We start from the raw sequence: 57,358 nt of genomic DNA, 5'->3' as shown, positions 1-57,358 counted from the left end.
CGGTAGTGCGGTATGGAAGGACGGTCCCCCGTGACGGAGGAAGTAGCGCTTCCCGAGGCGCCGGAAGAGGCCCGGAGAGTATTCGGTGAGTACTTTCCCGAAGCTGTCCGGTACGCGGAACTGCTGGCGGACGCGGGAGTCACACGCGGTCTGATCGGTCCGCGTGAGGTCCCGCGCCTGTGGGAGAGGCATCTCCTGAACTGTGCTGTGCTCTCCGAGGTCGTCCCCGAAGGGGTTACGGTCTGCGACGTCGGCTCGGGCGCAGGGCTTCCGGGTATCCCCCTGGCCCTGGTGCGCCGGGACCTGAAGATCACCCTGCTGGAACCGCTGCTGCGCCGGACGAACTTCCTCCAGGAGGTCGTCGAGCTGCTGGGACTCGACCATGTGACGGTCGTCCGCGGCCGGGCCGAGGAGGTCCTCGGCTCCCTGCAGCCCGTCCATGTGGTCACCGCGCGTGCGGTCGCACCGCTGGACCGACTGGCCGGCTGGGGTGTGCCGCTGCTGCGGCCCTACGGCGAGATGCTCGCGCTCAAGGGCGACACGGCGGAGGAGGAGATCAACGGTGCCCGCGCCGCACTCAGCAAGCTGGGTGTGGTCGAGACCGAGGTGCTCCACGTCGGTGAAGGAGTGGTCGATCCGATGTCCACGGTGGTTCGTGTGGTGGTCGGGGAGAGCCCAGGGGGTGTGAGGTTCGCCGCGAAGCGGGCCAAGGCTGCCCGAAGCAGCCGGACACGGCGCCGCCGCTGAGGGCGGTAACCCCTGGCGTGGAGCGTACGGGGGCCCCACGCGGAGTGTCGTGACTCCGTGGCTACGCTGCGGAGGCATCGTGTTTCACGTGAAACGTCGTTCTCTGCTGCATGGAATCATCGGTCGCGGTCATGAGGCAGCCGCCCCTCCCCATCGCAGACCCGTTAGGGCTACGGAGTTGTCCACAGAAGTGGTTTCATCCACAGAAGAGCGGGCCTCGCTGGTTCACGACCCCGAAACCATGACAGGCTCTGCTCATTGCGAGCCTGAAGTCGAGGAGAGTGAATCCTTGCGGTCCGACGCCAACATCGCGGGGCCGATGACCGATCCGGTCCCCGGTCCCCGAACCGAATCGGCGGGAGACGGTGTTTCACGTGAAACACCGCCGCCGATGGACGACACACCCATCGGTCGCGCGGCCCAGCTGGCGGTGGAAGCCCTCGGCCGTGCCGGCGAAGGGCTGCCGAGGCCCGAGCAGACGCGCGTCATGGTTGTGGCCAACCAGAAGGGCGGGGTGGGTAAGACCACCTCCACGGTCAACCTTGCTGCGTCACTGGCATTGCACGGTGCCCGTGTCCTGGTGGTGGACCTCGACCCGCAGGGCAACGCCTCCACGGCTCTGGGCATCGACCATCACGCCGAAGTTCCCTCGATCTATGACGTCCTGGTGGAGAGCAAGCCGCTCTCCGATGTGGTTCAGCCCGTAAAGGACGTCGAAGGCCTCTTCTGCGCCCCGGCCACCATCGATCTCGCCGGTGCGGAGATCGAGCTGGTGTCGCTGGTGGCGCGGGAGAGTCGACTTCAGCGCGCCATCCAGGCGTATGAGCAGCCGCTGGACTACATCCTGATTGACTGCCCGCCCTCGCTGGGTCTGCTGACGGTCAACGCGCTGGTGGCCGGCGCAGAGGTGCTGATCCCCATCCAGTGCGAGTACTACGCGCTGGAGGGGCTGGGCCAGCTCCTGCGCAACGTCGAGCTGGTACGAGGCCACCTCAACCCCGACCTGCATGTGTCGACCATCCTCCTCACCATGTACGACGGCCGTACCAGGCTGGCGTCGCAGGTGGCGGAGGAGGTGCGCAGCCACTTCGGCAAGGAGGTGCTGCGGACCAGCATTCCCCGGTCGGTCCGTATCTCCGAGGCGCCGAGCTACGGGCAGACCGTGCTCACCTACGACCCCGGTTCCAGCGGCTCGCTGTCGTACCTTGAGGCGGCTCGCGAGATCGCGCTGCGAGGGGTCGGGGTGCAGTACGAGGGCCAGCACGCCCACACGGGCGGTTCGATCAGTCAGCAGAGCAATTCGGAGGGGATCCAGTGAGTGAGCGTCGTCGAGGGTTGGGGCGAGGGCTCGGTGCCCTGATCCCTGCTGCTCCGCAGGAGAAGCAGCTGCCGTCCAACGGTGCCGGAACCGGTTCGCCCGTTCTCACCACGGAACGCGGGGTGGCCGCCGCCAAGGTGACCACGCTGGGTGCCAATCCGGTGGTGCCGGAGCCGAGCGCGCCGGTGTCCGACGCACGCGTCGAGGGCGACGTGGCCGGTGCGTACTTCGCCGAGGTACCGCTCGACTCCATCACGCCCAACCCGCGTCAGCCGCGTGAGGTCTTCGACGAGGACGCGCTGGCGGAACTGGTTACCTCCATCAAGGAGGTGGGTCTGCTCCAGCCGGTCGTGGTGCGGAAGACCGGGACAGACCGCTTTGAGCTCATCATGGGCGAGCGGCGTTGGAGGGCCTGCCGAGAGGCGGGCCTGGAGCGTATCCCTGCCATCGTTCGGGCCACCGACGACGAGAAGCTTCTCCTTGACGCCCTCCTGGAGAACCTGCACCGGGCTCAGCTGAACCCGCTGGAGGAAGCGGCTGCGTACGACCAGCTGCTCAAGGACTTCAAGTGCACGCATGACCAGCTGGCCGACCGGATCGGGAGGTCCAGGCCCCAGGTGTCCAACACGCTGCGGCTGCTGCGGTTGTCGGCGCCGGTCCAGCGCAGGGTGGCCGCCGGCGTGCTGTCGGCGGGCCACGCGCGGGCCCTGCTCTCGGTGGACGACTCCGAGGAGCAGGACAAGCTGGCCCATCGCATCGTGGCCGAGGGGCTTTCGGTACGTGCCGTCGAGGAGATCGTGACGCTCATGGGTTCCGGGCCCACGAGCACCAAGAAGGCCAAGGGTCCTCGGGCGGGCGCCCGGGTTTCTCCGGCGCTTTCCGACCTGGCGTCCCGGCTCTCCGATCGCTTCGAGACGCGCGTGAAGGTCGATCTGGGGCAGAAGAAGGGAAAGATCGTCGTCGAGTTCGCCTCGATGGAGGATCTGGACCGCATCCTCGGCAGTCTCGCGCCGGGCGAGGGCCGGGTACTGGACCGTGCTCAGTCCGAGGACGCGACCGCGGACGACGAAGGCTGATCTCACCTGGGCTCTGACGCTGAGGGCGGGCTGTTTCCGGTTCACGGAATACAGCCCGCCCTTTGCTGTATCGCGGTGTCGGCTTGATCGAGGGGTCGTTACGATGCGTTGTGGCAGGTCATTTCCGCCCACGACGCGGTGGGCGAGAGAAGTGAGGAACAGCCTTCATGGGGCGTCGGCTCGTACCGCTCACGCTGGACAACCTTCCCGACCTCCCCCGGCGCTGTCGCTCCTGCGTGTTCTGGGAGCTCGACCCGGTCAGCGGTGAGGCCGCCGTCAAGAACGGAACGGCCGACCGGGAGAAGGAAGCATGGATCTCCGGAGTCCTTCTGGAATGGGGCTCCTGCGGCCGTGTGCTGTATGTCGACGACGTACCGGCCGGCTTTGTGCTCTACGCCCCGCCCGCCTACGTCCCGCGAGCCACCGCCTTTCCGACGAGTCCGGTCTCCTCCGACGCCGTACAGCTGATGACGGCGTTGATCATGCCGGGGTACCGGGGGCAAGGGCTGGGACGGGTCATGGTGCAGACCGTGGCCAAGGATCTGATCCGCCGGGGATTCAAGGCGATCGAAGCCTTCGGTGACGCCCGATGGAAGGAACCGGCCTGCGTACTTCCTGCGGACCACTTGCTGGCGGTGGGGTTCAAGACCGTACGGCCGCACCCGGTCCACCCTCGGCTGCGGTTGGAACTGCGCACGACGCTCTCCTGGAAGGAGGATGTCGAGATGGCCCTGGACCGACTCCTCGGCGCGGTGCAGAAGGAGCCCGCGCTGCGGCCGTTGTGAGGGGTTGTCCACCAGCACGGCGCGAGCGATCGCCCCGGGGAAAGTGAAACGGGCCCGTCCTGACGGACGGGCCCGTTTCACGTGAAACAGCAGACGCGGGGCTGCCTTACTCGGCGATGAAGCCCGAGAGCTCGCGAAGGATCGCGGCCTTCGGCTTCGCACCCACGATGGTCTTGGCGACCTCGCCGCCCTGGTAGACGTTCAGCGTCGGGATGGACATGACGCCGTACTTGGCAGCGGTGGCCGGGTTCTCGTCGATGTTGAGCTTCACGACCTCGATCTCGCCGTGCTCTGCGGCGATGGCCTCCAGCGAGGGGGCGATCTGACGGCACGGGCCGCACCAGGCAGCCCAGAAGTCCACCAGAACCGGCTTGTCGCTCTTGAGGACATCCTGCTCGAAGGTGTCGTCGGTCACGTTCTTCAGGGCGCCGGCCACGGCGTCCTCCTTAACTTCGCGGGGTGTGGGTGGGGATGTGGATGAGGCGTGGGTCAGACAGCGGCTGCGGAAGCGGCCTTCTCGTCGTCGGCGAGCGCGGCGAGGAAGCGCTCGGCGTCGAGTGCGGCGGAGCAGCCAGTGCCGGCTGCGGTGATCGCCTGGCGGTAGGTGTGGTCGACGACGTCACCGGCGCCGAAGACCCCGGTCACGTTGGTGCGCGTCGAGGGAGCGGCGACCTTGAGGTAGCCCTCGTCGTCCAGGTCGAGCTGGCCCTTGAACAGTTCGGTGCGCGGGTCGTGACCGACGGCGATGAACAGGCCGGTCACGGCCAGCTCGGACGTCTCACCGGTCTTGGTGTTGCGCAGGGTCACCCCGGCCAGCTTCTGCTCGCCGTTGATGCCTGCGACCTCGCTGTCCCAGGCGAACTTGATCTTCGGGTCGGCGAAGGCGCGTTCCTGCATGGTCTTGGAGGCGCGCAGGGTGTCACGGCGGTGGATGATGGTGACCGACTTGGCGAAGCGCGAGAGGAAGGTCGCTTCCTCCATCGCGGTGTCGCCACCGCCCACCACGGCGATGTCCTGGTCCTTGAAGAAGAAGCCGTCGCAGGTCGCGCACCAGGAGACGCCGCGTCCGGAGAGAGCGTCCTCGTTGGGCAGGCCGAGCTTGCGGTGCTGCGAACCGGTGGTCACGATGACGGCCTTCGCGCGGTGAACCGTGCCCGCGGTGTCGGTGACGGTCTTGATGTCACCGGTGAGGTCGACGGAGACCACATCGTCGGGGACCAGCTCGGCGCCGAAGCGCTCGGCCTGGGCGCGCATGTTGTCCATGAGCTCCGGGCCCATGATCCCGTCCTGGAAACCGGGGAAGTTCTCTACGTCGGTGGTGTTCATGAGGGCGCCACCGGCGGTGACGGCTCCCTCGAAGACCAGCGGCTTCAGAGAGGCGCGCGCGGTGTAAAGGGCGGCCGTATAGCCGGCCGGGCCCGAGCCAATGATGATCACATTACGCACGTCGCTCACGGGTTTCTTCCTCGTCTCTGCAGACTGCCTACTGTCCACGCCTACTGGGGCCGGTTCAACGACTCTCACCCCACCCAACGGATTTTATGGGGGATGCATTCCCCGATGTGCCGAGGCGGCTGCGGTGCGCTGTCAGGGGCGGGAGTAGGGGTGCGTCAGCAGCAGCTTTCCCTTGATGGAGGGCTCGGCGCCGACGCAGGCGGCATCCACCACGTAGGCCTGGACACTGGCCGGGTCCGTGGGGTGGGGCAGGACGACGAGGAACGCGTCGAGGCCCTCGTAGGTGCCCTTCTCGATGGCGAGGGCGGGGGCGTCCTGTCCGATGCCCTTCGCCACGCACTCCGGCACCTGCACGGAGGCAGCGCGGAGTGGGGAGTCGGAGGCCGTGGAGTCAGAAGGGGCGGTCTGCGACGGGGGCTCGGACCGGGGGGAGGACTTGGACCCGACGGACGGGGCCTGCTCCTTGCCGCCGGTGCTCTGGGTGGAGGGCGGGGCGTCATGAGATTCCAGCAGAGCGTGCACCTGGTCCCTGAGGGAGGACTGGGTGAACGTCGTGGCGTCGCTTCCTGCGGCCGCGCCCCGGCTGAATGCAGGGGCGTCGCTGCTGCTCTGCGCGACAGGTGTGTTCTGGAGCAGGAAGACGCCCATGCCAGCCAGAGCAGCGGCTCCGAACGCACCGACGAGAACGGCGGTGCGACGCCGGTGCCGACCGGCCCGGCGCCCTGGACCGGTAGCCGCACGGGCGTGTCCGGTGGGGCGGTTCGTCGGCTCCGGCCGGACCGACGGGACCGGTGCTATCGGCTGCTGCTTGGTTTCACGTGAAACATCGGCGGTCTGGGGCGCTTCCGTGAGCCGGGTCAGCGCCTCGGCGGCCAAGGCGGCATCAAGGCGTTCGGCGAATTCCGCAGGCATGGGCTCCGGGGCGGGCAGCTCGCCGAGCAGCTCGCTGATTTCCTCCAGCGAGGCGAGAACGTCACCGCAGAGATCGCAGAGAGCGATGTGGTTGCGCACTTCTGCGGCGCGGGGCTCGGAGAGCAACCCCTCGGTCAGGTCGGAGATCTCCGTGACGTCCGGGTGCTGGGTCGTGTCGGCTGTTGATGTCATCGGTGTCCACCTCCGCCCTTCATCGCTGTGGGACCGCTGGTGTCCGTGTCTCGTGGCCGGACTGAGTCCCGTGGTCCGGCTGCCGGTGGGACGGATGGTCTGCGGGTCCGGTTCCCTTCCGGTCCGGCGGCCGGCTGCCGGTCACCTCCGTCGCTGCGGAGATGAGTCAGCAGTGGGGCCAGGCGGGCGCGGCCTCTGGCGCACCGACTCTTCACGGTGCCCACGGGCACGTCGAGGATCTGGGCGGCCTCCGCCACGGGGTACCCCTGCATGTCCACCAGGACGAGGGCTGCGCGCTGCTCGGCGGTGAGCGTGGCCAGAGCCGCCAGGAGTTCGCGGTGGAGAGCGTGGCGCTCTGCCGGTGCCTCCGCCGACTCGTGGGGCTCCAGGAGCTGGTCCAGCCGCTCCGGGTCGTCGACCGGCGAGGTCTTCCGCGAGGCGGCCTTGCGGACCCGGTCCAGGCAGGCGTTGACCGTGATGCGGTGCAGCCACGTCGTGACGGCGGACTGGCCGCGGAAGGTGTGGGCGGCGCGAAAGGCGGACACCAGGGCGTCCTGGACGGCGTCGGCGGCCTCTTCCCGGTCGCCCAGTGTGCGCAGCGCCACGGCCCAGAGCCGGTCGCGGTGGCGACGCGCGAGTTCGCCGAAGGCTTCGGGGTCACCGGCGACGTGATGGGCGAGGAGGTCCGCATCGCTCGTCGCGTCGGCGTCAGCGTCGACGGCGTAAGGCTTGCGGTCTCCCCCCTCAGCTGTCGCCATCCGTGCATTCAAACCGATCCCCGCCGGAAAGTAAACGGCGAGGATGACCGCATGGTGGAAATTGCGTAAAGGGGGATTCCACTATTCTGCGGGCGCGGGGAATCCGATTGTTTTGTGCGCGTGGACGTCAGCTGGTGACCTTGATGTCCGAGATCTTCCCGCGGAAGTTCCCCTCGTTGGTCGGCGGGAGCTGGGTGAGCCAGATGAGCAGGTACCGAGCCTCTACGGGCTTGGCCGGCTTGAGCGACACCTGGGTGCCCGATCCCTGCGCGGCCTTCTCGAAGCCGTTGGGCATGCTCGGCACCGTGGCACCGTCGGTGGTCCGCAACTCGACCGACGTGGGGCCGCCGAGGAAGGACACGTCCACCGTGCCGACCCGCTGTGTCTTGCCGAGATCGAGGACGACCCCGACGCCTTCCTTCAGCCTGCCGAAGTCGGCGGAGTAATAGCCGTCCGTATTCCAGTACGAACTGGGGTCGTCGTCGTAGACATTTCCTATGCTCTGGGGCTTCTCACTGCCGTCGGCGCCGAGCGGGTCGTAGTCCTGGGCGCCGACGATCGGGACAGGCTTGCTCTTCTCGACCGGCGGGGCGTCGTTGTTCCGCGGATTGGTCTGGGTGGTGCCGGGGTCGCTGCCCGAGTTGTTGTTCCGGTCGATGAGCGTTTCGGCGAGCTGCCAGCTGCCCAGGCCCAGAGCGGCGATCAGCAGAGCGGAGACAGCCCACTTCAGGGCCCTTCCGGTGCGGCTCTGCAGGGGTGCGGGAGGCACCGGGACGACGGGCTGGGTCACTCCGGCGCCGGGCCCGGCCGGCCTGCCGTACGTTCCCTGCTGGTAGGTGGTCCGCTGGTACTCGGGCGGGGCGGTGAAGACGGGCTCGGGCGGCCGGATGCGGGGCATGGCCGCCACGGCCTTGGCCAGCTCGTCCGGGGTCGTGCAGGGCTGTTCCTGGCGCGACGCGGTGGCCCCGTCGTTGGCGAGGGCCCGCATGGCGATCTCGGAGAGCCCCCGGTGCACTCCCGCCCGCACCTGGTCGGGCGGGAGCAGGCCCATGCCCTTGGGCAGCCCGGTGAGCCCGTAGGCGTCGCTCTCGTACGGCCAGCGCTGGGTCAGCGCGGCGTACAGCAGGGCGCCGATGGCCTCCGTGTCGGCGCGCTGGGGGCCGTCGGAGGTGATCCCCCGCAGGGCGGCGTTCACCGCGAGGCCCCGGATGCGGTACTGGCCGGACGAACTGCGCAGCACCGCGCCCGGCGTCAGCCGGAGGTGGGCCAGGCCCTCGCGATGGGCGGCGGCCATGGCCTGGGAGACCTGGCTGACGAGCTGGTAGGCGTCATGGGCGTCCATCGGACCGGCGCCGAGCAGCGCCGTCAGCTCGGTGGCGTCGGGAAGCCATTCGTGGACGACATAGACGAGGTCGTCCTCCTCGACGGCGTCGAGGACCTGGACGAAGCGCGGGTCGCCCAGCAGGGCGGCGGACCGGGCGGCGGCCAGGACGGCACGTGCCCTGGGGTGGTCCGCGGTGAGGAGGTGGACGCCGACCGCGCGGCGCAGCTTCTCGTCCACGGCCCGCCAGCTGCTGAAGCCGTCCAGCCGGGTGACGCACTCCTCCAGCCGGTAGCGGCGGGCCAGTCTGTGTCCGCTGTGCAGATCCGGGGCGGCCGGATACGCCTCGGAAGCGGTCTGCCCGCCGTTCTTCTCCGAGGAGTCCGTGCCCGCCGAGTCCTGCGCTTCTGCCGTCCCGTCGGTCGTGGCCTCGTCCGCCTTGGCGGTCAGCGGCTCGTCCCCGCTGTCTGCGGCCACGTCGACGGCAGCCGTGCTACGTTCCGCCACCGTCGTTCCTGCCTCCCCATCCGTTGCGCGATGCCACCCAGCTCTGCACAGTCACGCCAATTGTGCCCACACTCCGGCGCTATGCACGACACGCGGAGACCGGCGATGGTTGTGCGGTCCGGCCGTCATCAGCGGCCGAGCCGCCCCCTGACCATGCCGACCATGCCGTTGATCTCCTCGATGCGCAGCCTCTTGGCGGCGACGAAGAACACTCCCAGGAGCAGGGCACCGCCGCAGACCAGCGCCACGAGGGAGCCGAGCGCGCCGTCGCCCAGGACGTTCAGCAGCCCGAAGCCTGCCGCCCCGGCCACGACGGTGGCGGGCAGCGCGGCGAGGCACAGTCGGGCGTAGGTACGGACGACGTGCGCACCGTCCAGGTCACCGCCGAGGCGGTTGCGCAGCCGGCGCCAGGCGATCCCGACGCCCACGGCGTACGCCAGGCCGTAGGAGGCCGCCATGCCGACCACGGCCCACCGGGCGGGCAGGACGACGTAGCAGAGGGCCGAGGCCGCCGCGTTGACCAGGGCGACGATGACGGTGTTGTAGAAGGGGGTGCGCGTGTCCTCGTACGCGTAGAACCCGCGCAGCACCACGTACTGCACGGAGTACGGGATCAGGCCGAGGCCGAAGGCCATCAGGATGAAGCCCATGGAGCGGGCGGCCTCGGGGCCGGTGGAGGCGTAGAGCAGGGTGCACATCGGAACGCCCAGGGCGAGGAACGCGAAGGCGACCGGCACGATGGCCACCGCGGAGTTGCGCAGCCCCTGCGAGATGTCGTCGCGGACGGCACCGGGATCGTTGTCGTGCGCGGCGCGGGAGATCCGGGGCAGCAGGGCGGCCATGACCGACACGGTGATGATCGCCTGCGGCATGCCCCAGATCAGCTGGGCGTTGGAGTAGGCGAGGAAGCCCGCTCCGTCCGTGCCCGATGCCTTGCCGGCCGAGGTCGCGAGCTGGGTGACGACCAGCACACCGGCCTGGTTGGCGAAGACGAACAGGACCGTCCACTTGGCCAGCTTGACCGTCTTGCCGAGCCCGTGGCCCTTCCAGTCGAAGCGGGGGCGGAAGCGGAACCCGGCCTCGCGGAGGTACGGGATCATGGCCAGGGCCTGGACGACCAGGCCGAGCAGGGTGCCGACGCCCAGGAGCCGCACACCGTCCGGCGGGATCGTGTCCACACCCATCTGGGACTCGTGGGAGGTGCCGTAGACCCAGATGAACAGGCCGAAGGTGAAGATCATGACGATGTTGTTCAGGACCGGGGTCCACATCATCGCGCCGAACTTGCCGCGAGCGTTGAGGATCTGGCCCATCACGACGTGCACACCCATGAAGAAGATGGTGGGCAGGCAGTAGCGGGCGAAGGTGACGGCGACGCTGTTGGCCGCCGGTTCGTCCGCGATCGTCGAGGACATCAGCCGGATGAGCCAGGGGGCCGCGAAGACGGCCACGGCGACGATGAGGCCGAGAGCGACCATCACCAGGGTCAGCAGCCGGTTGGCGTACGCCTCGCCGCCGTCCTTGTCCTCCTTCATGGAGCGGACGAGCTGCGGGACGAAGACGGAGTTGAGGCCGCCGCCCACGGTGAGGATGTAGATCATCGTGGGAAGCGTGTAGGGGATGGTGAAGCTGTCACCGAGCATCGCGGCGCCGAGTGCCGCGGTGATCACGAGGCTGCGGACGAAGCCGGTGAGGCGCGAGACGAGCGTGCCGGCCGCCATGACCGCGCTGGACTTCAGCAGCCCGGAGGCGCGCCCGCCGGACTTGGGCGGCGCGGGGGCGGGCTCGGGCGGGGCGGGCGCCGGAACGGCGGCGGGGCCCTCCTGGTCCCGGAAGAGGTGGGCGAAGGCGTCGGGCTCGTCGCGGTCGGCGGAGGCCTGGGTGACGAGATCGTCCACACCGACGAACTGGGTCGTCGCGGCGTTGTCGCCGTACGGGAGGTGTCGGGAGGGTCCGGAGGGCTCGGGCGGCGGGGTCTGCGCCCAGATCCGGGGGTCGGGGGCGTACGGGGCGGCCGGCGGCTGCTGGTAGAGCGGCTGCGGCTGCTGGTAGGTGCCGGGGGGCGGCGGCGGGTGCGCGGCGCGGTCGTACAGCGCCTCGTTCACCGGGTCCTGGGCGGAGAGGTCCTGCGCCCGGTAGGGGTCGTAGTCGTACGCCGACTGCAGATACGGGTCCGGCGGCGGCTGCTGCTCCGGCCCAGGGGGCACCGGAGGGCCGCCGGAGTAGCCGGCCCCGCCCGTACCCTGACCGCGGTCACCGTCGTACGGCGCGTTCATCGAAACCCCACCTCATCGTCCCCGGCCGACCGGCCACGACAGACATCGCTCAACGGTCCACTTTCTCACCCGTGCCGGACGGCTCCGTGTTTTCGGGACCGGTGTCCGGTGCCGGGTCACTCGGCTGCTCGGGTTCACCGCCGCCGTCGCCCGTCGCGCCGCCCGTGGTGGTGCGCTTGCGGTGTGCGTACATCCTGATGCCCGCGAGGACCAGCAGCAGCAGCCCGCCGGCGATCACCAGGAGCACCGTCGGGGTGATCTCGGAGACCTTCACGGTGAAGGCCATCTCCTCACCGTAGGGGGTGCCGTCCTTCGTGTAGAGCTGCGCGGTCATCTGGACCTGGCCGTTGATGTTGGCCGCCGCGTCGAACTTCACCGACTGGCTGTGCCCGGCGCCGATCCGGATGGGCTGCTCCGCGATGCTGCCGCCGTCGTTCAGTTTGAGCCGGGTCGCGTTGTCCGACTTGAGCCGCAGCACCAGGTTGTCCACGTCCTGGAGCAGCCTGTTCTGGACGGTCACCGGGATGGTGGCGCTGCGTCCGGACAGGGTGATGTCCGACTTCGGGACGAGCTGCACCTCTCCGACGAGCCCTTGCAGATAGGTGCGCACCGAGTCCCGGTACCGCTGGGCCTTCAGCGGCTTGCCCCGCCATGTGGTGGACATGGACCGGTTGACGGCGTTCCCGAAGGGCGTCACCACGCGCTCGGGGAGGGTGAGGATGACCTGGAAGTTGTTGAGCGAGGACTGGATGGACTTGATGTCCTGGAACGCCTGGGTGAGCAGCTCCTGGCGGCGCAGCTTCTTGGGGTACCGGGAGGCGGGTGGCACCTTGGTGGTGGCCTCGGGGTCCGGTTCGGTCGTGGCCGCGCGGGTCAGATCCTGGGCCCGGGTCCAGCGGTCGTCGTTCAGTACGTGGAGGGCGCGGGCCATCGACTGCGCTTGGGCGATCGTCGGCATGCGCTGGGGGGCGACGACGACGGAGCGCTCCTGGTCCGTATCCTGCTCGGTCAGGGCGAGGGTCAGGGACAGGAACTTCTGTACGGCGAGTGTGGAGTTCCCCGCGTTGCCCATGTCGCCCTGGAAGGCCGTGGAGAGCCGCGCGTCGGCGACCACCGCCGTGGTGCCACCGCCGATGGGGCGGGCGGCGGAGGGGGTGTACGCGAGGTTCCCGGTCTCCTGGAGGCTGTCGCTGCGGGCGATCACGTGATGGGCGCCGGCCGAGGTGGCGACGTCCACGATCGACGGGTCCACCGCGCCGTCCACCGGCCATGCGAAGTCGGTCGAGGGCTTCAGGTGGAGGATCGTCTCCACCGTCATCGAGGCGACCTCGCTGGCGTTCTGCAGATGGCTGAGGGTGCCGGAGACGTTCTTGCCCCGGTGGGCGATCGAGGCCAGGTCCGGATCGCCGAAGGGCAGGGCCACGACCTTGTTCTCGGAGACGGCCGCCTCCAGCGAGGTGAGCCAGTTCTTGGCCACCTTCTGGTTGGTCCCGGCGACGGTGGTGTCGCCGGACCTCACCCGGTAGGGCTTGGTCATCGCGTCGACGCTTGCCAGGAGGTCGGGATCGATGACCCAGGTGACGGGCAGCTGCCTGCCCAGCGAGACCATCTGTTCCAGACGGCCGCCCGGTGCGATCTCGGCGGCGAGGTCGTCGTCGGCGAACACCGGAATCTGCTGCTCGTCCGAGCCGGTCTCCGCCGTGAGGTGCGAGGAGGCGATCAGGGGCCACAGAAAGCTGAGGCCGACTCTGGAGTCGCTCTCCCCGTCCTGCCACGGCAGGAAGGTCCGCTGGATGCCGAGTACCTGGTCGTACACGGCGCGCGAGGTACGGCCGGTCAGCGAGACGCCGAGCTGGTACACGCCGTCGTCCCCGAGGCCCAGCTTGCTGACGGGCACCGAGAGCGTGAAGTCCTGGCTGATGCCCGAACGCAGCTTGTCGATCTCGACCGTGTACTTGCCGCCGATGGGATACGGGTCCGTGCCGGGCAGGTACCCCGTGCGGCGGTCGGCCGTGTCGATAGCCGTCCTGCTGTAGAGCCGGGGGCCGACCCGCAGGTCCACCTGGGCGTCGGTGACCGTCTCCTTGCCCTTGTTGGTCAGGGTGCCGGAGATCCGCAGCGTGTCCCCCTTCTCAGGGGCACTGGGGGTCACCTCGTCCAGCGCGATCGCCACCGTGCTGGAGCCCGTCGGAGCCTTGCTCACCGCGTCCGCACGGGCCTGCGGCGCGACGGCCCCGGTCAGCAGGGCGGCGACGAGCGGAGCCCCGGCGAGCGCGGCCGCCGTGCGCCGCAGCCACCGGCGGGCAGGAGAGGGATGCGACCCCTGGATGTGTGCCGCCTCGGCCACGCGTACCCGTCCCTCGTCTTCGTCAGCTGCTGTCGAGCATCGTCCGTTGCTGCGTCCCCGCATGGTAACGAGGTGCGCGGGGACCAAGTGCCGGGGAGTCTGCCGCATGATCGGGAGAGTCTTGCAGGGCGGGGGAAATGCGTGACGCCCGGACCGGCCGGGGCACGTACCCTTTTCTGTTGTGCCGAACGCCAACGCAGACAACTCCAGCGCCCTGAGCCAGGTGCAGCACCGCGCAGTCAGTGAACTGCTGCGGGTCGCCCCGGTCGCCGACGACCTCGCCCGCCGATTCCAGGATGCCGGGTTCAGTCTCGCACTGGTCGGCGGATCGGTCCGGGACGCACTTCTCGGCCGGCTGGGGAACGACCTGGACTTCACGACCGACGCCCGCCCCGAGGACGTGCTGAAGATCGTCAGGCCATGGGCCGACTCCGTGTGGGAGGTCGGCATCGCCTTCGGCACCGTGGGGGCCCAGAAGGACGGCTACCAGATCGAGGTCACCACGTACCGGTCGGAGGCGTACGACCGCACTTCGCGCAAGCCCGAGGTGTCCTACGGCGACTCCATCGAGGACGACCTCGTGCGCCGCGACTTCACGGTCAACGCCATGGCCGTCGCCCTGCCCGAGAAGGACTTCATCGACCCCCACGGGGGCCTGGAGGACCTTGCCGAGCGAGTGCTGCGCACTCCCGGTACCCCCGAGGAGTCCTTCTCCGACGACCCGCTGCGCATGCTCCGTGCGGCACGGTTCGCCGCGCAGCTCGACTTCGAGGTCGCTCCCGAGGTCGTCACCGCCATGACCGAGATGGCCAGCCGGATCGAGATCGTCTCCGCCGAGCGGGTGCGCGAGGAGCTGAACAAGCTGCTGCTCTCCTTGCACCCCCGGAAGGGCCTGGCCCTCCTTGTGGATACCGGGCTCGCCCAGCAGGTGCTGCCCGAACTGCCCGCGCTTCGCCTGGAGAGCGACGAGCACCACCGGCACAAGGACGTGTACGAGCATTCCCTGACGGTCCTGGAGCAGGCGATCGACCTGGAGGAGGATGGGCCCGACCTCGTCCTGCGCCTGGCCGCCCTGCTGCACGACATCGGCAAGCCGAGGACGCGACGGTTCGAGAAGGACGGCCGGGTCTCCTTCCACCACCACGAGGTGGTGGGGGCCAAGATGACCAAGAAGCGCATGACGGCGCTCAAGTACTCCAACGAGATGGTCAAGGATGTCTCGAAGCTGGTGGAGCTGCATCTGCGCTTCCACGGTTACGGAGACGGCGAGTGGACCGACTCCGCAGTGCGCCGTTATGTAAGGGACGCGGGGCCCCTCCTGGAGCGGCTGCACAAGCTGACCCGGTCGGACTGCACCACCAGGAACAAGCGCAAGGCCGCCGCCCTTTCCCGCACCTATGACGGGCTGGAGGAGCGCATTGCCCAGCTGAAGAGTCAGGAGGAGCTGGACGCCATCCGGCCGGACCTGAACGGCAACGAGATCATGCAGATTCTGGGTGTGGGTCCGGGCCCGGTCATCGGCAAGGCATACGCGTTCCTGCTGGAGCTGCGGCTGGAGAACGGGCCGCTGGAGCATGACCAGGCGGTTGAGGAACTGAAGAAGTGGTGGGCTGCGCAGGACTGAGGTCCTGCCGCTCCCGGACGGCGGAGGCGCTCATGTTTCACGTGAAACATGAGCGCCTCCGGCGTAAGCCGAGGGCGTCGTTTCACGTGAAACAACGCCCTCGGCGCGGTGCTGCGTGAGCTGGATGCTCAGTCGGCTGTCTTGAGCGGCGTCAGGCAGAGCACGACGCTGCTCCGGCTCTTCCTGCGGCCCGAGCTTTCGGTGTAGGCGACGTACTTCTCCGCGTCGCACAGAGCCGTGTCCGTCGTGTTGTCGTGGACCTCCTCGACCCGGTACTCCGCGGCGGACGAGCCGCAGTCGGCGGACTGCATGTCCGGGTTGAAGTTGGTGCCCTTGTTCTCCAGGCAGTCGCCCACCGCGGCGGCCTTGGCGTCGGACTCGAATATCTCGGACCAGCCGAACTTGAGGCCGAGGAGAACGACGATGCCCACGACGATGATGATGATGTTCCGTGTGGCGAGGAACGCCTTCTTGCCACCGGACGGCTGCGTGGGCCCCTGGGGAGCGCCCCAGCCCTGCGGTTGCTGGCCCTGGTGCGGGGGGTACGGCTGCTGAGGAGCGCCCCACCCCTGCTGCGGCTGTTGCGGCGGGAAGCCGTAGCCGCCCTGCTGAGGCGGGTAGGGCTGGGCCGGCTGCTGGCCGTATGGGCCGTTGCCCTGCTGTGGCGGGTAAGTCATCTGGATGCCCCCGTGAATGTGTGTCCTGCTTGACGCGGGCACGCTATAGGACAGCGCGGCCCCGACTCCAATGCGCGAGGTACAGGGCAGAGCTTGCGTAGAGGACTGACACTCCGCCCAGCAGAGCCGCCGACCTGCCGTCAGGAGGCAGCATCAGCGCGGCCGCTGCTGCGGCGGCGACGAAGGCCACGTTGAACAGCACGTCGTAGAACGAGAAGGCCCTGCCCCGGTAGTCGTCGTCCACGGCCGTCTGCACCACGGTGTCCGTGGCGATCTTCGCTCCCTGGGTGACCAGACCGAGCACGAACGCGGCCACCAGCATCGGCACCGGCGCGAACCACAGCCCCAGGGCCGGTACGAGCACCGCGGCCGCCGCCGCGCACACGATCATCCAGCGGAGCCTCCCGAGCCGCGCCGCTGCCCAGGGGGTCAGCACGGCCGCGGCGAAGAAGCCGGCGCCGGACACCACCACCGCCGCTCCGAGCAGGGCGAGCCCGTCGTCGTCGCTGTCCGTCCAGGCGTACCGGCAGAGCATCAGCACCATGACGGTCAGCGCCCCGAAGCAGAAGCGGATCACCGTCATCGCTGCCAGCACCCGCGAGGCGCTCCGGTGCTCCGCCACATGCCGCAGTCCGTCCAGGAGCCCGCCGGCCGCGGTGGTGAGCGCGGCGCGCAGCGGCACCGGGGCCGCGTCGCGATCCGGCCCGAGCAGTCCCGCCGCCAGACTCAGCGCCGCCAGTGCCGAGGCGAGGTAGAGCACGGCCCCCAGCAGCACCACGGCGGTGTCGGAGTCCGCCAGGACCACCCGGACGACGAAGGCCAGCCCGCCGCCCGCCGTGGCGGCGAGGGTGCCCGCGGTCGGCGACAGGGAGTTGGCGAGCACCAGGTGGTCCCGGGGGACGACGCGCGGCAGCACGGCCGAGAGCCCGGCGAGGACGAAGCGGTTCACCGCGGTGACGCACAGCGCGGAGGCGTAGAAGAGCCACAGGGGGGCCGCTCCGGCGAGCAGGAGCGCGGTGCAGCAGGCGAGGGCGGCGCGGAGCAGGTTGCCGTACACGAAGACCTTGCGCCGGGGCCAGCGGTCCAGCAGGACGCCCGCGAACGGGCCGATGAGCGAGTAGGGCAGCAGGAGCACGGCCATCGCGGAGGCGATGGCCGCGGCGGACGTCTGCTTCTCCGGCGCGAAGACCACATGGGCGGCGAGGGCCACCTGGTAGACGCCGTCGGCCGACTGGGACAGGACCCGCACGGCCAGAAGGCGGCGGAAGTCGCGTAGGCGCAGGAGTATGCGCAGGTCACGCACGACGGGCATGGAAGCAAGGGTCACACACGGCGAGGGCCCCCGGGCGCATTGCCCGGGGGCCCTCAACGGCGCGGCAGTCGAGAGGCGTTGCCGCCCGTCCACCGCTCGGCTGACTCAGGTGAGTCAGTGGGAGACCTCACCGCGGATGAACTTCTCGACGTTCTCGCGGGCCTCGTCGTCGAAGTACTGCACCGGCGGGGACTTCATGAAGTACGAGGAGGCCGAGAGGATGGGGCCACCGATGCCGCGGTCCTTGGCGATCTTCGCGGCGCGGAGGGCGTCGATGATGACACCGGCCGAGTTCGGGGAGTCCCACACCTCGAGCTTGTACTCGAGGTTCAGCGGGACGTCACCGAAGGCGCGGCCCTCGAGGCGCACGTACGCCCACTTGCGGTCGTCCAGCCAGGCCACGTAGTCCGACGGGCCGATGTGGACGTTGTCCTCACCGAGCTCGCGGTCACGGATCTGCGAGGTGACGGCCTGCGTCTTCGAGATCTTCTTGGACTCCAGGCGCTCGCGCTCGAGCATGTTCTTGAAGTCCATGTTGCCGCCGACGTTCAGCTGCATCGTGCGGTCCAGGACGACGCCCCGGTCCTCGAAGAGCTTCGCCATCACGCGGTGCGTGATGGTGGCGCCGACCTGCGACTTGATGTCGTCGCCGACGATCGGGACACCGGCCTCGGTGAACTTGTCCGCCCACTCCTTGGTGCCGGCGATGAAGACCGGGAGGGCGTTGACGAACGCGACCTTGGCGTCGATGGCGCACTGGGCGTAGAACTTCGCGGCGACCTCGGAGCCCACCGGGAGGTAGCAGACGAGGACGTCGACCTTGCGGTCCTTGAGGATCTGGACGACGTCGACCGGCGCCTCGGCCGACTCCTCGATGGTCTGGCGGTAGTACTTGCCCAGGCCGTCGTGGGTGTGGCCGCGCTGGACGGTGACACCGGTGCTCGGCACGTCGCAGAGCTTGATGGTGTTGTTCTCGCTCGCGCCGATGGCGTCCGAGAGGTCCAGGCCGACCTTCTTCGCGTCGACGTCGAAGGCGGCGACGAACTCGACGTCCCGCACGTGGTAGTCGCCGAACTGGACGTGCATCAGACCGGGCACCTTGCCGGCCGGATCGGCGTCCTTGTAGTACTCGACGCCCTGGACCAGCGAGGCGGCGCAGTTGCCCACGCCGACGATGGCTACGCGAACCGAACCCATTCCGGTTGCTCCCTGTGTGTAATGGATGTTTCTGATGAGCTCGCCGCGGTCTGCGATGAGCTCACTTGGCGGTGTCGCCGGACGGATCCGACGGGTTGTCTCCCCGCCGGGGCAGGCCGTCCGGCTCTCCTGCGGTGTTCTGCTGAGCTGAGCTCTCGGGCGAGGATCGTCGCTGATCCCGTCCCGACCGCTCGCTCTCGATGAGCTCGTTCAGCCAGCGCACTTCGCGCTCCACGGACTCCATGCCGTGTCGCTGCAGCTCAAGTGTGTAGTCGTCGAGACGCTCGCGGGTGCGGGCCAGAGAGGCGCTCATCTTCTCCAGGCGCTCCTCCAGCCGGCTGCGACGGCCTTCCAGCACCCGCATCCGCACCTCCCGCTCCGTCTGTCCGAAGAAGGCGAAGCGAGCAGCGAAGTGCTCGTCCTCCCAGGAGTCGGGGCCGGTGTGCGAGAGCAGCTCCTCGAAGTGCTCCTTACCTTCCGCCGTCAATCGGTAGACGATCTTGGCGCGGCGTCCCGCGAGGGACGAGGCAGGAGCGACGCCCCGGCCGGAGCCGGACGCCGAATCCGTCGGAGCGGTCCCCGGCTCCTCGATCAACCAGCCGTTGGCGACCAGCGTCTTGAGGCAGGGGTAGAGGGTTCCGTAACTGAAGGCACGGAAGATGCCCAACGAGGTGTTGAGGCGTTTGCGCAGCTCATAGCCGTGCATCGGGGATTCGCGGAGCAGTCCGAGGACGGCGAACTCGAGGATGCCGGAGCGTCTGCTCAACCTCGCCCCTCCTTCTTCCTGTGCCGCCGCGGTCCCTGGTGCCGAATCGATGTACCGGTCTGATGTATCGGCCCGATACATCAGCACGATAGATCGCGTTGCTCGTGCCGACAAGGGGAGCCTCAGTGAGCGGCGTCACATCGCCAATTCGTAGGAACCGACTTGCGTTATTTGGGGTGAAGTTCGGTCCTAGAAGGGTTTTGACCGTGCGTAGTCTGTGCGGCATGCAGACCACCGGGAACCGTGAGACACGCGCACACGTCCGTGCTCGCGGAGCAGCCGGATGCATGGCGGGCGGGCCTGTCGCCGGGCCGGTCCGTCGTTCGGGGGACCGGATCTCACCTGCCGCTTCCAGGCGCTCTCGCCTGCCCGAGGAGTAGTCGTTCGATGAGCGAGCACCGTCGCAAGACGTCGCAACCGCAAGGTGGCGGACGTGCCGCGGCCCGACGAGCCGCCCAGCAGTCCTCCGGACGCCGCGCGGCACCGTCACGCGGAGTAACTTCTGACTCACCGTCCGCCTCACACGGTGAGGAGGCCCCGTACGCCGGTCGCGCCGCGGCCAGACGGGCGGCCCAGCGAGGCGGTGCGGGCCGCGGAGGCTCCGACGGCGGCGGTGGTGGCCGGCGTCGAGGTGGCGGGGACGGCGGGGCGGAGGGGCGCGGCGGCCGGGGCGGCCGGCCAAGAAGCGCTTCATCGACTACCCGCGCGCCGGCCGGAACGGTCTGCGGCGCTGGATTCCGTCCTGGAAGCTGGTCTCCAGTCTGTGCATCGGCTTCCTGGGTCTGCTGATGGGCCTGGCGGGGCTCGCGTACGCGATGGTCGCCAAGCCGGACATCCAGGACGCCGCGAAGGCGGAGAACAACGTCTACTACTGGAGCGACGGCACCCAGATGGTGGCCACCGGCGGTGAGGTCAACCGCCAGGTCATCGACTACGCGCAGATTCCCGAGGCGATGCGCAACGCCGTCATCTCCGCGGAGAACAAGTCCTTCGAGTCCGACCACGGCATCGACCCCATGGGCATCGCCCGCGCCATGTTCAACATGGCCAAGGGCGGTCAGACCCAGGGTGGTTCGACGATCACCCAGCAGTACGTCAAGAACTCGCGGCTGTCGCAGGAGCAGACCCTGACCCGCAAGTTCGAGGAACTCTTCATCACGCTCAAGGTCGGCAGCGAGATGAAGAAGTCCGAGGTCATGGCCGGGTACCTCAACGTCTCCTACTACGGACGGGGGCGTCCGGTCTTCAGGCCGCGGCCCGTACGTATTACGGCAAGGACGCCAAGGACCTCGACCCGAGCGAGTGCGCCTTCCTGGCCAGCCTTCTCAAGGGCGCCACCTACTACGACCCGGCCGGCGCGCCGGAGATCGACCCGGTGCAGGCCACCGCGGAGAAGAACCTCGCCCGCGCGACGAAGCGCTGGAAGTGGATTCTCGACGAGGAGGTGAAGGACGGCCGGATGACGCAGGAGGACCGGGACAAGTACACGAAGTTCCCGATGCCCGACAAGCCGAAGCGCAACGCTCAGCTCGGCGGTCAGATCGGCTACCTCGTCAACATGGCCAATGCCGAGGTGATCAACAACACCAAGATCACCAAGGACATGCTCGACCAGGGCGGCTACGAGATCCACACGACCTTCGACAAGAAGAAGGTCAACCAGCTCAGCAAGGCCGTCAAGCGGGTCTACGACGAGAACATCGACCCGAAGAAGCGTCCTGAGAAGGACACCCACGTGCAGTTCGGCGGTTCGTCGGTCGACCCGAAGACCGGGGCGATCAGGGCGATCTACGGTGGTGCGGACGCGACCAAGCACTTCACCAGCAACGCCGGTCCGACCGGTGCCGCGGTCGGCTCCACCTTCAAGCCGTTCGTGCTCGCCGCCGCCATGGAGTACGGCAAGCGCGATCCGTCCGGCGGTCCGGACCAGAACGAGTCGCAGCGCACGAAGGTCTCGCCGCTCAGCATCTACAACGGCGACGACAAGCTGAAGATCAAGAAGTACAACGGCGACATCTGGACCGACGAGGACGGCAAGGAGTGGCTCCAGACCAACGACGACCACGAGTCGTACGGCAACATCACCCTGCGTGAGGCCATGCAGTGGTCCGCCAACTCCCCGTTCGTGCAGCTCGGCATGGACGTCGGTACGGACAAGGTGAAGGCGGCGGCCATCTCGGCCGGCCTGAAGGACAACAAGTACATGGCGGACGCCGGTGTGCCGTCGTTCTCCATCGGTACGTCCTCGCCCAGCACGACGAGCATGGCCGGTGCGTACGCCACCTTCGCGGCCCGCGGCCAGCAGCGCGAGCCGTTCTCCGTCACCGAGGTGAAGAAGCGCGGGGCGCCGGTCTACCGCCACAAGGTGGTCACCAAGAGCGCCTTCGACCGCGCCATCGCCGACAACGTCACGGACGTCCTCAAGAACGTCGTGGAGAAGGGCACGGGTACGCCCGCCCGCCTTCCGGGCCGCGACGTGGCCGGCAAGACCGGTACGACCGACGACAACCTGTCGGCGTGGTTCGTGGGCTACACGCCCCAGTTGTCGACCGCGATCAGCATGTACCGGCTGGACGACGACGACAAGAACACGAACCGCGCGTTCGAGTCGATGTACGGCACCGGTGGCAAGGACAAGATCCACGGCGCCTCGTTCCCCGCGCAGGTCTGGCACGACTACATGGCCGAGGCCATGAAGGGCGCGAAGAACGAGAAGTTCCCCGAGGCGGAGCCGATCGGCGACAAGGTCTACGGCGGCGGCGCCTCCAAGAAGCCCTCGCCGACCCCCACGCCCACCCCGACCGAGACCGAGACGGAGAAGCCGTCCCCCACGCCCACGCCCACGCCCGAGGTCCCGACCCCGGACCCGAGCGACACCTGCGGTACGTGGGACTGGAACTGCCAGAACAACAACGGCGCCAACGCGAACACGGGCACCAGCCAGGGCAACGACGGCGGCAACACGGATACGGGTGTCAGCCAGGGCAACGACGGCGGCAACACGGACACCGGCACCTCCACCGGTACGACCGACGGCGCCGGCGGAACGGACGGCTCCACCGGGGACGGCGGGAACACCACGACCAACGGTGGAAACACCAACGGGAACAACAACAGCACCGGGAACACCAACTGGTGGGGCGAGTCGGGCGGGTAGCGCCCGGCACGCACCGGCTCCCCGCGTCCGGCGCGGGGGGAATCCGGCGAGGGGTGAGGGCCGCGGCACTTCGGTGCGGCGGCCCTCACCGCTTCCACAGCGCCGTACGGCAGGATGTGCGACATGCCAAGCGCAGAGGACACGAGCGTGCACGAGGAACGGTCCGTCGTACGGCCCACGCACCGGGACGAGGTCGCGGCGGCCGGCAGCGAGCTGATCGGCGGGAGGTCGGGGCTCTGGGCGCGACTCGGCAGCACCGCGCTGACGCCGGTGGCGGCCGTCGCCCTGGTGGGCATCGGCATGTTCGCGCTCGGCATGGTGCAGAAGCTGCCCTGCTACAACTGGGCCTGGTTCCGGGGAGCCACCTCCCAGTACACCCACGCCTGCTACTCGGACATCCCGCACCTCTACTCGGGACGCGGCTTCGCGGACGGGCTGGTGCCGTACTTCGACCGGCTGCCCGGTGACATGCAGTTCCTGGAGTACCCGGTGCTCACCGGGGTGTTCATGCAGGTCGCGGCCTGGCTGACGCCTGGCGGCGGCTCCCTGCAGGAGCAGGAGCAGGCCTACTGGCTGGCCAACGCGGGCATGCTGATGATCTGCACCGCGGTGATCGCCGTCTGCGTCGCCCGGACGCACCGGCGGCGCCCCTGGGACGGCCTTCTGATGGCGCTCGCGCCCGCCTTCGCCCTCACCGCCACGATCAACTGGGACCTGCTCGCCGTCGCCCTGACCGCCGCGGCGATGCTCATGTGGTCCCGGAGCCGTCCGCTGGCCTTCGGCGTCCTCATCGGGCTGGCCACGGCCGCGAAGCTGTACCCCGTGCTGCTGCTGGGGCCCGTGTTCGTGCTGTGCTGGCGGGCCGGGAAGTGGCGCGCGTTCGGCGCGGCCCTGCTGGGGGCGGTCGGCTCCTGGCTGGTGGTCAATCTGCCGGTCATGCTCCCGGCGTCCGAGGGGTGGAAGAAGTTCTACACGTTCAGCCAGGAACGCGGCATCGACTTCGGATCGTTCTGGCTGGTCATCACCCAGCGCACCGGTGAGGCCATCGACGTGAGCACGGTCAACACCGTCTCGACGGTGGCCACGCTCGTCCTGTGCCTGGCGATCGGCGCCCTGGCCCTGACGGCGCCGCGCCGGCCGAGGTTCGCCCAGCTCGCGTTCCTCGTCGTCGCGGTGTTCATCCTCGTCAACAAGGTCTACTCACCGCAGTACGTCCTGTGGCTCATCCCGCTCGCCGCGCTGGCGCGGCCCCGCTGGCGGGACTTCCTGATCTGGCAGGCGTGCGAGGTCCTGTACTTCCTGGGCATCTGGATGTACCTCGCGTACACGGGGAGCGGTGACAAGCACCAGGGGCTGCCCACGGAGGGCTACCAGCTGGCGATCGTGCTGCACCTGCTGGGCACCCTCTATCTCTGCGCCCTCGTCGTACGGGACATCTCGATGCCGGAACGCGACGGGGTGCGGCGCGACGGCTCGGACGACCCGTCGGGCGGGGTGCTCGACGGGGCCGAGGACGTCTTCGCGCTCACCCGGCTCGCCGAACCCGGAGGCGTACGCCGTGAAGCGCACGACGGGGCCGGGGATGCCGGGGCGCGGGTCGAGTGGGGAACGGCCGCGGCGCCCGCCGCCGACTGAACGGGGCGGGCGCGCGGGCTCAGCGCTCGACGAGGCGGTCGTACTGGGTGGTCGTGTGGCGCAGGTGCGCCACCAGCTCGTCGCCCACCCTCGGCTCCTCCGCGTCCGCGGGCACGAACAGGATCGACACCTGCATGTGCGGCGGCTCGGCGAACCAGCGCTGCTTGCCCGCCCAGACGAAGGGCGACAGGTTGCGGTTCACGGTCGCCAGGCCCGCGCGGGCGACGCCCTTGGCCCGCGGCATCACGCCGTGCAGCGCCTTGGGCGCCTCCAGGCCCACGCCGTGCGAGGTCCCGCCGGCGACGACGACCAGCCAGCCGTCGGAGGCGGCCTTCTGCTGCCGGTAGCCGAACCGGTCGCCCTTCACGACGCGCGTGACGTCGAGCACGGCGCCCCGGTACTCCGTCGCCTCGTGGTCCCCGAGCCAGAGCCGGGTGCCGATACGGGCACGGAACCGGGTCTGCGGGAACTGCTGCTGCAGCCGGGCCAGCTCGTCGGCGCGCAGATGGCTGACGAACATCGTGTGCAGCGGCAGCCGGGCCGCCCGCAGGCGGTCCATCCACGCGATGACCTCCTCGACGGCGTCCGAGCCGTCCGTACGGTCCAGCGGCAGGTGCAGGGCGAAGCCTTCGAGGCGCACGTCCTCGATGGCGGCGTGCAGCAGGCCCAGCTCCTCCTCCTTGACGCCGTGGCGCTTCATCGAGCTCATGCACTCGATGACGACACGGGCGCCCACCAGGGCATGCACCCCGTCCACGGACGAGACAGACCGGACGACGCGGTCGGGCAGCGGTACCGGTTCCTCACCGCGCCGGAACGGGGTGAGGACCAGCAGATCGCCGCTGAACCAGTCCTTGATGCGGGCCGCCTCGTAGGTGGTGCCGACCGCGAGGATGTCGGAGCCGAAGCGGATGGCCTCGTCGGCCAGCCGCTCGTGGCCGAAGCCGTAACCGTTGCCCTTGCAGACCGGCACGATGCCCGGAAACTGGTCGATAACGGACTTCTGGTGCGCCCGCCAGCGCGCGGTGTCGACGTACAGGGAGAGCGCCATGGCCGGTCCGGAACCCTTCTGGTGGCTGAGGTGGAACGGATGGGAAAGCGTGTTCAGGCCCCATTGAAACGAATGAAGCCCGTTTCGTCAGCTCTGGGGCGGTGATCAGCGCCGCGACATGTAGATGTCGAGTGCCTTGTGCAGGAGCTTGTTGAGCGGGAAGTCCCACTCGCCCAGGTACTCCGCCGCCTGCCCGCCGGTGCCGACCTTGAACTGGATCAGTCCGAAGAGGTGGTCGGTCTCGTCCAGCGAGTCGGAGATGCCGCGCAGGTCGTAGACGGTGGCGCCCATGGCGTACGCGTCGCGCAGCATCCGCCACTGCATCGCGTTCGAGGGGCGGACCTCGCGCTTGTGGTTGGCAGAGGCGCCGTACGAGTACCAGACGTGGCCGCCGACGATCAGCATGGTCGCCGCCGCGACGTTCTCGCCCTCGTGGCGGGCGAAGTAGAGCCGCATCCGGTTGGGGTCCTCGCTGTTGAGGGCCGTCCACATCCGCTGGAAGTAGCCGAGCGGGCGCGGGCGGAAGCGGTCGCGCTCCGCCGTGATCTCGTACAGCCGCTGCCACTCGGCCAGCTCCGCGTAGCTGCCCTGGACCACCTCGACGCCGGCCTTCTCGGCCTTCTTGATGTTGCGCCGCCACAGCTGATTGAAGCCCTTGTGGACGTCCTCCAGCGAACGGTTCGCCAGCGGCACCTGGAACACGTAGCGCGGCTGTACGTCACCGAACCCGGCGCCGCCGTCCTCGCCCTGCTGCCAGCCCATCTTCCGGAGCCGGTCGGCGACCTCGAAGGCGCGCGGCTCGATGTGGGTGGCTTCGACGTCCCGCAGGCGCTTGACCTCCGGGTCCTGGATGCCGGCCTTGATGGCCGCGGCGTCCCAGCGGCGGATGACGACCGGGGGGCCCATCTTCACGGAGAAGGCGCCCTGCTGCTTGAGGTGCGCCAGCATCGGCTGCAGCCAGTCGCTCAGATTGGGGGCGTACCAGTTGATGACCGGGCCCTCGGGCAGATAGGCCAGGTACCGCTTGATCTTGGGGAGCTGCCGGTAGAGCACCAGGCCCGCTCCGACGAGCTGGCCGGTCTTGTCGAACCAGCCCAGGCTCTCCGAGCGCCACTCGGCCTTCACATCCGCCCATGCCGGGACCTGCATGTGACTGGCCGCGGGCAGACTCTGGATGTACGCCAGGTGTTGCTCTCGGCTGATGGTCCTCAGGGTCAGGCTCATGCGGGGCGCTCCTCGGCAGGTGTGTCCCCATCGGTCAGGGGCTCCGGCTCTCGCGCCGAAGCCTACTGTGGCCGGGAAGCGGGCGGTCTGGCCCCGTCGTGCACTGTGCGTTCCGCCCGGCGTGCGGGGGCGGCCCCGTCGGTGACGGAGCCGCCCGGACCGGGACCGCGGGGGTCAGCCGATCACGCCGCCGAAGAGTCCGCCGTGGGCCATGCCGAGGAAGAACCCGAGGGCGGACGCGCCCATGCCGAGGATGAGAGGGAACCTCTCGCGCGTGGTCGCGGAGATGTACTGGCCGTAACCACCGGTGAGGATGCCGATGAGTCCGGCCCAGGAGCTGATCAGATGCAGGTGGTGGAACATCGCCGTGATGAAGGCGAGGGCGCCCAGCACGAGCGTGATCACCACGAGCCCGTTCTGGAGCGGATGGGGCCTGCCGTCCGTGGCGAAGAGGGAGACGGAGGGGCGGGTCCGCGTTACGTGTGCCATGGATGACCTCCTGGCCGACATGCGGCGCGATCGTGGCGCCGCTCACACCCGATGTGTCCAGATTGCGTCCCCTGACCATCGGATTTCAACCGGAAGCGGGTCTGCGGGTACTCTGGTCGGTCTGCACCGGTGTCTGCCCAGGCCGGCACGGACCGCCTCTCCTCACCGAGGGCGCTGTCAGTGGCGACTGTTTTACTCGGGCACCGTTGCTCAACGCATCACGGCCCTCCTGCCACGGAACGACCGTGGCCGCTGAGTCCAAAGGAGGTGGGTTCCACATGCGTCACTACGAGGTGATGGTCATCCTCGACCCCGATCTCGAGGAGCGAGCAGTCTCCCCGCTGATCGAGAACTTCCTCTCCGTCGTCCGTGAGGGCGAAGGAAAGGTTGAGAAGGTCGACACCTGGGGCCGTCGTCGTCTCGCTTACGAGATCAAGAAGAAGCCCGAGGGCATCTACTCGGTCATCGACCTGCAGGCCGAGCCTGCGGTCGTCAAGGAGCTCGACCGCCAGATGAACCTGAACGAGTCGGTCCTCCGGACCAAGGTCCTCCGTCCCGAGATTCACTGAGCTTCCGGCTCAGTGGTCATCGGGTCCGAGTAGCAACAAGCAGCCAAGAAATCCCCGCCGAGAGGTTCACCCATGGCAGGCGAGACCGTCATCACGGTCGTCGGCAATCTCGTCGACGACCCCGAGCTGCGCTTCACCCCGTCCGGTGCGGCGGTCGCGAAGTTCCGTGTCGCGTCCACTCCCCGCATCTTCGACCGGCAGACCAATGAGTGGAAGGACGGCGAAGGCCTGTTCCTCACCTGCTCGGTCTGGCGGCAGGCGGCGGAGAACGTCGCCGAGTCGCTCACGCGAGGCATGCGCGTTGTCGTGCAGGGCCGGCTGAAGCAGCGGTCGTACGAAGACCGCGAGGGCGTCAAGCGCACGGTCTACGAGCTGGATGTCGAGGAAGTCGGCCCCAGCCTCAAGAACGCCACGGCCAAGGTCACCAAGACCACCGGTCGCGGTGGCCAGGGCGGCCAGGGTGGATACGGCGGCGGCCAGCAGGGTGGCGGTAACTGGGGCGGCGGTCCCGGTGGTGGCCAGCAGGGTGGTGGCGGCGCTCCCGCCGACGACCCGTGGGCCACGAGCGCGCCGGCCGGCGGCCAGGGCGGGGGCCAGCAAGGCGGCGGAGGCGGCTGGGGTGGAAACTCCGGCGGCGGCTACTCGGACGAGCCCCCCTTCTAGGGGAGTTCGTACCCCCACTTCTTGATCACACAGGAGAAACACCATGGCGAAGCCGCCTGTGCGCAAGCCTAAGAAGAAGGTCTGCGCGTTCTGCAAGGACAAGACCCAGTACGTGGACTACAAGGACACGAACATGCTGCGGAAGTTCATTTCCGACCGCGGCAAGATCCGTGCCCGCCGCGTCACCGGCAACTGCACGCAGCACCAGCGTGACGTCGCCACGGCAGTCAAGAACAGCCGTGAGATGGCGCTGCTGCCCTACACGTCCACCGCGCGATAAGGGAAGGGTGACCGAATCATGAAGATCATCCTCACCCACGAGGTCACCGGCCTCGGTGCTGCGGGCGACGTCGTCGACGTCAAGGACGGGTACGCCCGTAACTACCTGGTTCCGCGTGGCTTCGCCATCCGCTGGACCAAGGGTGGCGAGAAGGACGTGGCGCAGATCCGCCGCGCCCGCAAGATCCACGAGATCGCCACGATCGAGCAGGCCAACGAGGTCAAGGCGAAGCTGGAGGCCGTCAAGGTCCGTCTGGCCGTTCGCTCCGGCGACGCCGGCCGCCTCTTCGGCTCCGTCACCCCGGCCGACATCGCCTCGGCGATCAAGGCCGCCGGTGGTCCGGACGTCGACAAGCGTCGCGTCGAGCTCGGCTCGCCGATCAAGACGCTCGGCGGGCACCAGGTGTCCGTGCGTCTGCACCCCGAGGTCGCTGCGAAGCTCGGCATCGAGGTCGTCGCCGCCTGATCGGCCGCACCTCAGCAGAACAGTGAAGGGCCGCACCTCCGGGTGCGGCCCTTCGCCGTTTCACGTGAAACACGAGGGCGGAGTACGGCGCGGCCGGTTATCGGACCGAATCAGCGGGTCGCGCCGGTGACCAGCCACTTGCCCGAGCGGGTACGGAGCCAGAGCGTCGCCATCCGCACGATCATCATGAGTGCCATCGCACACCACAGGGCCCCGAGCCCGCCGCCCAGGGTGGGGACCAGGAGGGCTGCCGGAGCGAAGACGGCCAGGGTCAGCAACATCGCCCAGGCCAGGTAGGGCCCGTCCCCGGCACCCATCAGGACTCCGTCCAGAACGAAGACGACACCGGCGATCGGCTGAGTGGCGGCGACCACCAGGAGCGCGGGGAGGAGGGCGTCCTGGACCGCGGTGTCGCTGGTGAACAGCGGTACGAAGAGCGGACGGGCCAGGACGATCAGCACGCCCAGGACCACACCGGCCGCGACGCCCCACTCCACCATCCGGCGACAGGCCTCGCGGGCGCCCCCCACGTCGTTCGCACCGAGGTACCGGCCGATGATGGCCTGTCCGGCGATGGCGATGGCGTCGAGGGCGAAGGCCATCAGGCTCCACAGGGACAGGACGATCTGATGCGCGGCGATGTCGGTGTCCCCGAGCCGAGCGGCCACCGCCGTGGCGATGAGCAGGACGGCGCGGAGCGACAGGGTACGGACCAGCAGGGGCGCGCCCGCTTGTGCGCAGGCCCGGATACCGGCGGCATCGGGCCGTAGGGACGCGCCGTGCCTGCGGGCGCCGCGTACGACCACGACGAGGTAGGCGGCGGCCATCGCGAGCTGGGCTATGACCGTTCCCCAGGCCGATCCGGCGATTCCCAGACCGGCGCCGTAGACGAGAACGGCGTTGAGGGCCGCGTTGGCGGCGAACCCTCCGATGGCGACGTAGAGCGGAGTACGGGTGTCCTGGAGGCCCCGGAGGACGCCGGTCGCGGCCAGGACCACCAGCATCGCGGGGATGCCGAGGCTGGAGATACGGAGATACGTGATGGCGTGGGGTGCCGCCGTGGAGGAGGCGCCGAACGCGTCGACGAGCCAGGGGGCCAGGGGGAGCGTCAGCGCGATGACGGCGATCCCCAGCAGGACCGCCAGCCAGATGCCGTCCATGCCCTGGCGGATCGCGGCGGCCAGATCGCCGGCGCCCACCCGTCTGGCGACGGCCGCCGTGGTGGCGTAGGCGAGGAAGACGAAGATGCTCACCGCGGTCGTCAGCAGGGCGGCGGCGACGGCCAGTCCCGCGAGTTGGGGAGTGCCGAGGTGGCCGACGATCGCACTGTCGACCATGACGAACAGCGGCTCGGCCACAAGGGCGCCGAAGGCCGGGACGGCGAGCGCGATGATCTCGCGGTCGTGGCGGCGACGGGAAGAAGAGGCTCCCGGTGGCTGGATCATGGCAGCCAATCTAATCTTCCACAGGTAATAGATGCAATCAGTCAGGAGTCCTTACATCTACGCGGCTGTAGGTCACTCCCGTGCAGGAGGCGCCACGATCGCGGCCGGACGGCCCAACTTTTTCTCCCCCACAGCCCGTGGATGGAAAAGCTCCAGGTCAGGGCGGTCTTCATGGGAGGGCTATGAGTTTGTCCACAGTGCTGTCCCCCGGTCCGTGCACAGGTTCTGAGGAGTTCTCCACAGCATCAGGGCGCTCGTCCACAGGGCCTGTGGATAACCAGATTGGCTGACGGTGCCGAGCCGCCTACCGTAGTCCGGCGCCCCCACCCTGTTTCGGCTCTGCGACAGTGCAGAACTCGACACACCGGAACCGGAGTCGGGGCCGTTGTTTGTCGGTGCCGTGCCGTAAGAAAGAGGAGCACGGCTAGGTCCGCGGAGCGGACGGGAGGAGGTGGCCGGGTGAGCATTCCCGAACCCTTGGACGATCCCTGGGCGGACACCGGCCCCAGTGACCGGCTGCCCGTCTCCCGCCAGCGCAGGAGTGAGGACCGGGACCGGAGCGAGCGGCACGACCGCGGCCGGGAGAGCCATGACTGGGAAGGCGGCTCCGCGGGTTTCGAACGGGTGCCGCCGCAGGACCTCGACGCGGAGCAGTCCGTGCTCGGCGGCATGCTCCTCTCCAAGGACGCCATCGCCGAAGTCGTGGAGGTCCTCAAGCCCCACGACTTCTACCGCCCGGCTCACGAAACCGTCTACCAGGCGATCCTCGACCTCTACGCCAAGGGTGAGCCGGCCGACCCGATCACCGTGGCGGCCGAGCTGGTCAAGCGCGGCGAGATCACCAAGGTGGGCGGGGCGCCGTATCTGCACACGCTGGTCCAGTCGGTCCCCACGGCGGCCAACGCCTCGTACTACGCGGAGATCGTCCACGAGCGCGCCGTCCTGCGGCGACTCGTCGAGGCCGGTACGAAGATCACGCAAATGGGATACGCGGCGGACGGCGATGTGGACGACATCGTCAACTCCGCGCAGGCCGAGATCTACGCCGTCACCGAGCAGCGGACCAGCGAGGACTACCTCCCGCTCGGCGACATCATGGAGGGCGCCCTCGACGAGATCGAGGCGATCGGCTCCCGCAGCGGTGAGATGACGGGGGTGCCCACGGGCTTCACCGACCTCGACGCCCTGACCAACGGCCTGCATCCCGGCCAGATGGTGGTCATCGCGGCCCGTCCCGCCATGGGTAAGTCCACCCTGGCGCTGGACTTCGCCCGCGCCTGCTCGATCAAGAGCAACATGCCCAGCGTGATCTTCTCCCTGGAGATGGGGCGCAACGAGATCGCCATGCGCCTGCTGTCCGCCGAGGCGCGCGTGGCCCTGCACCACATGCGTTCCGGCACGATGACCGACGAGGACTGGACGCGGCTGGCCCGGCGGATGCCGGACGTCTCCGCGGCCCCGCTCTACATCGACGACTCCCCCAACCTCTCCATGATGGAGATCCGGGCGAAGTGCCGGCGGCTGAAGCAGCGCAACGACCTCAAGCTCGTGGTCATCGACTACCTGCAGCTGATGCAGTCCGGCGGCTCGAAGCGTGCCGAGAGCCGCCAGCAGGAGGTCTCCGACATGTCGCGAAACCTCAAGCTGCTGGCCAAGGAGCTGCAGCTCCCGGTCATCGCGCTCTCCCAGCTGAACCGTGGGCCCGAGCAGCGCACGGACAAGAAGCCGATGGTCTCCGACCTGCGCGAGTCCGGCTCCATCGAGCAGGACGCCGACATGGTGATCCTGCTGCACCGCGAGGACGCGTACGAGAAGGAGTCGCCGCGCGCCGGCGAAGCGGACCTGATCGTGGCGAAGCACCGAAACGGTCCCACGGCAACGATCACGGTCGCCTTCCAGGGCCACTACTCACGCTTCGTGGACATGGCCCAGACCTGATCCCGACGGATGCGGATACGGCGCGGGAAATGGAGTCGCCATCCGGGAGTGCGGGCGGTAGTTGTGGGTGATGACTTCTCCCGTTGAACCGTTGCTCCCCGGTACCCGCCGTGCGTTGCTGCATCGCATCGCCACGGCGCAGGCCGAAGGGCGTACTCCTTCTCTCGTCGCCGCCGTGCGGCGGCAGGGGCAGACCGTCTGGGACGGCTCGCGCAGCTGTGTCGAGGGCCACGCCCCCGACCCGGACACACAGTTCAGGATCGGCTCCCTCACCAAGACGTTCACCGCGGTGCTGGTGCTGCGGCTGCGCGACGAGGGGCTCCTCGATCTGTCCGATCCGCTGGAGAAGCATCTTCCGGGCACCGGCGCGGGCGAGGTGACCGTCCATCAACTGCTGGGTCACAGCGCGGGCCTCGGAGCCGAGACGACCGCGCCGTGGTGGGAGCGGACCCCCGGCAGCCTGCGCCCGACCCTCGCGGACGTGCTCGGTGAGCAGATCGCCCTGCACCCGCCCGGTCGGCGCCACCACTATTCCAATCCCGGGTACACGCTCCTCGGTTCGCTGATCGAAGCCGTGCGCGGAGCGTCCTGGGAGGAGGTGCTGCGCCAGGAGATCCTGGAGCCCCTCGGCATGCACCGCACCAGCTTCCTCCCCCAGGCTCCGCATGCCGGCGGCTGGGCGGTGCACCCCTGGGCCGACGCGATGCTTCCCGAGCCGGCGGAGGACCTGGGGCTGATGGCCCCGGCCGGGCAGCTCTGGTCCACCACCGCCGATCTGCTCCGCTTCGCGGGCTTCCTCGCCGAGGGGGACGACCGTGTGCTCTGCGCCGCGTCGGTCGAGGAGATGAAGCAGCCGTCGTCCGCTCCCGAGACCGGAAGCCTCGACCACTACGGCCTGGGGCTCCAGCTGCTCCGGAGGAAGGGGCGCACCCTCATCGGGCACACCGGCTCGCTCCCCGGCTTCCTGGCCGCCCTCTGGGTGAGCGCCGAGGACGATGTGGCCGCCGTGGTGCTCGTCAACGCGACGTCCGGGGTGGCGATCGGTGAGGTCGCCGCCGACCTCGTGGACATCGTCGCCGAGGCCGAACCCCGGATTCCGGAGCCGTGGCGCCCGCTGCCCGAGGTCGATGGGGAACTCCTCGCCCTGACCGGCGCCTGGTACTGGGCCACCCGGCCCCACATCCTGCGCCTGACCGCCGGGCGCGGGTTGGACCTGCGCCCGGCGAACGGCCAGGGCCGGGGCGCCCGCTTCGTCGCACGTCCCGATGGGACCTGGGTGGGCCTGGACGGCTACTACGCGGGGGAGACACTGCGGGTCGTGCGGAACACGGACGGCAGCGTGAGCCATCTCGACCTGGGGTCCTTCGTCTTCACACGGGAGCCCTACGAGCCGGCGGCCCCCGTACCCGGCGGCGTGGACCCGGAGGGCTGGCGCGGCCTGGGGGACTGAGGCGGCGGGAGGAGACGGGAGCGACGTCCGGCCGTTCCACGTGAAACGGCCGGACGCATGTCCTACGCCGTCAGCTCCCGCTCCAGAGGTGTCCGGAAGCGCGGAGTGATCCGTGCCTCTCCCACCCAGGACGCCAGTCGGGATGCCTCGGACTCGATCGCGGCCGTGGCCTCCCGACCGGGATCAGTCAGTAGCCGCCACGTCAGTTCGCCGTCACTTCGCTGCGCCCAGCCGCCCACGATGCGGCCATTCCACCAGACCGTGGGTCCGATGTTGCCCGAGCGGTCGAAGAGGGCCGCCCGGTGCTCGGCCGGCAGATGGAAGTCGCGGTCCGCCCAGCCCATCCCGCTCGGGTCGAGCGCGGGCAGCAGGGCCGCCCACGGGGCGGGGGCCGGCTCGGGCTCCGTATCACCGGGGGCGACCCACGCCGCAGCACCGTGCTCGAGCCGCACCTCCACGGCTCCGGCCGCCGCCAGCGCCGCCCGGACCTCGCGCGCTCCCCACCCGGTCCACCACTTGAGATCGCCTTCGGTGCCCGGTCCGTAGGCGCGGAGCCAGCGCAGGGCCACCTCCGCCTGGGCCGGAGCGGTTTCCTCGACCGGGCGGGGGAGGGCGGGGGCCCAGCGGAACTGGCTGGAGGTCCAGGAGCCGCGTGGCCGGTCCCGGCGGATCCTGCCCTCTGCGGCCAGCACCCGGATCACCCGTGTGGCGACGCCCTGGACCGTCTCCTGCTTCTTTCCGGGGAACACCGTGATCTTGGTGCGGAGGGCGGGTACCCCTGCGGCGAGTTCGCTGCCCGAGACCGGTCCGCTCTTGTCCAGGAAGGCGAGGGCGCTCCGTTCGGCCTCGTCGAGCCAGTGTTCGTCCAGGCCGTTGCCGTCCTCCCGGAGGTGCTTGAGCAGGGTGCGGCGCTCCTTGGCGGCCACGGCGCGCGCGTTGGCAGCCTCGATGTGGGGGGCCGCCCCCTCCGATACGACGAAGAGGGTGTTGCGCAGCGACAGCATCCGCACCAGCGAGACCTCCTCGTAGAGGCATCGCTCCACCGCGGCGACGCCGGGTTCGGCAAGGCGGGCGCAGGCGGACAGGAACACGGTGGCCGCATCGGTCGCGTGGAGCGCGACGAGGGCGTCGGCCACGGCCACGGGCGAGGAGGCCCGGGCCTCGGAGGCGAGCAGATGACGGCGGCCGATCCGGATGCGTCGTTGTTCGTCACTGATGCGTTGCACGGTGGCCCCCAGGCGGTACGGCGGAGTCAGAGAGCGAGCTTGAATCCCACATGGCTGGCGACGAAGCCGAGGCGCTCGTAGAAGCGATGCGCGTCGGTGCGGGTCGTGTCCGAGGTGAGTTGCACCAGCTGGCAGCCCTGGCGGCGCGACTCGTCCACGGCCCACTGGATCAGCCGGGTGCCGAGGCCGCTCCCCCGTTCGTCCGCGTGGACGCGGACGCCCTCGATCACCGAGCGGGTCGAACCGCGCCGGGACAGGCCGGGGATCACGGTGAGCTGGAGGGTGCCGACGACGCGCTCCTGGCGCACCGCCACCATCAGATGCTGATGCGGATCGTTGGTCAGCCGCCGGAGCGCCGTCCGGTACGGCGCGAGGTCGTCCGGAGACTCGCGCTGGGCGCCCAGCGGGTCGTCGGCGAGCAGCGCGACGATCGCGGCCAGATCGTCAGCGGTCGCACGGCGTATGTCCAGGTCGGTCATGAGCGGCAGCCTACGCAGTCGCGGCCCGCGGCTACACGGGGACGGTCTTCAGTTCTTCCACGGCCCTGACCAACGGGGCCAGTTCGGGGTTCTCGGCGGCTTCGTCGAGCGCGGCTCGCAGGGCGCTGTCATTGGTCGGCCGGGCCTCGGAGAGCAGGGCCAGTCCGTCTTCGGTGACATCGGTGTAGATGCCCCTGCGGTCGGTGTCGCACAGATAGCGGGTGAGCAGACCGCGGTCCTCCAGGCGGGTGACCAGCCGGGTGGTGGCGCTCTGGCTCAGCCCCACGGAGTCCGCGACCTGCTTCATCTGCAGATGCCCGCCAGGTCCGCTGTGCTGTCGGCTGAGCACGTCCAGCAGGGAGTACTCCCGCACGCTGAGGTCGTGGCCGCTCTGCAGCGCCCGTTCGATGCGGGACTCGATCCTGCCGTGGAGCAGCGAGAGCGCGATCCAGCTCTGGGAAAGGGCGGTCAGAGCCGGGTCCGTGGCAGTCATGGTCTCTCCTCCGTGGTGGAGCTGCTGATGACCAGGATACCCAGGCTGCGCAATAGTCGGCGTTTGCAATTAATCGGCGTCTGCAATTATTGTCTACGCCCGTAAGGTGCAGTAGCAACTTTTTGGGAAGGTGTACCCATGCCACTCGCGCTCCTCGCCCTGGCCATCGGGGCTTTCGGGATCGGTACGACCGAGTTCGTGATCATGGGATTGCTTCCCGAGGTGGCCGCCGACTTCCAGGTGTCCATTCCGGCCGCCGGCTTCCTCGTCACGGGATACGCGCTCGGCGTGGTGCTGGGAGCCCCGCTGATGACCGTGCTCGGCACGAGGGTCAGCCGTAAGCGGATGCTGATGATCCTCATGGGCCTGTTCGTCGTGGGTAATGTGGTGACCGCGAGCGCGCCCGTCTTCGAGGTGATGATCGTCGGCCGGGTGGTCGCCTCGCTCGCCCACGGCGCCTTCTTCGGCATCGGAGCGGTCGTGGCGGCCGATCTGGTGGCCCCGCAGAAGAAGGCGGGGGCCATCGCCTTGATGTTCACCGGCCTCACCGTCGCCAACGTCGTGGGCGTACCGGTGGGGACGTACATCGGTTTGCACTCCGGCTGGCGCGTCACCTTCTTCGTCGTCGCGGCGCTGGGCGTTCTCGGCCTGGTCGGCGTCGCCCGGCTCATCCCCGAGCAGCCCCGCACCGAACGGGTCAGGCTGGGACAGGAGCTCGCGGCCTTCCGCAACGCCCAGGTCCTTCTCGCGATGGCGATGACGGTCCTCGGTTTCGGCGGTGTCTTCGCGGCGATCACCTACATCACGCCGATGATGACGGAGATCGCCGGCTACCCGGCCTCCGCGGTCACCTGGCTGCTGATCCTCTTCGGGATCGGCATGCTCGGCGGCAATCTGCTCGGCGGCAGGCTCGCCGACCGGCACACCATGCCGCTGCTCCATGTGTCGCTGGCCGGCCTCGCCCTGGTGCTGGCCCTGTTCACCTGGACCGCCCACAACAAGATCACGGCAGCGATCACCCTCATCCTGATCGGGGCACTCGGCTTCGCCACCGTGCCCCCGCTGCAGAAGCGGGTGCTCGACCACGCGGCAGGCGCCCCGACTCTGGCCTCGGCGATGAACATCGGCGCCTTCAACCTGGGCAACGCGCTCTCGGCCTGGCTCGGCGGCCTGGTCATCGGGGCCGGCCTCGGCTACACCGCCCCCAACTGGGTCGGAGCGGCCCTGGCCGCGTCGGCCCTGGTGCTCGCCGCGATCTCCAGTGTCCTGGAGCGCCCTACGGTCACCCCGAGCCGCCTCGTCGCCGCACACACCCCGGAACCGGCGCAGACCCCGGCGGTGCGGAGCTGACCGAGGCGCCGGCCTCAGGACGGGAGCGGGCCGGGGTCAGCCCGTCGCCAGGCTGAAGGGCGCGAAGTACCGAGTCCAGTCCCCGTGCCGGTCCGCGCCGAGGACCATCACCGTGGTCTCAGAATGGGAGCGCAGCCCACAGGCGCCGAGCCAGTCGACCACGTCTTCGTGGCGGGCATCGATGTCCGCACGCAGCGGCCGGTCCGTCGCTTCCGCGAGCGAGACCAGCAGCAGCTTGGCTGTTGCCGTGTCCACAGCGACCAGGGGGCCGAGCGCGTGGTGCTCCGCGCTCGGGGAGAGCGCGGCGTACCCGATCAGTTCCCCGTCCCTCTCGGCGACCCGCATGTGGTCGGCGAACGTGGGGAGCCGGGTCAGCAGATGGGTTCGGTCGAGCCCGAAGACGACCGAGTCGAGTTCCACGAGGGCCCGCAGGTCATGGGCGGAGGCAGGGCGGACGGTGGTCCCGGAGTCACTGAGCGGGCCGGATGCCGCAGGCGCCTGGAAGAAGCCGGTCAGCCGGAGGGTGCGCCCCACCGAGAGGAAACCGAGTTCCTCGTAGAGAGGGCACCCCGCCGATGTGGCGTGGAGGCTGAGCGGGGTTTCTCCGGCCGCCTCGATCACCCTCTGCATCAGGTAGCGGCCGATACCGCGCCGGGTATGACGTCCGGCGACCAGCAGCATGCCGACGGCAGCCATCCCGGTGCCGTACGAGACCACCACACAGGTGGCCATCAGCCCCTTGCTGTCGGGGTCGTCGATCCCGTAGCCCGTTCCGGCGGCGAGCAGCAGCGCCCAGCGCTCCTCGTCACGCGGCCAGCCGCGGTCCTCGCTGAGATCGGCGCAGGCGGCCAAGTCGTCCCGAGTGAGGCGCCGGATGGGTAGATCGGACAGCGGGCGAGGCAGTGAGCTGGGCATACGGGCCAGGCTGTCCGACGTGATGATCGCCCGTCCACCGCTTTACCGGAACTGGCCGAGACGCGCAGCCGAAAATCGGGTCGCAGCGGCTGACGCACACGGTTTCACGTGAAACACGGTCTTCTGAGCGGGCGCCGAGCCCTGGGCGTCGCTCGGCGCGTCAGCCCAGGTCGGCGGCGTGCAAGGCGCGCACCCCTTCGATATTGCCGTCCAGATAGTGCCGCAACGACAGTGGCACCAGGTGCACGGCGGCGATGCCGACCCGGCTGAACGGCACCCGGACGACGTCGTACTCCCCGCAGGGGTCGTCGATCTCGGGGCCGTGGCGCAGCGACAGGTCCATGGAGTCGAGGCGGCAGACGAAGAAGTGCTGCACCTTGACGCCCTTCACCCCGCCTTCCTCGATGTGCTCCACGGTGTCGACGAAGCAGGGCACCACGTCAGTGATCTTCGCGCCCAGCTCCTCGTCCACCTCGCGGTGCAGGGCGTCGACCACGGTGGCGTCCCCGGGCTCGACCCCGCCGCCTGGGGTGAGCCAGTACGGGTCCACTCCGGGCTTGGTGCGCTTGATGAGGATGAGGTCGTCACCGTCGAGCAGGATGGCGCGTGCGGTTCGCTTGACCACAGGACGTTCGGTCATGGCAGAAGCGTGGCCCAAGAGACGCCTTCTGAAACACCGGGGCGCGGTCTCGCGCTCCTGTCGTCACCAGTCGGCGGCGGCTCGGAGGAGCCCTTCATGGGCCCGCGAGAGACGTGGGAGCGCGAGCGTGCCGGTCCGCGCGACCAGGAAGTAGGTGCGCAGCGGCGGAACCGGCGGGTCCAGCAGCGCCACCACCTCGCCGCGCTCCAGAGCTCCCGCGCACAGATAGCGCGGCAGAACGGCGAGCCCGGCGCCGGCGACCGCGCACTCCAGAACCGCACGCAGGTCCGGCGTGATGACGGTGCCGGTGGCCGCCGGCGGGCTGTCGAAGACGGCGGACCAGTACCGGGAGACCAGAGGGAGGCTCTCGTGCACCTCGACCACGGGCAGCTGCTCCAGCACGACCGGGCCGTTGCGCCGCAGCGTTCCCGGCCCCAGCCGGCGGGCCCAGCGGGGCGCGGCGACCAGGACGTGCTCCTCGTCCCAGAGCGGGGTGGTCGTGAGCAGTTCCCCGCGCGGCCGGGCCGTGACGATGGCCAGGTCGTGGTGCCCGGCGGCCAGACCCTCCAGGGTCTCGTCGGTGTCGGCGGAGAACGAGCCGCGCAGCGCGAGGCCCTGCGCGGTCAGCGGAGCGAGCGCGGGCAGAACCCGCAGCGAGAGGAATTCCGGGGGCCCCGCCAGATGCAGGGTCTGGACGCCCGCCTCCTCGTCGAGGCCCGCCTCGGTGATCTCCACGAGGGCGTCGAGGTGGGGAGCGGCCCGGTGGGCGAGTTCGTCGCCGATCGTGGTCGGCGTCACCCCACGGGCGCGGCGCAGAAAGAGCGGCCGGCCCAGCTGTCGTTCCAGCGTGCGTATCTGCGAGGTCACCGCCGGCTGGGAGAGGCCGAGGAGCGCGGCGGCGCGCGTGAAGGAACCGGCACGGTGCACGGTGACGAAGGTGCGCAGCAGGGCCAGATCCACGTTCCGTCCCTCCTCGTCCTCCCGTGATGACGCATCCGGTGCGCCCCGGTCAACGATAAATATGTCGATAGGTCGCTGCCGCTACTGTGATTGGACACTGACGCAGAGTCAACTAGCCTTGTCGAGGCGGTTCTTCCGAGGGCGAACGAGGAGAGCCGCAGGTGGTCCGAGCCACGAGGGGGGAGGCTCGGACCACCTGTACCGCGCAGCGGACAGCGGTGAGATCAGTTTCCGCCGGTGGCCGCGGCCAGCGCCTGGGCGACATCGGCCAGGAGGTCGTCGGTGTTCTCGGCGCCGACGGAGAAGCGGATGAACCCTTCCGGCACGGCGTCGCCGCCCCAGCGGCCCCGCCGCTCGGCGGTGGAGCGCACGCTGCCGAAACTGGTGGCGTCGTCGACCAGCTTCAAGGCGTCCAGGAAGCGTTCCGCGGTCCCCCGGTCGGCCAGGACGAACGACACCACGGAGCCGAAGCGCCGCATCTGCCGCGCAGCGTTCGGGTGCGAGGGGTCGGTGGGCAGGCCGGGATAGCGCAGCCCGGAAACCTCCTGGTGTCCTGCGAGTGCCTCGGCGAGCGCGAGGGCGTTGGCGCACTGGCGCTCGATCCGCAGTTCGAGGGTGGCCAGCGCCCGATGGGCCAGCCAGGCCTCCATGGGCCCGGGGATGGCGCCGACGATCTTGCGCCAGTGCCGTACCCCCGCCGCGAGTTCCGGATCGCGGCAGGTGACGTGGCCGAGCAGCAGGTCGCCGTGGCCCGTCATGCCCTTGGTGTCACTGGCCACCGAGAAGTCGGCGCCCAGTTCGAGCGGACGCTGGCCGAGCGGGGTGGCAAGGGTGTTGTCGACGGCGACGAGCGTGCCGCCGGCGTGTGCGGCCTCCACGAGCCGCCGTACGTCGCAGACGTCGAGCCCCGGATTCGAGGGCGTCTCGATCCACAGGAGCGTGGCGCCCTCCAGCACGGCCAGTTGCGCGTCGCCCCCGGTCGGCGCGGTCCGCACCTCGACTCCGTACGCCTCCAGCTGGGCCCGCAGCAGGGGGAGTGCCTGATAGCCGTCATCGGGGAGGACGACGATGTCGCCGCTGCGCGCCCGGGAGAGCAGCACGGCTGAGATCGCCGCCATCCCGGAGGCGAAGACCGTCGTCTCCACCCGCTCGCCCGGTGCTTCGAGCTCCCCGATGGCCCGTTCCAGATGCGTCCAGGTCGGGTTGGTCTCCCGGCCGTAGGTGTAGGGACCGGTGGGCTCGCCGGACAGGTGGTAATGCGCGGCGAAGACCGGCCCGGGGAGGGTGGGTTCGTACTGCTGAGGTTGTGGCAGGCCCGCGCGTACCGCACGGGTTCCGTCGCCCATGGTGCTCATGTGTCGTCCTCGCTTCTCTCCCCGGCCGGTCACCGGGCCCGACCGCACTGTTTCAGGTGGACGCGGGGTGCGTCGCGGCGGGCGGATCAGTCCTCGTCCGGCAGGACGACGTTGAGCGCCCAGGACACGATCGAGATGATGAGGCCGCCGAGAACGGCGGTCCAGAAGCCGTCGACGTGGAAGCTCAGGTCCAGTACGCCCGCCAGCCACGAGGTGAGCAGCAGCATCAGCGCGTTGACCACGAGGGTGATCAGGCCCAGCGTGAGGATGAACAGGGGCAGGGTGAGCAGCTTCACAATCGGCTTGACCACGGAGTTGACCAGGCCGAAGACCACCGCGACGAGGATCAGGGTCAGGGCCTTGCGGCCGGTGCTGCCACCGGTCAGCGTGATGTCGTGGAGCAGCCAGATGGCCACGGCCAGCGCACCCGCGTTGGCGATCGTCTTGACTACGAAATTCTTCATGTGTCTGATCGTGGCAGACATGATCGGTGGCGGACACCGACCGGGCACAGGCAAGGGGCGGGCAGGTCATGAAGGCGTTCAGGCTGGACGAACTGGAGGCGGAACGGGCCGCCAACGACGGGGCGTACCTGCAGTTCCTTCGTGAACGGAACATGTCGGTCGGCTTGTACGCCCTGGACGCGGGACAGCTCGACCCCCAGCAGCCGCACGGCCAGGACGAGGTGTACTTCGTGGTCAGCGGTCGCGCGTCGATCACCGTCGGCATGGAAACGACACAGGTGGGAAGAGGGAGTGTGGTGTACGTGCCCGCGGGTACGGCCCACAAGTTCCACCACATCACCGAGGACCTGCGCGTGATGGTGGTCTTCTCGCCCCCCGAGGGATGAGTCGGGGGCCGGCGCTTCTCCGGGTTCCCTAGGGGATCGATCAGGGGAGGACAAGGGCTTCCCAGGGCCCGGCGGCCACCCTTTCGCCTCTAGCATCGAAGCAGGAACTCACAGAGACGAGGTAAGGACGATGGCCGTGCGGGAGATATTCGCTGGGATGCCCTGGTGGGTGAAGTGGATCGCGGTGCCCGTGATCGCGATCGTCGTGTTCGGCGGTCTGATCGCCAGCCTGCTCGCGTTCGTGGTCGGTCTGCTGTTCAAGATCCTGATCTTCGTGATCCTGGTCGGCGGGCTCGTCTTCGTCGTACGGAAGTTCATGTCGTCGTCCTCGCGCAGCGGGTGGTGACCGTACGCCCGACGGGGGATTAGCCCAGGTGAGCTAAGGGAAAGGCGAATCGGCACTCGGGCGGAGAGCTGCCGTTACAGTGACAGTCCGCTGCCGCCACCTGGGAAAACGCCGTAAGTCACCACCCCGACCAGTGGTTTGTACGGAATCCGGCCTTCGGGCCCCCAGTTCCGCGGCAGACCCGTGGGGGCGGCCCCCACGGGCGGGCTGACCGCCCGTCACCACGCCTGGGGGTGACCGTTGACCGCGGCATCGAGTACGGCTGTTCCGACGCTCATCGGGTCGGTGCAGCGGGCGCTGAGGCTGCTGGAGGCTGTGGGTACCCACCGTGACGGGGCCCCGGCCAAACAGCTCGCGAGGGAAGCCGGGCTCCCCCTCCCCACCGCCTATCACCTGCTGCGCACCCTGACCCACGAGGGCTATCTGCGCCGGGAGAACGGCGTCTTCCTCTTCGGTGCCGCCGCCGAACGGCTGATGGGTGACGGCGCCCTGCAGAACCGCCGCAGCAGCCTGGCCCGGTCCCTGCACCGCTGGCGGGACATCGTCGAGGCCCCGGTGTACTGCGCCATCTACCGGGAGGGCGAGATCGAACTGCTCGCCGTCGCGGACAGCCCGGAGCGCCCGGCGGTCGACGAGTGGGCGGCCTTCCGTGAGACCGGGCACGCACATGCGCTCGGCCAGTGCCTGCTGAGCCGCCTCGACGAGAAGGCCCGCGAAGATCACCTGGACCGGTACCCGGTCCGCCCCCTGACCAGGTATTCCGTCCGTGACCGGGCGACGTTCCTGGCGCGGCTGCGCTCGCTGGAGCGTACGGAGCCGGTCATCGAGCGGCAGGAGTACGCGCTCGGCACGGTCTGTGCCGCCATCCCCCTCACGGCCGGATTCACCGCTGCCGCGATGGCCATTTCCGTACCCCTGCATGAGGAAGAACGGTTGCTCCCCGCAGTCGAACGGCTACGCGGTGAAGTGGGTAGCCTCTTGCGTTCGTTCGTGTTCTCTATCAGTATCTGAAAAATCACTCCTTGTGATCTGCTATCGCGTGCACCACGATGGCGTCAATAGGGCCATGGGGGATCATTCCTGGCCAGATTCATCTACTGCGGGGTTGAACGATGCGTGAGTCGGTTCAAGCTGAGGTCATGATGAGCTTCCTCGTCTCCGAGGAGCTCTCATTCCGTATCCCGGTGGAGCTCCGGTACGAAGTGTGCGATCCGTACGCGATCCGGATGACCTTCCATCTGCCCGGCGACGCCCCCGTCACCTGGGCCTTCGGCCGCGAGCTGCTGCTCGACGGCCTCAACAGCCCCAGCGGGGACGGCGATGTGCACATTGCGCCGACCGAGCCCGAGGGCCTGTCCGATGTCCACATCCGTTTGCAGGTGGGGGCCGACCGTGCGCTCTTCCGGGCGGGGACGGCACCGCTGGTCGCCTTTCTCGACCGTACGGACAAGCTCGTGCCGCTGGGGCAGGAGTGCACGCTGGGTGATTTCGACGGCAACCTCGAGGAGGCGCTGGGTCGCATCCTGACCGAAGAGCAGAACGCCGGCTGACAAGGAGCCTGCCCACGGATCATCCATGCCACTCGAACAGGACGCCTGCCGATCGGGTGAATCACCCTCCGTCGTCCGGTCAGGATCTCGCCCGCCGCCGTCGGCCCCGGCCGGCCCGTACGGGTGCCGAAGCCATGGCTTCCGCGCCGATCCCCGTGCGGTCCGCAGAGACGACCACCGCCGCGAGCGCGGTCGTCACCGGTACGGAGGCGACCAGCCCGATCGACCCGACGAGCGTCCGCACGATCTCCTCCGCCACCAGCTCGCTGTTGGCGACCGTTCCCATGCCGCTCTGTGCGACCGTGAACAGGAGCAGAAGGGGCAGCGCCGCGCCCGCATATGCGAGCACCAGGGTGTTGACGACGGAGGCGATGTGATCGCGTCCGATCCTGATCCCGGCCCGGTAGAGCTGCCGCGTACTCATGGTGGGGTTCGCCTGTCGCAGTTCCCAGACCGCCGAGGTCTGGGTGACCGTGACGTCGTCGAGCACGCCGAGCGAGCCGATGATGACACCGGCCAGCAGCAGGCCGCTCATGTCGATGTGCGGATACAGGCCGTGGATGATGCCGGTGCTGTCGTCGGTGTTCCCGCTCAGGCTCGCCCAGCCGATGAAGAGCGAGCCGAGCAGCCCGATCAGCATCAGTGACACCAGGGTGCCGATGACGGCGACGGAGGTGCGGGCGGTCGGCCCGTGGCAGATGTAGAGCGCGATCAGCATGATCGCGCCTGCCCCGACGACCGCCACCAGCAACGGATTCGAGCCCTGCAGTATGGCCGGCAGGATGAACAGCGTCAGCACGGCGAACGACAGGGCGAGCGCCACCAGGGCCATGACTCCGCGCATCCTGCCCACGAGCACCACCGCGACGGCGAAGATGCCGGCGAGCAGCACCAGCGGGAACTTCCGGTTCACGTCCGTCACGGAGTACTGGAGGTCACGGGGCGCGTCGGGGGCGTACGCCACCACCACCTCCTGGCCCGCGCGCAGCTGCCGGGGCGCGTCCGGCTGGACCACCTCGGCGAACCGGCGTCCCTTGTCGGAACCGGTGGTGACCTCGACGGTGGCCTTTCCGCAGCGGCCGCGGCCGGTCGCCGGCCGTCCCTCGGGCGGGCCGGTGCCGGTGTCGACGGGAACCTGGGACGCGTTGACGTCCCCGCAGTCGATCCTGACGACACTCACCACCTTTCCCTGCTGGGTCTCCCGGTCGAAGCCGACCCCGGTCCGTTCGTGCGCCGGCGCACTGCCCGGCCACAGCGCCACGAGGCCGACGAGTACGGCGGCCGCGAAGGGGATCAGCACTGCGGCGATCACTTTGCGCAGACGGGTTGAGACCGGGGCGGCGGGGCCGTGGCTGTGCGTGTGGCCGTGCTGATGGCCCTGCGGTTCTGAGTCGCGATGAGGGGGCGTCACCGGCCGATCATCGCAAGAAGGAAGGGGCCCTCTGTTCAGCCCACCCGCCCGGAGGCTAGCGTGGTGGCACCTTTGCACACGCGGGAGCTCGGAGCACCGGGCTGAGAGGGCGCTGAAACCGTACGTCCGTACGTACGGGAAACGCTGCGCCGACCGCCGAACCTGTTACCGGGTAATGCCGGCGTAGGGAGTAGGTCTCATGACCACATCGGACACACGCACGCCTGCCTCCTCTCAGGGTGATGAGGCCGGGAAGTCCATCGGCTGGCACAAGGGATACCTCCAGGGGCCGCGCCCCGACATCCGGGTGCCGGTCCGCCAGGTGCACCTGACCAACGGCAAGGACGTGACGCTGTACGACACGTCCGGGCCGTACACCGACCCGGCGACCGCGACCGACGTCCGTCGCGGGCTCGCACCGCTCCGGGAGAACTGGATCATCGCCCGCAGCGACACCGAGGAGTACGCGGGCCGGCCGTCCCGTCCCGAGGACGACGGGCTCAAGCACACCTCGCCGCGCGGGGGGCTGCGCAATCTGGACGCCGTCTTCCCCGGCAGGCCCCGGCGGCCGCGGCGCAGCCGGGACGGCGCGCCCGTCACCCAGCTCGCGTACGCCCGCAGGGGTGAGATCACCCCGGAGATGGAGTACGTGGCGGTCCGGGAGAACGTGGCGGCGGAAGTGGTGCGCGAGGAGATCGCCGCCGGCCGCGCGGTGCTGCCCGCGAACGTCAACCACCCGGAGACCGAGCCGATGATCATCGGCAAGCGGTTCCTGGTGAAGGTCAACGCCAACATCGGCAACTCCGCGGTGACGTCCTCCATCGAGGAGGAGGTGGACAAGATGACGTGGGCGACCCGATGGGGTGCCGACACGGTCATGGACCTTTCCACCGGCCGCAACATCCACACCACCCGTGAGTGGGTTCTTCGCAATTCACCCGTACCGATCGGAACCGTCCCTCTCTACCAGGCCCTGGAGAAGGTCGACGGGCGGGCCGAGGAACTGACCTGGGAGATCTACAAGGACACCGTCATCGAGCAGGCGGAACAGGGCGTGGACTACATGACGGTGCACGCCGGCGTGCGCCTGCCGTACGTTCCGCTCACCGCGCGCCGGAAGACCGGCATCGTCTCCCGCGGCGGCTCGATCATGGCGGCCTGGTGCCTGGCGCACCACAAGGAGTCGTTCCTGTACGAGCACTTCGAGGAGCTCTGCGAGATCCTCTCCGCCTACGACGTGACGTACTCGCTGGGCGACGGGCTGCGGCCCGGTTCGATCGCGGACGCCAACGACGAGGCGCAGTTCGCCGAACTGCGCACGCTCGGCGAGCTGAACACGGTCGCCAAGCGGTTCGGGGTGCAGACCATGATCGAAGGTCCCGGCCATGTCCCGATGCACAAGATCAAGGAGAACATCGATCTCCAGCAGGAGATCTGCGAGGAGGCGCCGTTCTACACGCTCGGCCCGCTGACCACCGACATCGCGCCGGCGTACGACCACATCACCTCGGGCATCGGCGCCGCGATGATCGCCTGGTGGGGTACGGCGATGCTCTGCTACGTCACGCCCAAGGAGCACCTCGGGCTGCCGAACCGGGACGATGTGAAGACCGGTGTCATCACCTACAAGATCGCCGCGCACGCCGCCGACCTGGCCAAGGGCCACCCGGGGGCGCAGGAGTGGGACGACGCGCTCTCGGACGCCCGGTTCGAGTTCCGCTGGGAGGACCAGTTCAACCTGGCGCTCGACCCGGACACGGCGCGCGAGTTCCACGACGAGACCCTGCCGGCCGAACCCGCCAAGACGGCGCACTTCTGCTCGATGTGCGGGCCGAAGTTCTGCTCGATGAAGATCAGCCACAGCATCACCGAGCAGTTCGGCGGCCAGGACGGCGGTCGGGACGGCGCGGAGGCGACGGCCGAGGAGATCGCCGAGGGCATGCTCCGCAAGTCGCGTGAGTTCGCGGAGAGCGGCAACCGGGTCTATCTGCCGCTGGCCGACTGACCCGGTACGCGGTCGAGGCGTCCGGCCCCTCACCGGGCCGGACGCCTGCGCGCGCCGGACGCCCGCGGCAGGTGCGGGAGCGCGCCCGCCCTGCCGGCTCCCCGGCTCGTCAGTCCAGTTCGTGCTCCGGGCCGCCGAAGTCGGGGCTGGAGAAGTCCGGGCTGGTGTACGTGGGCCGGGGCGCGGCGGCCGGTCCCTCGGCCGGGCCCGCGAAGTCGGGTCTGCTGTAGCCGATCTTCGGGAGGCGCCCCGCCGCGCGGTGCGGGGCCGGGACCACGGTGCCGGTGGCGGGCTCGGCGAGCGCGTCGCGCAGGAAGGGCACGATGCCCCGTTCCAGCAGTGCCTGCCGCCAGGCTTCCTTCGCCAGTGCCACCTCGTCGGGCAGCGCCTCGGCGGTGTCACGGGCCGTCAGGGACGTGGAGCCGTTGCGCAGGGCGGCGAGGAGCAGTCCGATGGCGGCGACCAGGGTGGCGGCGGCGGTGACGGCGGCGAAGAACCAGCCGGCACCGACCATGGTCCTGGCGAACGCCGGTGGCGGTTCCAGCATTCTCAGGAGGTAGCCGGCCAGCAGGAATATGGCCGCCGCCGTAGCCGCCAGCATCGGCGTCAGAACGGTGAGGACCGCTCCTATGCCGGCGCCCGACTGCGGAAGGTCGTCCGGCTCGGTGCCCCGGCCGGGCGCGCGCAGTTCCTCGCGGACCTTCACATACCGCTCGTACTCGGCCGAGGCCGTGGCGGTGATCAGCGCGACGGCCGCCAGTGCCATGGTGCGCAACTGGGCGGCGTTGAGGCGTTCCCCGACGGCGGCCAGTTCAGGTCGTTCATGAGCGTGACGCAGTGCGTCGTCGAGGAGCCGTTCGTACTCGGGCCGGTCCTCGGTCAGCAGGTGCGGAGCGCTGTTCATGTGCATCCCCCGATGCTCCGTCGAGCCTGTCTGCCCGCTGGGGGCGGGCAGTTGGGCGGAAACGGAGGAGAGCCTGCTACTGGTAGGCCCGATGTTAGAGCGCGTACAGCACGGGGTGACAGAGGATTTGCGGAAATAGGCCCGCCACTCGGGGCGGTCCTGCCGGGACGTCCCTTCCCCGCTGAGCGTCAGTCATGCAGGGGAAGTCGGGCGACCAGCAGCTTTCCGGCCATGGTCACCCCGCCGTCCATGGCGATGGCCAGGCCGTCCGCGTAGACATGGGGGCCTTCGACCTGAGGACCGGCACCGTCCTCGCCGTCCTCGGAGCCCACCTCGCCGGTCAGGTACGGGATGGGGCTGTGCCCGTGGACGACGCGCCGGCCGCCGTACGCCGCCATCAGCTCCTGGACCGCACCGGCGCCGGACTCGTCACGGAACGCGAACCGCTTGGTGAGCTTGCGGAACAGGTCCCAGCACTCGTCGGCGTCGTTGCGCGTGAGAATGGCGTGCACCGTGTCGTTGACGTCCTCGATGGTGGAGCCGTAGTCGAGGTACGCCGTGGTGTCCGAGTGCAGCAGGAGGTGCTCGTCCTCCTGGACGATCGCGTCGAGGCGCGACATCCACTGGAGGTGGACGTCCTGGAGGCGTTCCATGTCCGTCTTCTGACCGCCGTTGAGCAGCCAGGCGGCCTGGAAGGTGGCGGTACCGGCGCCGGAGTTCACCGGGGTGTCGCCGAACCGTTTGGCGCCGATGAGCAGCAGCTCGTGGTTCCCCATCAGGGCCTTGCAGTAACCGCCCGCGGCCGCTGCCTCGGCGGAGAGCCGCATGACGAGGTCGATGACGCCGATGCCGTCCGGGCCCCGGTCGGTGAAGTCGCCGAGGAACCAGAGGCGGGCGTTGCCGGCGGCCCAGCGGCCCTCGGAGTCGATCAGGCCCTGCTCGGCGAGGGCGGCCAGCAGCTCGTCCAGGTAGCCGTGGACGTCGCCGACCACGTACAGCGGGCCGAGGCCGGGAGCGGCGGCGGGACGCGGCTCGGGCGCGGGCTGCGCCCGGGCCGTTTCGTCGACGCTGATGACGGGAAGGTCGCGCGCCGTGGGCGTGTACCCCTCAGGGGGCTCACCCTCGGGGAAAGCGCTTCCGGGATGCGGTGACGCGGGCGGCGCAGGGGACTGCGCATAGGGCGGTACGCGGAAGTCGCGCAACGTCGCCGTCCGCACCACGGGCTCCTGACCGGCCCCCTGTGTCATCGACCCCTCCACACCACCGTCGCGCCGCCGTACACCTGACGGGCCCTGCTGGTCGGGTTGGTCCGCGGTGTCGTGCGCCCATCATAGGAATGCGGATCGTGCTCTGGGACGCACCAGGGGTGGTGAATCCTTCCGCATGCCAGGTTCGTCGGTCGATTGGTCCCAATTGGGCTGATCAGTCCCCTGCCGGGGAACGCGGCGCACTGACCGTGGTGCGGGGCGGACGGCGTTGCGAGGACGTCCGGACGATCAGCTCCGTCGGTATCACCCGCTCGACCGGACCGTCGTGGTCGACGCCCTCGATCGCGTCGATGAGCAGTTGGACGACCGCCGTGCCGATCCGCCGCGGTTTCAGCGAGAGCGTCGTGATGGGCGGCTCGGTCGTGGCGTAGACGGTGGACTCGCTGCAGCAGACCAGCAGCAGGTCGTCGGGGACGCGCAGGCCGTAGCGGCGGGCGGCCGCCAGCAGGTCCGTGCCGTTGGGGTCGAAGAGCCCGTAGACGGCGTCGGGCCGGTCCGGGCGGGCCAGCAGCCGGTCGGCGGCCACCGCGCCGGCGCACGGGTCGTGCGCCGGGTAGGACTCGTACACCGGGTCCTGCCCCACGCGCTCGCACCAGTGCAGGTAGGCGGTGGTGGAGAGCCGCGTGTAGGTGTCGGTGGTGGTGCCGGTGAGCAGCCCGATGCGGCGGGCGCCCGCGGCGGCGAGATGGTCGAGGAGGTCGAGCACGGCCGCCCGGTGGTCGTTGTCCACCCAGGCGGTGACCGGGAGCGATCCGGCGGGGCGGCCGTCCGAGACGACGGGCAGTCCCTGGCGGACCAGCTCGGTGACGACCGGGTCCTGGTCGGAGGGATCGATGACGACGGTGCCGTCGAGTGCCACGTTCGACCACACGTCGTGGCGCGAGGTGGCGGGGAGGATGACGAGAGCGTAGCCGCGGGCGAGGGCCGCGGAGGTGGCCGCCCTCGCCATTTCCGCGAAGTACGCGAACTCGGTGAAGGTGAAAGGTTCATCCCCGTATGTCGTCACGGTCAGGCCGATGAGGCCCGACTTGCCGGTACGGAGCGTTCGGGCCGCTGCGGAAGGGCGGTAGCCCAGGCGCTCTGCGACCTCGCGGACATGGCGGCGGGTGGCGTCCGGGAGCCTGCCCTTGCCGTTGAGCGCGTCTGAGACGGTCGTGATGGAGACGCCGGCGGCGGCCGCCACGTCGCGGATCCCGGCACGTCCCTGCCTGCCGCCGCGCCGGGGGGTCTCCGTCCGGCTCACCTGGTGCTTCCCTGCTGCTGTCATGGCGTGCCGATAGTAGGGCGCCGCAGGGGGGTTGGCCCGGCCGCATATGCGGACGTTGACAGGCACGTTTCTGCATGATCATTTTGGGTCAATCGCCTTGCTTAGCAAGGACGTTGGGCTGCTTTACCGTCATGTGTCAAGCGTGTGACCGGATGGGCCTGGCGTCGGGGCGAGGTCTCGAAGAGGTCTCAACTCACCTCTTCGAGGGACGCGCGCCACGGAGTGAGCCACCGGCGCGCGCCATGACCGGGCGCGCTCCCCCTCATTCCGGGGTCCACCGGACGAATCCACTGTTCACCCGTTCGCAGGGGCGGCCAATCCTCATAAGGTGAGCAGTATTGATCTGTACGGATGGCCGAGGAGGTCCTGCGGTGAGCGAGACGAGTCCCAAGTTGCGTGCCGAGCTGGACGGCGTTCCCGCCTATGTGCCGGGCAAACCGGCGTCGGCGGACGGGCCGGCCGCGTTCAAGCTGTCCTCCAACGAGAACCCGTACCCGCCGCTGCCGGGAGTGATGGAGAGCGCGCTCGCCGCGGCGGCGAACTTCAACCGCTACCCGGACATGGCCTGCACGGGCCTGATGAACGAGCTGGCGGACCGTTTCGGTGTGCCCGTCTCGCACCTGGCCACCGGTACCGGTTCGGTGGGCGTGGCCCAGCAGCTGCTCCAGGCCACCTCCGGTCCGGGTGACGAGGTGATCTACGCCTGGCGCTCCTTCGAGGCGTACCCGATCATCACGCAGGTCAGCGGTGCGACCTCGGTGAAGGTGCCGCTGACGGACGGCGATGTGCACGACCTGGACGCGATGGCGGACGCGATCACGGACCGGACGCGGTTGATCTTCGTCTGCAACCCGAACAACCCGACCGGCACCGTCGTGCGCAGGGCCGAGCTGGAACGGTTCCTCGACCGGGTGCCGCGCGATGTGCTCGTGGTGCTGGACGAGGCGTACCGGGAGTTCATCCGCGACGCCGAGGTCCCGGACGGCATCGAGATCTACCGCGACCGCCCGAATGTGGCGGTGCTGCGGACCTTCTCCAAGGCGTACGGCCTGGCCGGGCTGCGGGTCGGCTTCGCGGTGGCGCACGAGCCGGTGGCGGCGGCGCTGCGCAAGACGGCGGTGCCGTTCGGCGTCAGCCAGCTCGCCCAGGACGCCGCGGTGGCTTCGCTGCGGGCCGAGGACGAGCTGCTCGGCCGGGTGGGGTCGCTGGTGTGCGAGCGGGACCGGGTGTCCGAGGCGCTGCTGGGACAGGGCTGGACGGTGCCCACGTCGCAGGCCAACTTCGTCTGGCTGCGGCTGGGCGAGCGCACGCTGGACTTCGCGGCCGCCTGTGAGAAGGCCGGCGTGGTGGTCCGGCCGTTCGCGGGCGAGGGCGTACGCGTCACCATCGGCGAGGACGAGGCGAACGACCTGTTCCTGAAGGTGGCGGAGGCGTACCGCAGGGAGCTGTAACCGGCGCCCGGAAGCCCGGGCCGGCCCCGTACCTCGCACGCGAGGTACGGGGCCTTTTCGTATGCCCGGTATGGGGCGGAAGGTGGCAAGGGGCCCCCGCGTGCGAGGCCCGAAAGGGTGTGCGCCATAATTGCTTGTGAATGTGAACGCGTTCACAAGCGTGTCCTGCTTCCTCCCGTGATCCGTTGGATTTCGCGGACAAATCGCCGGAGCTCCGGCGGTGACGTAAGGAGAAGTCGACGTGGAGCTAGCTCTGGCGCCGGAGACCCTGGCGCGATGGCAGTTCGGTACGACGACCGTCTACCACTTCCTCTTCGTTCCTCTGACGATCTCTCTCGCGGCGCTCACCGCCGGTCTGCAGACCGCCTGGGTTCGGACGAACAAGGAGAAGTACCTCCGGGCGACCAAGTTCTGGGGAAAGCTCTTCCTGATCAACATCGCCATGGGTGTCGTCACCGGCATCGTCCAGGAGTTCCAGTTCGGCATGAACTGGTCCGACTACTCGCGGTTCGTCGGTGACATCTTCGGGGCGCCCCTCGCCTTCGAGGCCCTGATCGCGTTCTTCTTCGAGTCCACCTTCATCGGGCTGTGGATCTTCGGCTGGGACAAGCTCCCCAAGAAGATCCACCTCGCCTGCATCTGGATGGTGTCCCTCGGCACCGTTCTCTCCGCCTACTTCATCCTGGCGGCCAACTCCTGGATGCAGCACCCGGTCGGCTACCGCATCAACGAGGAACGCGGGCGCGCCGAGCTCACGGACTTCTGGCAGGTGCTCACCCAGAACACCGCGCTCGCCCAGTTCTTCCACACCATCACCGCCGCCTTCCTGGTCGGCGGGGCGTTCATGGTGGGCATCGCGGCCTTCCACCTGGCCCGCAAGAAGCACATCCCGGTGATGCGGACCTCGCTGCGGCTCGGCCTGATCACCGTGGTGATCTCCGGCCTTCTCACGGCGGTCAGCGGTGACCAGCTCGGCAAGGTGATGTTCAAGCAGCAGCCGATGAAGATGGCGGCGGCCGAGGCCCTGTGGGACGGCCAGAACTCGGCACCCTTCTCGATCTTCGCCTACGGAGACGTGAGCAAGGGGCACAACTCCGTGGAGATCTCCATCCCCGGTGTCCTGTCCTTCCTCGCCGACGACGACTTCGATTCGTACGTCCCCGGCATCAACGACATCAACAAGGCGGAGCAGGAGCGCTTCGGACCCGGCGACTACCGGCCCAACATCCCCGTCGCCTTCTGGAGCTTCCGGTGGATGATCGGCTTCGGGATGGCCTCCTTCGGCCTCGGACTCCTGGGGCTGTGGCTCACCCGGAAGAAGTTCATGCTGCCCGAGGCGCTGCGCACGGGTGAGGACGAGGTGCCGCATCTGGTCCTCTTCAAGAGCAAGGCCCTCAGCCCGCGTCTCGCCCGGTGCTACTGGCTGGTCGCCCTGTGGACGCTGCTCTTCCCGCTGATCGCCAACTCCTGGGGCTGGATCTTCACCGAGATGGGCCGCCAGCCCTGGGTGGTGTACGGGGTGCTGCAGACCCGCGACGCGGTCTCCCCCGGCGTCTCGCAGGCCGAAGTGCTCACCTCGCTGATCGTCTTCTCCGTGCTGTACGCGGTGCTGGCCGTGATCGAGGTCAGGCTCCTCCTGAAGTACATCAAGGCCGGGCCGCCGGAGCTCACGGAGGACGACCTCAACCCGCCCACCCGGATCGGCGGCGACCACGCCGACGCCGACCGGCCCATGGCCTTCTCCTACTGAGAGCGGGAGCCGAGTAATGGAACTCCACGACGTCTGGTTCGTGCTCATCGCCGTCCTGTGGACCGGCTACTTTTTCCTGGAGGGGTTCGACTTCGGGATCGGCGTCCTCACCAAGCTGCTGGCCCGGAACCGCAAGGAACGCCGGGTACTGATCAACACCATCGGCCCGGTCTGGGACGGCAACGAGGTCTGGCTGCTCAGCGCCGGCGGAGCGACTTTCGCCGCGTTCCCCGAGTGGTACGCCACACTGTTCTCCGGGTTCTACCTGCCGCTGCTCGTCATCCTGCTCTGCCTGATCGTGCGGGGTGTGGCCTTCGAGTACCGCGCGAAGCGGCCGGAGGAGAAGTGGCAGACCAACTGGGAACACGCGATCTTCTGGGCCTCGCTGATACCCGCCGTGCTGTGGGGCGTGGCCTTCGGGAACATCGTGCGCGGCGTGAAGATCGACGCGCACATGGAGTACACGGGCAGCGTCCTGGACCTGCTCAACCCCTACGCGCTCCTCGGCGGACTGGTCACCCTCACCCTCTTCACCTTCCACGGCGCGGTGTTCGCCGGGCTGAAGACCGTGGGTGACATCCGGGCCCGCGCCCGTCTGCTGGCCCTGAAGCTGGGGGCCGTCACGGCGGTGGCCGCGCTCGCCTTCCTCATCTGGACCCAGCTCGACAACGGGGACGGCTGGAGCCTGGTCGCGATGATCGTCGCCGCGGCGGCCCTGGTCGGGGCGATCGCGATGATCGCGGCAGGCCGCGAGGGGTGGTCCTTCGCGCTCTCCGGAGTGGCCATCGCGGCGGCGGTCGCGATGCTGTTCCTGACGCTCTTCCCGAACGTCATGCCGTCCTCGCTGAACGACAGCTGGAGCCTCACGGTCACCAATGCCTCGTCCAGCCCGTACACGCTCAAGATCATGACCTGGTGCGCCGGGATCGCCACTCCGGTCGTCCTGCTCTACCAGGGGTGGACGTACTGGGTGTTCCGCAAGCGGATCGGCACCCAGCACATCGCCGAGGCGCACTGACGCCATGCACGTCCTGACCGCGCCGAGCCGCAGGGGATGTTTCACGTGAAACCGATCGACCCGCGTCTGCTTCGTCACGCCCGCGCCACGCGCCTGTTCATGGTGGCGGTGGTGGTTCTCGGTGCCGCCGGGGCGGCGCTGGTCATCGCCCAGGCGATGCTCGTCGCCGAGATCGTGGTGGGCGGTTTCCAGAAGGGACTCACGGCCGGAGAGCTGCGTACTCCCCTCCTGCTGCTCGGGGCGGTCGCGCTCGGGCGGGCCCTGGTCGCCTGGCTCACCGAGCTGGCCGCCCACCGCGCCGGCGCGTCGGTGAAGTCCGAACTGCGCGGGCGGCTGCTCGACCGGGCGGCCGAGCTGGGGCCGGACTGGCTGAGCGGGCAGCGCACCGGTTCGCTGGTGACGCTGGCCACGCGGGGGATCGACGCGCTCGACGACTACTTCGCGCGCTATCTGCCCCAGCTCGGGCTCGCGGTGGTCGTGCCGGTGGCGGTGCTCGCCAGGATCGTGACCGAGGACTGGGTGTCGGCGGCGATCATCGTCGTCACGCTGCCGCTCATTCCGCTTTTCATGATCCTGATCGGCTGGGCCACCCAGTCCCGCATGGATCGCCAGTGGCGGCTGCTCTCCCGGCTCTCCGGTCACTTCCTCGATGTGGTGGCCGGGCTCCCGACACTGAAGGTCTTCGGCAGGGCCAAGGCACAGGCCGAGTCCATCCGCAGGATCACCTCGGAGTACCGGCAGGCCACCCTGCGCACCCTGCGGATCGCCTTCCTGTCCTCCTTCGCCCTGGAACTCCTCGCCACGCTCTCGGTGGCTCTGGTCGCCGTCACCATCGGCATGCGGCTGGTGCACGGCGAACTCGACCTCTACACCGGTCTGCTGGTACTGATCCTCGCCCCCGAGGCCTATCTGCCCATCCGTCAGGTGGGAGCGCAGTTCCACGCCGCCGCCGAGGGGCTTTCGGCGGCCGAGGAGGTCTTCGCCGTCCTGGAGACGGAGCCCCGCGCGAGCGGTACGGGGGAGGTCCCCGGCTCGCTGCGCCTGGAGCTGGACAGGCTGACCGTCCGGCACGAGGGCCGCTCCGCGCCTTCACTCGCGCCCACCACGCTGACCGTCGAGCAAGGAGGGACGGTCGCCCTGGTCGGCCCCAGCGGAGTGGGCAAGACCACCCTGCTGAACGTGGTGCTGGGGTTCACCGCACCCGACGAGGGCAGGGTGCGGATCGGCGGCACCGACCTCGCCGAGGTGTCCCTCGAACGCTGGCGGGAGCACATCGCCTGGGTGCCGCAGCACCCGCACCTCTTCGCGGGCACCATCGCGGAGAACGTCAGGCTCGCCCGTCCGGCCGCCGACGACAGCGCGGTGACGGCGGCGCTGCGTGCGGCGGGGGCGTACGACTTCGTACGAGAACTCCCGGACGGCGACCGCACCCTGCTCGGTGAGGACGGCGCCGGGCTCTCCGCCGGTCAGCGCCAGCGGATCGCGCTCGCTCGCGCCTTCCTCGCGGACCGGCCCGTGCTGCTGCTCGACGAGCCGACCGCGAGCCTGGACGGCGAGACGGAAGCGGGCATCGTCGAGGCCGTACGGAGGCTGGCCGCAGGGCGGACCGTCCTGCTGGTGGTGCACCGGCCGGCGCTGCTGGCGGTGGCGGACCGCGTGGTGACCCTGACCGCCCCGGCGCCCGAGCCGGCACCGGCAGTTGCCCTCCGTCCCGTGGACGCGCCCGGCGCCCCCGCCGTCGAGCCGATGCCCACGTCTCAGGCGTACGCGGAGCCGGTGTCGGCTCCCGGCACACCGGGACGGGATACCGACCGACGCCATGTGCTCACGCGGGTCCGCGAAGCGGCGGGTGCCCGGCGCGGCCGGTTCGGGCTTGCCCTGCTGCTGGGGAGCCTTGCGCTGGGATCGGCGGTCGGGCTGATGGCGGTCTCCGGCTGGCTGATCTCCCGCGCCTCCGAACAACCCCCCGTCCTGTACCTGATGGTCGCGGTGACGGCGACCCGTGCCTTCGGGATCGGCCGGGCGGTCTTCCGCTACGCCGAGCGCCTCGTCTCGCACGACGCGGTCCTGCGCATGCTCGCCGAACTCCGCGTCGCCGTGTACCGCAGCCTGGAGCGCATCGCGCCGGGCGGACTGCGCGGTGCCCGGCGTGGGGACCTGCTCTCGCGGCTGGTGGCGGACGTGGACGCGCTCCAGGACTACTGGCTGCGCTGGCTGCTGCCCGTCGGCACCGCCGTCCTCGTGGGCGCCGCGACCGTGGGCTTCACCGGCTGGCTGCTCCCCGAGGCGGGCGTCGTCCTGGCCGTCGGGCTGCTCCTGGCGGGCGTCGGGGTTCCCCTGCTCAGCGGCGCCTGCGCCCGCCGGGCGGAACGGCTGCTGGCCCCCGCCCGCGCCGACCTGGCCACCCGGATCACCGATCTGCTGGGCGGCACGGCCGAGCTGACCGTGGCGGGTGCCTTGCCGGGACGCGCGGCCCGGACCCGC

General features: G+C 69.4%; 49 protein-coding genes, 1 pseudogene and 1 riboswitch. Of the genes and pseudogenes, 23 read left to right on the top strand and 27 right to left on the bottom strand.

From position 1 onward, the window contains the following. Positions 1-30: 30 nt before the first annotated feature. The 4 genes from rsmG to MHW47_RS01860 all read left to right on the top strand — a co-directional run bounded on the left by rsmG (position 31) and on the right by MHW47_RS01860 (position 3,926). Positions 31-747 (top strand): 16S rRNA (guanine(527)-N(7))-methyltransferase RsmG, encoded by a 717-nt coding sequence (rsmG, locus tag MHW47_RS01875; protein ID WP_239220810.1) that lies wholly within the window; start codon positions 31-33, stop codon positions 745-747. A 241-nt stretch (positions 748-988) separates the two neighbouring features. Continuing rightward, entirely contained in the window at positions 989-2,065 is a 1,077-nt protein-coding gene (locus MHW47_RS01870; RefSeq protein WP_275448753.1) for a ParA family protein, read from the top strand. Next, positions 2,062-3,141: a ParB/RepB/Spo0J family partition protein gene (locus tag MHW47_RS01865; RefSeq protein ID WP_239220809.1), complete on the top strand. Its 1,080-nt coding sequence runs from the start codon at positions 2,062-2,064 to the stop codon at positions 3,139-3,141. Before MHW47_RS01870 ends, MHW47_RS01865 begins: the two co-directional genes overlap by 4 nt. A 167-nt stretch (positions 3,142-3,308) precedes the next feature. Then, positions 3,309-3,926: a GNAT family N-acetyltransferase gene (locus tag MHW47_RS01860; protein WP_239220808.1), complete on the top strand. Its 618-nt coding sequence runs from the start codon at positions 3,309-3,311 to the stop codon at positions 3,924-3,926. A 106-nt stretch (positions 3,927-4,032) separates the two neighbouring features. Here MHW47_RS01860 and trxA read toward each other — a convergent pair whose 3' ends face one another. The 7 genes from trxA to MHW47_RS01825 all read right to left on the bottom strand — a co-directional run bounded on the left by trxA (position 4,033) and on the right by MHW47_RS01825 (position 13,694). Further along, the gene (trxA, locus tag MHW47_RS01855; protein WP_239220807.1) at positions 4,033-4,362 is read right to left on the bottom strand and encodes a thioredoxin; all 330 of its coding nucleotides are present in this window, start codon (positions 4,360-4,362) and stop codon (positions 4,033-4,035) included. Between the two features lie 53 nt (positions 4,363-4,415). Next, positions 4,416-5,381, bottom strand: a complete 966-nt coding sequence (gene trxB, locus MHW47_RS01850) for a thioredoxin-disulfide reductase (RefSeq protein WP_239220806.1) — start codon at positions 5,379-5,381, stop codon at positions 4,416-4,418. Positions 5,382-5,513: 132 nt separating this feature from the next. Next, a complete protein-coding gene (locus tag MHW47_RS01845) occupies positions 5,514-6,485 on the bottom strand; it encodes an anti-sigma factor (RefSeq protein ID WP_239220805.1) in 972 nt (323 codons plus the stop codon). Beyond that, complete coding sequence (sigM, locus tag MHW47_RS01840; protein WP_239220804.1) at positions 6,482-7,243, bottom strand: RNA polymerase sigma factor SigM; 762 nt, start codon at positions 7,241-7,243, stop codon at positions 6,482-6,484. Before sigM ends, MHW47_RS01845 begins: the two co-directional genes overlap by 4 nt. Before the next feature lie 127 nt (positions 7,244-7,370). Then, complete coding sequence (locus MHW47_RS01835) at positions 7,371-9,071, bottom strand: protein kinase family protein (RefSeq protein ID WP_239220803.1); 1,701 nt, start codon at positions 9,069-9,071, stop codon at positions 7,371-7,373. A 128-nt stretch (positions 9,072-9,199) separates the two neighbouring features. Further along, positions 9,200-11,347: a murein biosynthesis integral membrane protein MurJ gene (murJ, locus tag MHW47_RS01830; protein WP_239220802.1), complete on the bottom strand. Its 2,148-nt coding sequence runs from the start codon at positions 11,345-11,347 to the stop codon at positions 9,200-9,202. Between the two features lie 49 nt (positions 11,348-11,396). Next, complete coding sequence (locus MHW47_RS01825; protein ID WP_239220801.1) at positions 11,397-13,694, bottom strand: DUF6049 family protein; 2,298 nt, start codon at positions 13,692-13,694, stop codon at positions 11,397-11,399. 181 nt (positions 13,695-13,875) lie between these two features. On the opposite strand from MHW47_RS01825, the gene MHW47_RS01820 reads away from it, so the two are divergent. Continuing rightward, positions 13,876-15,318, top strand: coding sequence for a CCA tRNA nucleotidyltransferase (locus MHW47_RS01820; protein WP_239220800.1), 1,443 nt, complete (start codon positions 13,876-13,878; stop codon positions 15,316-15,318). Between the two features lie 128 nt (positions 15,319-15,446). On the opposite strand, the gene MHW47_RS01815 is transcribed toward MHW47_RS01820, so the two are convergent. From MHW47_RS01815 to MHW47_RS01800, 4 genes are all read right to left on the bottom strand, one after another. Then, the gene (locus MHW47_RS01815) at positions 15,447-15,995 is read right to left on the bottom strand and encodes a hypothetical protein (RefSeq protein ID WP_239220799.1); all 549 of its coding nucleotides are present in this window, start codon (positions 15,993-15,995) and stop codon (positions 15,447-15,449) included. Between the two features lie 43 nt (positions 15,996-16,038). Beyond that, complete coding sequence (locus MHW47_RS01810) at positions 16,039-17,307, bottom strand: MFS transporter (protein WP_239220798.1); 1,269 nt, start codon at positions 17,305-17,307, stop codon at positions 16,039-16,041. Between the two features lie 114 nt (positions 17,308-17,421). Further along, the gene (locus MHW47_RS01805; protein ID WP_239220797.1) at positions 17,422-18,504 is read right to left on the bottom strand and encodes an inositol-3-phosphate synthase; all 1,083 of its coding nucleotides are present in this window, start codon (positions 18,502-18,504) and stop codon (positions 17,422-17,424) included. 61 nt (positions 18,505-18,565) lie between these two features. Next, entirely contained in the window at positions 18,566-19,270 is a 705-nt protein-coding gene (locus MHW47_RS01800; protein ID WP_239220796.1) for a PadR family transcriptional regulator, read from the bottom strand. 788 nt (positions 19,271-20,058) lie between these two features. Between MHW47_RS01800 and MHW47_RS01795 the strand changes: the two are divergent. Together MHW47_RS01795 and MHW47_RS01790 are read left to right on the top strand one after the other, a co-directional pair. Further along, positions 20,059-22,427 (top strand): annotated as a pseudogene (locus tag MHW47_RS01795) (transglycosylase domain-containing protein). A gap of 123 nt (positions 22,428-22,550) precedes the next feature. Next, positions 22,551-24,062 carry a glycosyltransferase family 87 protein gene (locus tag MHW47_RS01790; protein ID WP_239220795.1) on the top strand — a complete coding sequence of 504 codons (1,512 nt, stop codon included), beginning with the start codon at positions 22,551-22,553 and terminating at the stop codon, positions 24,060-24,062. A 19-nt stretch (positions 24,063-24,081) separates the two neighbouring features. Here MHW47_RS01790 and MHW47_RS01785 read toward each other — a convergent pair whose 3' ends face one another. From MHW47_RS01785 to MHW47_RS01775, 3 genes are all read right to left on the bottom strand, one after another. Next, positions 24,082-25,113, bottom strand: a complete 1,032-nt coding sequence (locus MHW47_RS01785; RefSeq protein ID WP_239220794.1) for an alanine racemase — start codon at positions 25,111-25,113, stop codon at positions 24,082-24,084. A 105-nt stretch (positions 25,114-25,218) separates the two neighbouring features. Continuing rightward, entirely contained in the window at positions 25,219-26,337 is a 1,119-nt protein-coding gene (locus MHW47_RS01780) for a peptidoglycan bridge formation glycyltransferase FemA/FemB family protein (RefSeq protein WP_239220793.1), read from the bottom strand. A 174-nt stretch (positions 26,338-26,511) separates the two neighbouring features. Beyond that, complete coding sequence (locus tag MHW47_RS01775) at positions 26,512-26,826, bottom strand: hypothetical protein (RefSeq protein ID WP_239220792.1); 315 nt, start codon at positions 26,824-26,826, stop codon at positions 26,512-26,514. A 278-nt stretch (positions 26,827-27,104) separates the two neighbouring features. On the opposite strand from MHW47_RS01775, the gene rpsF reads away from it, so the two are divergent. The 4 genes from rpsF (at position 27,105) to rplI (ending at position 28,803) form a co-directional block, all read left to right on the top strand. Next, a complete protein-coding gene (gene rpsF, locus MHW47_RS01770; protein ID WP_018101872.1) occupies positions 27,105-27,395 on the top strand; it encodes a 30S ribosomal protein S6 in 291 nt (96 codons plus the stop codon). Between the two features lie 72 nt (positions 27,396-27,467). Further along, the gene (locus MHW47_RS01765) at positions 27,468-28,058 is read left to right on the top strand and encodes a single-stranded DNA-binding protein (protein WP_239220791.1); all 591 of its coding nucleotides are present in this window, start codon (positions 27,468-27,470) and stop codon (positions 28,056-28,058) included. Between the two features lie 43 nt (positions 28,059-28,101). Further along, positions 28,102-28,338, top strand: coding sequence for a 30S ribosomal protein S18 (rpsR, locus tag MHW47_RS01760; RefSeq protein ID WP_003967857.1), 237 nt, complete (start codon positions 28,102-28,104; stop codon positions 28,336-28,338). Between the two features lie 18 nt (positions 28,339-28,356). Next, positions 28,357-28,803, top strand: a complete 447-nt coding sequence (rplI, locus tag MHW47_RS01755; protein WP_239220790.1) for a 50S ribosomal protein L9 — start codon at positions 28,357-28,359, stop codon at positions 28,801-28,803. 110 nt (positions 28,804-28,913) lie between these two features. On the opposite strand, the gene MHW47_RS01750 is transcribed toward rplI, so the two are convergent. Further along, on the bottom strand, positions 28,914-30,248 hold the full coding sequence (locus MHW47_RS01750; protein WP_239220789.1) for an MATE family efflux transporter: 1,335 nt from the start codon (positions 30,246-30,248) through the stop codon (positions 28,914-28,916). A gap of 459 nt (positions 30,249-30,707) precedes the next feature. Here MHW47_RS01750 and dnaB point away from each other — a divergent pair, with 459 nt between their 5' ends. Both dnaB and MHW47_RS01740 read left to right on the top strand, forming a co-directional pair. After that, the gene (gene dnaB, locus MHW47_RS01745; protein WP_239220788.1) at positions 30,708-32,186 is read left to right on the top strand and encodes a replicative DNA helicase; all 1,479 of its coding nucleotides are present in this window, start codon (positions 30,708-30,710) and stop codon (positions 32,184-32,186) included. A gap of 70 nt (positions 32,187-32,256) precedes the next feature. Beyond that, positions 32,257-33,636 carry a serine hydrolase gene (locus MHW47_RS01740; protein ID WP_239220787.1) on the top strand — a complete coding sequence of 460 codons (1,380 nt, stop codon included), beginning with the start codon at positions 32,257-32,259 and terminating at the stop codon, positions 33,634-33,636. 62 nt (positions 33,637-33,698) lie between these two features. On the opposite strand, the gene MHW47_RS01735 is transcribed toward MHW47_RS01740, so the two are convergent. From MHW47_RS01735 to MHW47_RS01725, 3 genes are read right to left on the bottom strand one after another with little or no spacing between them, the layout of a single operon-like run. Continuing rightward, positions 33,699-34,862 (bottom strand): winged helix DNA-binding domain-containing protein, encoded by a 1,164-nt coding sequence (locus MHW47_RS01735; RefSeq protein ID WP_239220786.1) that lies wholly within the window; start codon positions 34,860-34,862, stop codon positions 33,699-33,701. A gap of 26 nt (positions 34,863-34,888) precedes the next feature. Beyond that, positions 34,889-35,341 carry a GNAT family N-acetyltransferase gene (locus tag MHW47_RS01730; RefSeq protein ID WP_239220785.1) on the bottom strand — a complete coding sequence of 151 codons (453 nt, stop codon included), beginning with the start codon at positions 35,339-35,341 and terminating at the stop codon, positions 34,889-34,891. Between the two features lie 31 nt (positions 35,342-35,372). Then, positions 35,373-35,834 (bottom strand): MarR family winged helix-turn-helix transcriptional regulator, encoded by a 462-nt coding sequence (locus MHW47_RS01725; protein WP_239220784.1) that lies wholly within the window; start codon positions 35,832-35,834, stop codon positions 35,373-35,375. Positions 35,835-35,972: 138 nt separating this feature from the next. On the opposite strand from MHW47_RS01725, the gene MHW47_RS01720 reads away from it, so the two are divergent. Continuing rightward, on the top strand, positions 35,973-37,184 hold the full coding sequence (locus MHW47_RS01720) for an MFS transporter (RefSeq protein WP_239220783.1): 1,212 nt from the start codon (positions 35,973-35,975) through the stop codon (positions 37,182-37,184). 36 nt (positions 37,185-37,220) lie between these two features. On the opposite strand, the gene MHW47_RS01715 is transcribed toward MHW47_RS01720, so the two are convergent. The 5 genes from MHW47_RS01715 to MHW47_RS01695 all read right to left on the bottom strand — a co-directional run bounded on the left by MHW47_RS01715 (position 37,221) and on the right by MHW47_RS01695 (position 41,518). Then, entirely contained in the window at positions 37,221-38,099 is an 879-nt protein-coding gene (locus MHW47_RS01715; RefSeq protein ID WP_239220782.1) for a GNAT family N-acetyltransferase, read from the bottom strand. 160 nt (positions 38,100-38,259) lie between these two features. After that, the gene (locus tag MHW47_RS01710; protein ID WP_239220781.1) at positions 38,260-38,739 is read right to left on the bottom strand and encodes an NUDIX domain-containing protein; all 480 of its coding nucleotides are present in this window, start codon (positions 38,737-38,739) and stop codon (positions 38,260-38,262) included. A 63-nt stretch (positions 38,740-38,802) separates the two neighbouring features. Continuing rightward, positions 38,803-39,699, bottom strand: a complete 897-nt coding sequence (locus MHW47_RS01705) for a LysR family transcriptional regulator (RefSeq protein ID WP_239220780.1) — start codon at positions 39,697-39,699, stop codon at positions 38,803-38,805. A 224-nt stretch (positions 39,700-39,923) separates the two neighbouring features. Further along, entirely contained in the window at positions 39,924-41,054 is a 1,131-nt protein-coding gene (locus MHW47_RS01700) for a cystathionine gamma-lyase (protein ID WP_239220779.1), read from the bottom strand. A gap of 86 nt (positions 41,055-41,140) precedes the next feature. Continuing rightward, entirely contained in the window at positions 41,141-41,518 is a 378-nt protein-coding gene (locus MHW47_RS01695) for a phage holin family protein (protein WP_239220778.1), read from the bottom strand. Positions 41,519-41,586: 68 nt separating this feature from the next. Between MHW47_RS01695 and MHW47_RS01690 the strand changes: the two genes are divergently transcribed. The 4 genes from MHW47_RS01690 (at position 41,587) to MHW47_RS01675 (ending at position 43,800) form a co-directional block, all read left to right on the top strand. Continuing rightward, positions 41,587-41,904 carry a cupin domain-containing protein gene (locus MHW47_RS01690; protein WP_239220777.1) on the top strand — a complete coding sequence of 106 codons (318 nt, stop codon included), beginning with the start codon at positions 41,587-41,589 and terminating at the stop codon, positions 41,902-41,904. Positions 41,905-42,040: 136 nt separating this feature from the next. Further along, positions 42,041-42,250, top strand: coding sequence for a DUF5326 family protein (locus MHW47_RS01685; protein ID WP_239220776.1), 210 nt, complete (start codon positions 42,041-42,043; stop codon positions 42,248-42,250). Positions 42,251-42,490: 240 nt separating this feature from the next. Then, on the top strand, positions 42,491-43,261 hold the full coding sequence (locus tag MHW47_RS01680; RefSeq protein WP_308381247.1) for a helix-turn-helix domain-containing protein: 771 nt from the start codon (positions 42,491-42,493) through the stop codon (positions 43,259-43,261). Positions 43,262-43,362: 101 nt separating this feature from the next. Next, a complete protein-coding gene (locus MHW47_RS01675) occupies positions 43,363-43,800 on the top strand; it encodes an SsgA family sporulation/cell division regulator (RefSeq protein WP_111329610.1) in 438 nt (145 codons plus the stop codon). A gap of 79 nt (positions 43,801-43,879) precedes the next feature. Here the strand turns inward: MHW47_RS01675 and MHW47_RS01670 are convergent, their stop codons facing one another. Beyond that, a complete protein-coding gene (locus MHW47_RS01670; RefSeq protein WP_239220774.1) occupies positions 43,880-45,211 on the bottom strand; it encodes a YibE/F family protein in 1,332 nt (443 codons plus the stop codon). 70 nt (positions 45,212-45,281) lie between these two features. Continuing rightward, positions 45,282-45,418: riboswitch (TPP riboswitch) on the top strand. On the opposite strand from MHW47_RS01670, the gene thiC reads away from it, so the two are divergent. Beyond that, positions 45,411-47,216 carry a phosphomethylpyrimidine synthase ThiC gene (gene thiC, locus MHW47_RS01665; RefSeq protein WP_239220773.1) on the top strand — a complete coding sequence of 602 codons (1,806 nt, stop codon included), beginning with the start codon at positions 45,411-45,413 and terminating at the stop codon, positions 47,214-47,216. (Overlaps the previous riboswitch by 8 nt.) 109 nt (positions 47,217-47,325) lie before the next feature. Here the strand turns inward: thiC and MHW47_RS01660 are convergent, their stop codons facing one another. The 3 genes from MHW47_RS01660 to MHW47_RS01650 form a co-directional block, all read right to left on the bottom strand. Beyond that, the gene (locus tag MHW47_RS01660) at positions 47,326-48,126 is read right to left on the bottom strand and encodes a hypothetical protein (protein WP_239220772.1); all 801 of its coding nucleotides are present in this window, start codon (positions 48,124-48,126) and stop codon (positions 47,326-47,328) included. Between the two features lie 182 nt (positions 48,127-48,308). Continuing rightward, a complete protein-coding gene (locus MHW47_RS01655) occupies positions 48,309-49,367 on the bottom strand; it encodes a metallophosphoesterase (protein WP_239220771.1) in 1,059 nt (352 codons plus the stop codon). A 175-nt stretch (positions 49,368-49,542) separates the two neighbouring features. Next, entirely contained in the window at positions 49,543-50,655 is a 1,113-nt protein-coding gene (locus MHW47_RS01650; RefSeq protein WP_111329600.1) for a LacI family DNA-binding transcriptional regulator, read from the bottom strand. A gap of 371 nt (positions 50,656-51,026) precedes the next feature. On the opposite strand from MHW47_RS01650, the gene hisC reads away from it, so the two are divergent. The 4 genes from hisC to cydD all read left to right on the top strand — a co-directional run. Continuing rightward, on the top strand, positions 51,027-52,106 hold the full coding sequence (gene hisC / locus MHW47_RS01645) for a histidinol-phosphate transaminase (protein WP_239220770.1): 1,080 nt from the start codon (positions 51,027-51,029) through the stop codon (positions 52,104-52,106). Positions 52,107-52,347: 241 nt separating this feature from the next. Then, complete coding sequence (locus MHW47_RS01640; protein WP_239220769.1) at positions 52,348-53,856, top strand: cytochrome ubiquinol oxidase subunit I; 1,509 nt, start codon at positions 52,348-52,350, stop codon at positions 53,854-53,856. A gap of 16 nt (positions 53,857-53,872) precedes the next feature. Next, entirely contained in the window at positions 53,873-54,874 is a 1,002-nt protein-coding gene (cydB, locus tag MHW47_RS01635; protein ID WP_239220768.1) for a cytochrome d ubiquinol oxidase subunit II, read from the top strand. 45 nt (positions 54,875-54,919) lie between these two features. Beyond that, on the top strand, positions 54,920-57,358 hold a 2,439-nt coding region (gene cydD / locus MHW47_RS01630; protein ID WP_239220767.1), incomplete at its 3' end, for a thiol reductant ABC exporter subunit CydD.

Source organism: Streptomyces sp. OfavH-34-F (assembly GCF_022347745.1).
GTDB lineage: Bacteria > Actinomycetota > Actinomycetes > Streptomycetales > Streptomycetaceae > Streptomyces.
The sequence above is the reverse complement of the archived record's forward strand: the minus strand, read 5'-3'. Positions and strand labels throughout refer to the sequence as shown.

Coding starts and splice junctions, on each gene's coding strand:
- MHW47_RS01775 (WP_239220792.1), bottom strand. CDS start 26,826: ATGGCACACGTAACGCGGACCCGCCCCTCCGTCTCCCTCTTCGCCACG.
- rpsR (WP_003967857.1), top strand. CDS start 28,102: ATGGCGAAGCCGCCTGTGCGCAAGCCTAAGAAGAAGGTCTGCGCGTTC.
- MHW47_RS01730 (WP_239220785.1), bottom strand. CDS start 35,341: ATGACCGACCTGGACATACGCCGTGCGACCGCTGACGATCTGGCCGCG.
- MHW47_RS01655 (WP_239220771.1), bottom strand. CDS start 49,367: ATGACACAGGGGGCCGGTCAGGAGCCCGTGGTGCGGACGGCGACGTTG.
- cydB (WP_239220768.1), top strand. CDS start 53,873: ATGGAACTCCACGACGTCTGGTTCGTGCTCATCGCCGTCCTGTGGACC.
- MHW47_RS01810 (WP_239220798.1), bottom strand. CDS start 17,307: ATGCCCGTCGTGCGTGACCTGCGCATACTCCTGCGCCTACGCGACTTC.
- rplI (WP_239220790.1), top strand. CDS start 28,357: ATGAAGATCATCCTCACCCACGAGGTCACCGGCCTCGGTGCTGCGGGC.
- MHW47_RS01860 (WP_239220808.1), top strand. CDS start 3,309: ATGGGGCGTCGGCTCGTACCGCTCACGCTGGACAACCTTCCCGACCTC.
- MHW47_RS01870 (WP_275448753.1), top strand. CDS start 989: ATGACAGGCTCTGCTCATTGCGAGCCTGAAGTCGAGGAGAGTGAATCC.
- MHW47_RS01715 (WP_239220782.1), bottom strand. CDS start 38,099: ATGCCCAGCTCACTGCCTCGCCCGCTGTCCGATCTACCCATCCGGCGC.
- MHW47_RS01790 (WP_239220795.1), top strand. CDS start 22,551: ATGCCAAGCGCAGAGGACACGAGCGTGCACGAGGAACGGTCCGTCGTA.
- MHW47_RS01780 (WP_239220793.1), bottom strand. CDS start 26,337: ATGAGCCTGACCCTGAGGACCATCAGCCGAGAGCAACACCTGGCGTAC.
- MHW47_RS01690 (WP_239220777.1), top strand. CDS start 41,587: ATGAAGGCGTTCAGGCTGGACGAACTGGAGGCGGAACGGGCCGCCAAC.
- MHW47_RS01650 (WP_111329600.1), bottom strand. CDS start 50,655: ATGACAGCAGCAGGGAAGCACCAGGTGAGCCGGACGGAGACCCCCCGG.
- MHW47_RS01750 (WP_239220789.1), bottom strand. CDS start 30,248: ATGATCCAGCCACCGGGAGCCTCTTCTTCCCGTCGCCGCCACGACCGC.
- MHW47_RS01765 (WP_239220791.1), top strand. CDS start 27,468: ATGGCAGGCGAGACCGTCATCACGGTCGTCGGCAATCTCGTCGACGAC.
- MHW47_RS01660 (WP_239220772.1), bottom strand. CDS start 48,126: ATGCACATGAACAGCGCTCCGCACCTGCTGACCGAGGACCGGCCCGAG.
- murJ (WP_239220802.1), bottom strand. CDS start 11,347: ATGAACGCGCCGTACGACGGTGACCGCGGTCAGGGTACGGGCGGGGCC.
- MHW47_RS01785 (WP_239220794.1), bottom strand. CDS start 25,113: ATGGCGCTCTCCCTGTACGTCGACACCGCGCGCTGGCGGGCGCACCAG.
- MHW47_RS01845 (WP_239220805.1), bottom strand. CDS start 6,485: ATGACATCAACAGCCGACACGACCCAGCACCCGGACGTCACGGAGATC.
- MHW47_RS01675 (WP_111329610.1), top strand. CDS start 43,363: ATGCGTGAGTCGGTTCAAGCTGAGGTCATGATGAGCTTCCTCGTCTCC.
- MHW47_RS01805 (WP_239220797.1), bottom strand. CDS start 18,504: ATGGGTTCGGTTCGCGTAGCCATCGTCGGCGTGGGCAACTGCGCCGCC.
- sigM (WP_239220804.1), bottom strand. CDS start 7,243: ATGGCGACAGCTGAGGGGGGAGACCGCAAGCCTTACGCCGTCGACGCT.
- MHW47_RS01710 (WP_239220781.1), bottom strand. CDS start 38,739: ATGACCGAACGTCCTGTGGTCAAGCGAACCGCACGCGCCATCCTGCTC.
- MHW47_RS01695 (WP_239220778.1), bottom strand. CDS start 41,518: ATGAAGAATTTCGTAGTCAAGACGATCGCCAACGCGGGTGCGCTGGCC.
- MHW47_RS01740 (WP_239220787.1), top strand. CDS start 32,257: ATGACTTCTCCCGTTGAACCGTTGCTCCCCGGTACCCGCCGTGCGTTG.
- thiC (WP_239220773.1), top strand. CDS start 45,411: ATGACCACATCGGACACACGCACGCCTGCCTCCTCTCAGGGTGATGAG.
- rpsF (WP_018101872.1), top strand. CDS start 27,105: ATGCGTCACTACGAGGTGATGGTCATCCTCGACCCCGATCTCGAGGAG.
- MHW47_RS01725 (WP_239220784.1), bottom strand. CDS start 35,834: ATGACTGCCACGGACCCGGCTCTGACCGCCCTTTCCCAGAGCTGGATC.
- MHW47_RS01720 (WP_239220783.1), top strand. CDS start 35,973: ATGCCACTCGCGCTCCTCGCCCTGGCCATCGGGGCTTTCGGGATCGGT.
- MHW47_RS01815 (WP_239220799.1), bottom strand. CDS start 15,995: ATGACTTACCCGCCACAGCAGGGCAACGGCCCATACGGCCAGCAGCCG.
- MHW47_RS01700 (WP_239220779.1), bottom strand. CDS start 41,054: ATGAGCACCATGGGCGACGGAACCCGTGCGGTACGCGCGGGCCTGCCA.